This window comes from Streptomyces sp. NPDC056628 (assembly GCF_042792555.1).
In the GTDB taxonomy this organism is placed as follows: domain Bacteria; phylum Actinomycetota; class Actinomycetes; order Streptomycetales; family Streptomycetaceae; genus Streptomyces.
The window spans coordinates 1-57,671 of the sequence record NZ_JBHTWG010000018.1 but is presented as its reverse complement, the minus strand read 5'-3'; the positions used below and the strand labels follow the sequence as shown (position 1 = coordinate 57,671).

The following is a 57,671-nucleotide window of genomic DNA, read 5'->3' as shown; positions in this document are numbered from 1 at the left end:
AGCACCTGGGCCAGCCACAGACCGCCCACGAGCACGACGTCGAAGGGCGTGGGACGGGCCAGTCCGAGCACCGCCGGCTGCGACTCCGCATCGGTGCCGATGAGCACACCGTCGTCACCGATCGGCATGCTGATCGCCGCGAGCTCGTCGACGGTCACCACATGACGGTTGCGGCGCGGGCCGCGCAGCCCGAACCCCGGGCTGAAGATGCGCCGTTGACGCTGGGGCGCCTCCGGCTGCCGGATGATCGGGATCATGCCGGTGTCGGTGGGGGAGGCAACATGGGCCGGGGTGCCGGGGGTGCGGCCCTGCTGTCCCGGGGGCATGGTCGGAGCGGGCTGGGACATCAGTAGGTACCTCCGAGCGGCAGAGTGGCGAGGGCTCCGGGGACCTGCTCCCGGTCGAGGCGGACCAGACCGACCTTCGCGGCGCTCGCGGCCCGCTCCAACTCCCTGCCCACCTCGCCCAGTTCGTCGTCGCCGCGCGCGGTGACACGGATGTGCCCGGTGAGGGCGACACCCCGGTTGCCGGCCTTGCTCAGGGTCATGCTGAACGTCGTGGCCAGCACCGGCAGCGAGGTGAACCGCGTCACCAGCTCCGGCAGCGCCACCCCGCCGGGGCCCAACTGCGGCCAGCGGGACACCCAGTACGTCGTGTGCCACCGGTCGTCGACCCGCCAGGTGCGCACCGCCTCGACCGTACGGCGCTGGGTGCGCCCGTCCTGGCCGTGCTGCTGGTTGGAGCGCGGGTTCAGGCAACTGGAGGTCGCGAGCGCCTGCACCAGTTCGGTCTCGTCGAGGATCGTCGCCTTGAAGCCGGCGCCGGCCAGCCGGCTCGCCAGCTGGTCCGCCACCCGCAGCAGGGCGCGCTGCGCGCCCGGGACCCCGTCCCCGCGCGCCTTCACCGCCTCCGGGCACAGCTCCGGGTCCAGTTTGAGGGCAACCCAGGTCAGCCGCAGCGCGGGCGAACCGGACTGCGCCTGGAGCGGGCCGTAGGAGCGCGCGGCGAGCGACTGCGGCGGCAGGTGCGGCGCGGGCGCCGGCTGGGTGTGCTGCACGACCTGCGCGGAGGCCAGCCGGATCCCGTCGACCTCCAGGGCGTCCTGGATCAGCTTGAGCGGCAGCTGCCGTTCGCCCGCTCCGGGGCGCAGCGGCTGGTCGCCGGGCTGCACGAAGAGCACGGCCGTCAGGAACGTGCCGTCGCCGATCATTCCGATCGAGCGGTCGTCACGGGACACGAAGGAGTACGTCCGCAGGGCCGGGTCGCACTCGACGACGGGCACCAGCATGGCGTCCGTCCCCGGCGGCACGGGCAGTTTGGCGTCCCGCCGGCGCCGGCTCAGGGCGCGCGTCGTCTCGTACCACTCCGGCAGGGGGCGGCGGCCGCGGCGCAGCACCGCGAGGAGCAGCAGCAGCGCGGCCACGGCACCGGCCGGGGCCAGCAGCCAGGACGTTCCGGCGGCCCAGGCGGCCACCATGACGGCCGCGGCCAGCTCGACCAGGATCAGCTGCTGCAGACGTACCGGACCGAGCCCGCCCGGGCGGGGCAGCGTGCGCGGCGAGGCGGCGGAGGGAGCGGCAGGCGCGGCAGGCGTACGTCTGCCGTCCGGGCCTCCCGGTTGCTGCGGTGCGCGGCGTCCGCGCCGAGTGCTCGTAGCGCTGCTCATCCCCCGGGACATCCCTTTCGCGAAGTAGTGGCCGTCGGGCGGGCGGGAACCGCTGTCCCGGATCCCGGCGCCGGGCCAGAGGCTTCATCGGCCCACACCATCCATGCGGGTGGCTCACGGTACCCGCTGCGGCACGCCGGGCGACACATGGGGACACCCGAACCAACGGACAACACTCCAGCCCCAAATGGCCAGCCTCCCACGGGCCGCGCCCGCGTGGTGGAGAGCCGTGGAGAAGCTCTGTGAAGATGCGAGGGCCGGTTCCCACCTGAGGGATCGTCGGCACACGGCGCAGGGCATAGTAGGTCCCTGCACGGCCGTTGCGGCCTTTTCGAGCGCGATCGAAGCATCACCAAACGGGAGATACGGGGACCATGGCAAAGCGTCGGGACGAGCTCGCCGCCTACACGTTCGCTCGCAAGCGCACCGTCGCGGCCTTCCTGGCGCCGTCGCCGGGCGGCTCGGAGGAAGGCGCCCCGCGCCCCGTGCGCACGGTGATGCCGAGCCTCGCCGTCGGAGTGGTCCTGGTCATCGGCTTCATCGCGTGGGGCGTGATCAAGCCCACCGCCCCCAAGGGCTGGGACACCCCCGGCGAGCACATCATCGTCGACAGCGACTCCACCACGCGGTACGTGGTCCTCGACCCGAACCCCAAGGACAGCAAGGTGGAGAAGGTCCTCCACCCGGTCCTCAACTACGCCTCCGCGAAGCTGCTGCTCGACAAGGGCAAGGGCAGCGTGCTCGAGGTCCCCGGCAAGGAGATCGACAAGAGCGGCATCCGGCACGGTGCGACCATCGGCATCCCCTACGCGCCCGACCGGCTCCCTTCCAAGGAGGACGCCGAGAAGACCAAGACCTGGGCGGTGTGCGAGCGTCCGGCGCCGGGCTCCAAGGCGGCCATCGACCGCGCGGTCTTCGTCTTCGACGACAGCGACGCCAAGTCCCTGGAGAACGCGGGGAAGGTCGACCCCCGCGAGGCCCTGTACGTCACCGACACCAGGACCAGGACCGAGTACCTGGTCGACAGCAAGGGGAACCGCTTCCTGCTCGGCGGGAAGGCCGGACTCGACGAGACCTCCATGGAGCAGCTGCGGTCCGCCGTCATCGGCAGCAGCGCCACCACCGACCCGCAGCCGGTGAGCCAGGAATGGCTCAACACCCTCAACGACGGCGGGGACATCACCTTCCCCGTCGTGCCCGGCGCCGGCGGCCGGACCGCCGTGCAAGGGCTCCCCGCGGAGGCGGGCACCATCGGCCAGGTGCTGCGGGCCCGTGACGCCCAGGGCGAGCAGTTCTACATCGTCCTGAAGGACAAGGTCGCGGCCGTCTCGCCGTTCGTCGCCGCCCTGCTCGTGGCCCGCGACGACAACGGAGCCCTGAAGGTCGACACCCGCGCCGTCATCGAGGCCAACGGCGGTCGTGCCGACCGTTTTTACGCCGACAAGGGCTGGCCCGAGATCGTCCCCCGGCAGGCCAACAGCGCCAACACGGCGACCGGCGCGACGATCAGGACCTCCTGCAGCGTCTACAAGGGCACCTTCGGGGCGGACCGCAAGCCGAGCCTGGCGGCCTGGGCCGGGGCCGACTACCCCAAGAAGGTCATCACCGACTCGCTGAGCGCCTACGTCTCCTCGGGCTCCGGGCTGCTGTTCCAGGAGGTCGCCGGTACGGCCGCGGGCGGCGGCGCCACGTACCTGCTGACGGACACGGGCCTGCGGTACTCCCTGCTCAAGGGCAACGACAGCGAGGCGCGGAACCCGGCCGCGTCGGTCGGCGGCTCGTCCCAGGGCGAGGCGAGCGAGACGGACAAGGCCCGTACCCGGCTGGGCTACGAGGACCTCAACCAGCCGGCGATCGTGCCGCAGACATGGGCGACGTTCATCCCGAAGGGGCCGACGCTCGACACGGCGAGCGCGGCGCAGCCGCAGAGCCAGTGACACGGGTACGGACACGGGGGCCGGGCCGCCGGCCCCAACAACGCCTCGCGGCAACCCATTTGAGGTAGGACGGCGCACGGGTCACGGCTTCGTCGCTCGTGTGTGTGAGGCGTGTAACTGATTGGCCGAGCCTGTGGATGAGTGACAGGCTGGCGATAGAGTGTTTGCAGCGCTCAAGCGTGCGAAGCAGCTCCGGGCAACGGCATCAGGTTTCCCGGACCAACGACGACATGGGGGAAGGTTCACATGGCCGGCCAGTTCCGGGTAACAGAGGACGAACTCACCAAGCTCTCCAGCGACATCAGCACGGCCAACGGTCAGCTGCAGGGCGAGATCCGCCGCCTCAACGGAGTGATCGACCAGATCGCGGGCGGCTGGAAGGGCCAGGCTGCCCAGTCCTACCGCCAGCTGCAGGAGCGCTGGAACGCGGACGCGAAGAAGATGAGCGACATCCTCAACGACATCAAGGAAGCCGTGGACTCCACGCGGAGCAACTACTCCGCGTCCGAGGAGCAGCAGAACTCCGAGATCAGCAAGATCATGTCGGACTTCGGCTGATCGAGCCGTACCGGTTCGCGCGTCGTGCCGTCCACCGGCAGGACGCGTCCGCTCCTCCCTCTTTCCAGCGACTTTCCTCCGCATCTTCCTGAAAGGGAATGACGATGTCGATCCTCGTCAATTACGCCACCATCACCAACGCGTCCACCGACGTGAAGTCGACGGCCGGCCGCATCAAGCAGCAGCTGGACGACCTCGAGGCCGCCGTCAAGCGCGTCGCCAACACCTGGGAAGGTGAGGCGCAGGAGGGGTACCAGCGCAAGCAGCGCGAGTGGGACCAGACCGCCGCCGACCTGCACTCCACCCTGCTGAAGATCTCCACCGCCCTGCAGAGCGCCGCCGAGAACTACCAGGCCACGGAGAAGAGCAACGCCTCCACCTGGGGCTGAGCCGGCCGGCGAACCGGGGGACATCGGATGAAGAGATTCGGCCCAGCCGACGCCATGGCGTCCGCTGGGCCGACCTCTGCTTCGGGGGCGTTCACACCATCTTCCGGACTGCACACGGTAAATCCGCCGAATCTTCACATCGGCCGACGGCGCGGGACACGCGCCGTCGGCCGGGACACCGTCGACAAGGAAGCCCTGGGGACCTGGACATGAGGGGCCTGAACGTGGAGGGCCACAAGGCCCGTTCGCGTAGCCGCACGAGTGGGACCCGCGCACTGAAGCGGGTCCTCGGCGTGCTCGCGGTGACGGGTATCTGCGTCACCGCGACGCCGTTCGCCCCCACGGCGGCGGCCGACGGCGGCCCGGACTTCGGTCTGTCGGCCAGCACCGAGTGCGTGTTCGGCGGCGACGTCATCAAGTCCACGCCCTGGTCGCTCCAGCGGATCCTCCTGGACCAGCTGTGGGAGCACTCCACGGGCAAGGGCGTCAAGGTCGCGGTGATCGACACGGGCGTGGACAAGCGGAACCAGCAGCTGACGGCCGCGGTGGCCGGCGGCAAGAGCTACGTCGACGGCTCCGCCACCCGGGACATCGAGGGTCACGGGACACGCGTGGCGGGCATCATCGCCGCCCGCCCGCTGAAGGGCACCGGCTTCGTGGGCCTCGCCCCCGACGCCGACATCCTGTCCTACCGCTACACGGGCGGCGAGGAGAAGCAGGGCAACTCCCGCACGATGTCCCAGGCCATCGGTGCCGCGGTCGCCGCCGGGGCCGACGTCATCAACATCTCCTCGGACACCGCGAACAAGGAGGACGACGGGGAACTGCGCGCCGCCGTCGCCTCCGCCGTGCAGAAGGGCGCACTGATCGTCGCGGCGGCCGGCAACGACGGGGCGGACGGCAAGTTCGCCGACACCTACCCGGCCGCGTACGACGGCGTCCTGGCGGTCGGCGCCTCCGACCGCAACGACGAGCGGGCCTTCTTCTCGCAGTCCGGCGACTTCGTGGACGTGGCGGCACCCGGCGTCGGCATGGTCTCCACCGTCCCGGGCGGCGGCCAGTGCACCGCTGACGGCACGAGCTTCGCGGCGCCGTACGTGGCGGGCGTGGCGGCCCTGCTGAAGGAGAAGCACCCGGAGTGGAAGGCGGCCCAGATCGCCACCCGCATCGAGGAGACCGCCCAGCGCCCGGGCCGCGGCCCCAACGGCTTCATCGGCTGGGGCGTCGTCGACCCTGTGGCGGCCCTCTCGGACGACTCCACCCCGGGCACGACCCCGGAACCGGACCCGCCGGTGAAGGCCGGGTCTGGCGGTGTCGTCCCGATGGCTGTGACGATGGGCGAGACCGAGGCGGAACGTGAACGCCGCACGGCCATCTACGTATTGGGCACAGGGGTGGCCCTGGCCCTGGTGATCGCGGGCAGCGGCGTAGCCGTACGGGACTGGCGCACCCGACGGACCGGGCGATGAGCAGGCATCCGGGGATGCCGAGGACTTGGACAACAGGGGAGAGGACAACGGGGTATGAGTAACGGGATGCGGGTTGACCTGAGCGCGCTGGACGAGGTCATCCGAAAGCTGTGGACGCTGCTGGACGACATGGACAAGGCGGGGCAGACGTCGCGGTACAACACGGAGATCCCGATGGATGCGTTCGGGAACTCTTGCCTCTTTATGGAGGCGGGCGATCTGCATGCGGCTCACAAGACCATGAAGACTGATCTTGAGAAAGTCATTGAGGGCTTGCACGGCCTGATCGAAAAGTTCGGTACGAGCACCTCCAAGGTCAAGGACAAGTACACCGAGCAGGAGTACGCGAACAAGCACCAAATGGGTGGTGACACGGGGGGCTCGAGCGGCTCGTACGCAAAGTAGAGCGGTCGAGAATCACCTATTATAGGGAGGAGTTCAGAGTGGCTGGCGACAAAGATCTGCCCAAGCCTGAGATCGTGAACGACACATGCGTTGCGGATCCTGGACGTCCGCAAACCAGGACGCAGTTCATCGAGCACTCACTGAAAGAACTCAAGCAAATGCTTGAGGGCACAAACCCGGGAGCGATCGAAGAGGTCGGCCGCCACTGGGGCAAAGTGAATGAAATCCTCTCCGGCGGGGAAGGCGGCGGTATCGCTGGTCTTCTGGACAAGGCGGTCGACAACGTCTTGGAACACTGGGAAGGCGACGCAGCTCGGAGTTTCGAAAAGAAGGCGCGTGAAATTTCGCAGAGCCTCAGAAACGCCGCCTGGCATGCCGACCTCAACAGTGGCCAAATGTCCGACGCGGGTTTTCAGCTGCGGAGGTACAAGGCGCAACTGGACGAGATTGAGGAGCCTAGCGGCTGGGCCAAGCTAGGCGACGCCCTGAGTGACTGGCAGTGGGACAACGGTGAAGCCGTTGCCAGTGACCTCAAGGACCGAAAGCTGACTGCCAAAGAGGTGGCAGAAATCAATGAGGGCAAGATCGGTGCGAGTCGAGAGGCCCAGCTCAATGGCGTCGCGGTAATGGAAAACTTGGGCGCTCAATACATGCGCATCACAGGTAACCTTCAGAGGAACCGGGTCGTTCAGAACCCTGACGGCACCGTCAAGGAGCCGAACCGTGATATCGAGTACCCGCCGCCGGTGACACCTCCTGGTACGGGGGGTGCGTCGCGGCCCGGAACGGTAGGAGCGCCGCCCAAGCCGTGGAACGCTGGTCCGACTAACAGCGTCAAGCCTGCCCCTAATGTGCCCCGCGACCAAGGCATCACGGGGGGCACGCAGCTACCGCCGACGACGAAGACAAAGGTGGATAGCATCACTCCTGGTCTGACTGGTCCGGGCCCGACGTCAGGGCCCGGAGCGGGAAATGGTGCCGGCGGCCTTGGTGCTGGTGGCGCTCAGGGGCCTGGTGTTGTGCCGTCCGGCACCGGTGCCGGGTTCGGCCGTGGTGCCACCACTGGCCGGGGTGGCCTCGGCATGACCGGTGGTCGCGGCGGCATGAACGGTGGCGGCGCGGCGACTGGGCGCGGCACAGGTGGCCGGGCTGGCATCGGCGGCATGGGTGGCGCAGGGACCGGTGGAGCTGGTCGTGGTGCTGGCGCTGGCAGCGGTCGTGGCGCTCTTGCAAAGGCTCGAGGCGGTGTAGTTGGCGCGGCTAAGGGCATTGCCGGGAAGGGCGCCGGCGGTGGCGCTGGCCTGCACGGTAGCCGTGGCGGAACTGGGCGCGGCGGCATGGCCGGTGGTATGGCTGGTGGTATGGGTGGCCGCAAGGGTCGGCGACCTGAGGATGACAACAGCCAGGGAGACCGTCCCGACTACTTGGTCGAGGACGAAGAGACCTGGATCTCGGAGGAAGACCGGAAGCGGAACGTACCGCGAACCATCGAGTAGCCACCTGAGCGAGCCGCACGACGTACGTGCGGCTCGCTCGTACGAGGGCTGGCGTAGCCAGGCGGAGTTGAGTGAGGAGCCATGAAGTGAGTCTTAAACGAGTCTGGTCCACGGCGGGAGTCGTGAGTCTGACGGGGGCCTTGCTCTTCGCTGCAGCGCCAGCCGCTTTCGCTGATTATGTCCGGGATCAACAGTGGGCGTTGAATGCTTTCGCCGCAGAGGATGTCTGGGCCGAGTCCGAAGGTGCCGGTGTCACGGTTGCCGTCGTTGATTCCGGCGTCGACGGCAGTCACCCTGATCTGACGGGTCAGGTACTTGAAGGCAAAGACTTCACTGGCGATGGAAACGCCCAGGATGATGTCCTCGGCCATGGTACTAAGATGGCCAGTCTCATCGCTGGCCACGGGCATGGTGCGGGGAACTCTTCGGGTGTGATCGGTCTAGCACCCAAAGCTAAAATTATGCCCCTGCGTACACTGCGGAAGGATTCTGATAGGAATCTCGACGAGACCTGGGGTGCGGCAGTTAAATATGCGGTAGATCACGGTGCGAAGGTGATCAATCTTTCCATCGCTAACGATGGCGGAAAGACGTTGAGCGCCGGTCGAGAAGCTATCGCATATGCCCAACAACACGACGTGGTTGTTGTGGCCGGGTCGGGAAACGATGGGTACTCTGCTGTAAGTGAGCCGGCGGCCCTGCCTGGTGTTATTTCAGTGGGTGCCGTAGATGAGAAGGCGAATCTCTGGGCCGACTCAAACACCGGAAAAGGATTGACGCTCACTGCCCCAGGCGCCAAGATTGTTGGCGCAAACCCCACGATGTCTAACGGGTACGGAGTGGGAAGCGGCACTTCAGACGCCACGGCTTACGTGTCTGCCGCCGCCGCCCTAGTTCGGTCCAAGTACCCCGATCTCAGCGCAGGCCAGGTGATCAACCGTCTGATCAAGACGGCTACGTTCGCCCACCACGAAGGCTTGAAGGCGCCTGACGAGAAGTACGGCTACGGCATCGTTCGACCGTACTCTGCGCTCACAATGGACGTCCCGGCCGGGTCGAAGAAGAACCCTCTGGGGCAGCTCGATGCAGCTTCTGTCTCTAACCAGTCGTCCCCGGGCAAGGACTCTGCGACTCAAGCCGAGAAAAAGCCCTCGTCCAGCAACCTCGTGCTCGTCGGCGGCATCGCCGCAGTAGTGGTCATCGGCGTTATCGCCTTCGTAGTAATCCGCAGTCGCCGCAACGGCGGCAACAATGGCGGCCCTGGCGCCGGTGCGCCCTCTCCGGCGCCGGGTTACCGGCCGTATCCCGATGCTGCCGCGGGCCAGGGCTACTCATCGCACCCCGGTCAGGGCCCGCAGAACCCGAACCCGTACTCCTGACAGGAACGCCCACCTCGCGCCCCGGGCAGCGACACGCCCGGGGTGCGGCAGCGTGCTGAATCCGTCGGTGTGATAGGCGGCGATGCGGCTGGTCACGGTGCCTGTGGGCGCCACAGGAGCAGGCCCAGTAGGCCAGGCGGAGTCGAAGCCGACGGGCCTAGGTTCTTGGTGAGTTGCGCGGCAGTGTGATTGTCGCGACCGAGGGTGCACGGGCGAAGCGCAGGTCCGCTGGCAGCCACGGCGGCCCCAGCGCGGCGCTAGAGCTAGCCGCAACCGGCAATCCGAGGACGAGAACAGCTGCGTGGCCGCCGCGACTACCACCTGGTCGTGGACGAAGAGACCCGAGCCGTTGAATGCATCGAGAGTGAAATGAACGGCATGCCGTCATCCGCCGATCCAGGCTCGTGTAGCCAAAGCTGAGTGAGGAGTAAGGGAATGGGTGTCAAGCGAGTCCGGTCCACCACTGGAGTCGTTGCGTTGACGGGCATCTTGCTCCTCACCTCGGCGCCGATGGCATCAGCTGATCAGGTGCGAGACGCTCAATGGCCTCTGACTGTTTATGACGCTGAGAAGGTGTGGAAGACGTCTCAGGGAGAAGGCGTCACGGTCGCGGTTATTGACTCGGGGGTTGACGCTAGTCACCCCGATCTCACGGGTCAGGTCCTGCCCGGAAAGGACTTCACCAACGCCGGCGATCCACACAAGGACGATGATGGGCATGGAACCGGTATGGCCAGCCTTATCGCCGGACACGGTCACGGAGTGAATGGCGCATCGGGAGTCATGGGTCTTGCGCCGAAGGCAAAAATTTTGCCGATTCGTACTGGTGGGAAGGGCGACAAGCTCACCACGTCAGAATGGGCCGATGGCGTTCGCTACGCGGTGGATCATGGCGCTACCGTGATCAATTTGTCGCTGGTTGACTCTTCCGCGTATCCCGGGTCCAAGGCCGCTAAGGCGATTGAGTACGCGCAAGATCATGACGCAGTGGTAGTGGCTGGTGCGGGAAATGATGCTGGCACCGTCAACTATCCTGCTGCTCTCCCGGGTGTGGTCGCCGTATCCGCTGTGGATCAGGGTCTCAACTTCTGGTCGAAATCAAACACTGGCAACGTAACGGTTGCAGCGCCTGGTGTTGAAACCCCTCAGGCTGACCCCACCAGTTCTAGTGGCTACGTAGTGGCTGACGGTACTTCGGGCTCAACCGCCTACGTATCAGCCATCGTCGCCCTCCTCCGCTCCAAGTACCCCGACCTGACCGCAGGGCAAATCATCAATCGCCTGGTCAAGTCCGCGTCGTTCCTTCAGCATGAAGGTAAGAAGGCCCCGGACCGCGAACTCGGCTACGGCATCGCCCGTCCCGGCACCGCCCTCACCATGGATATCCCCAAGGGGCCCAAGCAGGGCCCCCTCCTCAAGGGATCGTCGACCTCGGCGAATTCCGCGGCCGGGTCGGACCACAGCGACAGCACCACCACCCACGCCAAGAAAAAGAAGAAGAAGTCGTCCTCCGGCACGATTCTCCTCTTCGGCGGCATCGCCGCAGTTGTGGTCATCGGCGGCATCCTCCTCGCCGTCCTCCGCAGTCGCCGCAACGGTGGCAACAACGGCGGCCCCGGCTCCGGCGGCGGCACTCCAGCCCAGGGGCCGGGCTACCAGCCGTACCCCAATGCAGGAGCCCACGGTCAGGGCTACCCGCCGCACCCTGGTCAGGGCCCGCAGAACCCGAACCCGTACTCCTGACAGGAACGCCCCTCCCCGCGCCCCGGGTAGCGACACGCCCGGGGCGCCGGTGTGTGCGAAACCGGTGCCGTCACCGCTCGTTGAGATCAGTACGAGCGTGAGCGTGCACAGGGGAAGCAGGGGGCGCCATGGCTGACAATTCGGCGTACTACGAAGACGGCGTGGGTCGGAATCTCGCCAAGAAATTCGAGTTACAGGCGTACGACCTGCGCGCCTATCTCAAGAAATTCCGGGACGAGACCGGAGAAGAGGCGATCTCCGACGGCTTCGGCTTTCTGACGGAGTCGGACGAAGTCCGGAACGCCTATATCGAGTACTCGACCACCGCAGCCGCCGCCATGGCAGCGGTTCACGAGCACCTGGACACGCTCGCCGAGGCGTTGCGACAGGTCAACAAGAACACAGAAGTCACCGACGGCGATGTCGCTGTGCTCTTCGGTAAAAGCACCGGAGCACACGAGTGAGCGGCAACGAGACCGGTACGGAAGAGCTCATCGAACTCGGCCTCGAGCTCATCAACCCCGGTGGCCGACCGGCCGAACTCCGACAGGCCGCCAAGGCTTGGCGACAGCTCAAGTCGGATGTCGCAGGCCCGGACGGTCTCCTCAAAGCTCTCGACCGAAACGTAGAGGACACCGTCGGCCACACCTGGCGAGGGCCGGCGGCAGAAGCCTTCAAGAACCACTGGTGTGAGTTCAAGGCGGCCGTCCAGGACGCGGTCGAGGAGTACGACGACATCGCCGCACAACTCGACGCCGTCGCCGACGAGATCGAGGCCGTCAACGAAGAGATCCACGCCATCTACGCCGAGATCGGCGTATCCATCGGCGTCGGTGTCGCCCTGTCGTTCGTCAGCTTCGGCGTAGCAGGCGGTGCCGCCGCCGCGAACGTCACCCGCCTCGCCGCCCAGGCCGTCCGCATCTCCGCCCGCCTGGGCGCGCTGCTGCGCCGGATCGCCCTGGCCATCCGTGCTTACCAGCAGGCCGGGACGATGAGCCGATTGACGGCCGGGTTCTTCGTGAACTGGGTCGGCAACACCGGCGGATCCCTACTCGGCGCGGGCCTCTCCGGCGAGAACGTCGACGCGGCCAAGGTGTGGGAATCGACGTGGCAGGGAGGTCTCGCCGCCGCCGTCGGCACCCCCGTCGCTGGGCCGGCAAGTGCCCTCACGCGCCGTGTGTTCCCGAGACTCGGCGACGCGGCGGGGGCGCTCGTCGAGAACGCCGCGGGCGGCGCCGTGGGCAATATGGCCGGAGGCCTCGCCACGGACGCGCACACCGCCCTCACCACGACCGAAGACCCCGCGTGGCTGAAGAACCTTGGGGTCAACGCGGCAGGCGGAGCGGTCGGCGGGGCGACCGTCGGCGCCGCCGGGCGGTACAGGGACGCCATCCCCACGGCCAGGGACTGGGACGCCTCACGCTACGGACGGCGCGGCGAGAATCCCGACTTCGCCGTCGAGGGCCCCGCCGGAGGCGTCACCGCCGGACTGGCGGGCGCCGGCGGAGAACTCGCCAATCGCCCCGAATCCCCGGAAGACCCCGAGCGCCGTCGGGAGAAGAAGGAAGCCACAGGGCCGCACACGGCGTTCGGGCGCGAGCAGCGCAGTCTCGAAGAAGAGTTCGGATGACGGTGGGCTCCAGCGCCCTGGTCCGCTGCCTGACCCTGCTGGGCCTCTCCCTCGCCGCCACAGTGTCCATCGCCCTCCTTCATCCCTCCCTCCGCCCGCCCCGATGGGATCTCTTCGCGTGCCTGATGGTGGGCGCCGTGGCTGCGGGCGCGAGCATCTTCCTCGTCCGGCGCCCCGTCTCGGGCCGTGGTGACGGCGCCGGCAGGCGATGGTGGGCCGACCAACGCAACGCGTGGGTCAACTTCGCGACGATGTGCTGGCCGGCGGTCGCCTTTCTCGTCGCCCACGCTGTGCTGTCGCCCTCTCCCGCCGCCTGGACGATCTTCGATGCCGGGCACGCGATCCGCTCCACCAAGATCGAGAAAGTCCTGTCGACGGAACGCATCGGGACGGGGCGCAATCGGCAGTACGACTCCACCGTGCGGGTGTCCGTGCCGTACGAGACAGGTACGGAGACCTACGAGACGGGACTGATCTCGAGGAGGGAGCCGTTGCGGGGAGAGGAGACCTGGGTTCTCTTCGCGCCCTCCTCCCCGGAGAGCGGCTACCTCATCGGCGACAGGCAATGGCTCGAGGAGCAGATCGGCGGACGCGCAGACGCGGGGACGATTCTGGTGACGTCGATGTACCTCACGGCCTGCTGGTTGTTGGCCCTGGTCGGCAGATGGCGCTCAGATCCCGTGGGGCACCTTCCTCGCGGTGTCGAGAAGAAGCGGCTGCGCGTTCTGCCGGTCCGTGTCACCGGGGTGGGAGTGGCCATCGACGAGCGCCCGCCAACCAGCCGGGTGACCACACACCTCAAACCGCGTGTCCACATGGCGAGTACGGACGGCGACGACCTGCTTCTGCACTTCTATCTGGATGACATCGTCAACCACGTGCCCCTGGCCAAGGACCTCAAGGGCGCGCGGGGAACGGCCTACTGGTACCGCGATGGCCGTGACGTCGCGTACGCGAAGTCGGTGGGAGTCGGCGTACTGGTCCTGGACGACGGCCGTTTCGTCGCCGGTTGGCTCGTGACCGCCGATCCCTCGGCGGAACTACCGGACGCGGTACCCGGTGTTGATCACGATCTTCCCGACCCGGAATGCGTGAGGGCGATCCACCCCGCCTCTCCGGTCGAGGCACACGCCAACTACATTTTCCTACGCTCACTCCTGGCCGCCATCCCGATCCTCGGCGTGACCACCTTCGGGGTAGGGGACGCCGGGACGGTCGTTCTCGCCATCACCTCCGTTGTCGTGGTGCTGCGCGGGCGGAGGCGTGCAAGGCGTCGCGTGCAGCAGTACCTGAAGATCGGGGCGTCGCTGCAGGACGTCCGCACAGGAACTGTCCGTACCTCGTGAACGGCGACTGTCACGTGCGTCACGGCTGATTCCGGGCCGCCCGCCATGTGCCGTGTTGCGTCCTGCGGCAGGCTTGGGCACTGAGGGGCGGCCACCCACCGTTCCCCCCACCTATCGAGAAAGGACACCTTCCATGGGCGCAATCGTCCTGATGGTCGGCCTCGTTGTGCTGATCGGCCTTGGAATCGTCTTCGCCGTAGTGCGCGGCCGCCGGTCCTCCGGACCTGGTCAGGCCGGCTCCGGCCACCACGGCCATCCCCAGATGGGCTATCCGCCCCAGCAGCCGGCGTACCCGCCCCCGGGGCAGCAGCCGTACCCGCAGAACGCGCATCAGCCGAACGCGCACCCGCCGAACCCGTACCAGCAGAACGCCGCCCCCGGCTATCCGCCCCCGCCCGGACAGGCCCCCCAGCCCCAGCAGCAGAATCCCTACGGCCAGCAGCCGCCGTACGGGGGCCAGTGAGGTTCTCCCCGCCCAGGCGGAGTGCTGCTCCGCTTACGCGAAGAACATCACCAGCAGGCTGATCCCGACGCCGATCACACCCACCGCGATCAGTGTGTAGGCCGTGCTGAGCAGACCCTGTCCCGCCGCCTGCTTGGCACGGTTGAAGTCGGAGGCGCCGCCGAAGGCGAAGCCCGTGGTGGTGCACAGAAGTCCGAGGGCGAGAGGGATCAGGGCGCCGAACCACCACGCGCAGCCGACCGCGATCGAACCCACCCAGCCGTGGTCCTGCTGGTAGGACGTGTCACCGGTCTTCAGGGCATCGATCACCTCGCCCCGCTGGTGCAGGGAGTCGCTGCGCAACTCGGCGTTGAGGTCCTTGACGGAGCCGTCGGTGGCGGTGAACGTGCCGTAGCACCACCTGGTCTTGGTCCGCTTGCGCGAGGTGCTGGACGAACCGCTGCGGTGCTTGTAGTCGACCGTGCAGGTCTCGACCGTGAGCTTGCCCGGGGTGGACGTGGAGTACGTGTACGGCCCGAGGTAGGCGCCCAGGGCCAGGAGGATCACGCTCACCAGGATCAGGCCGACGCCGATCAGCCGGCCGAGGCCGCCCGCGCTCGATCCCGACGAGGTGGAGCTCGCTTGTACTTGTGCCATGGGGGTGTTCCTCACGGTGCGGTTACGGGGGTGGTCACGGGCGAGAGCGCGTGTTCGGGGCGGGCGGTCCCGGATTCGGGCTTCACAGGACGAGCGCGCAGATCAACGCCGCCAGGAGACCCAGGGCGAAGAGGCCGCCCAGCAGGGGGCCGGTGACGGTGGCGGCCGGCAGGCGTCGCCAGGACGCGGCGAAGCCGATGCCGTTGCGAGCACCGAAGCCGGTCAGCAGGCAGTAGGCGCCCGCGGCCAGCAGGGAGAGACAGAGCGCGACGACGGCCGCGTCGTCCCCGGCATCGCGGTCCTGGGGAAGCTCGAACGTGTCGTCGACCTGTATCACGGGAATCTTCGAACCTGTCTCGAAACGCGAAGAAGTGTCCACTTCCACGTCCTCGTACGAAGTGTCACCGTGCCGCGCGGTCCAGGTCCCGGCGCAGTTGAACCGGAGTTCGGTGGAACGTCGGTGCGTACCGTAACGAGTCTTCGTGTGTGCCTCGCATGAAGAAACCGTGAGGGTTCCCTCGGTTCCCTCTCCCGCGAGTTCACCGCGCAGTTCCGGAATCGCCACCGCGGCGATGACGACAGCCGCGAGGAGTGCTCCGAGCCCTATGAGCCGTCCCGTCCAGAGGCTGGCTGAGCTGGGGTGATGCGGCGGTGACGTCACCACTTGGGGGTCCTTTGGTCAACTTGGCGATCTCTTGACCCATCGACTTTCCGGGTCGTGCGCGAGGAGTCTAAGCTACCGGCCTGTCGTGCAATATGACGTGTTGCACCGGGAGTTCGGGGGAGATGCGATGACGTTCGGCGGATTCGACGTGGATACGGCTGTGCTGCGACGGCAGGGCCAGAATTTCACTGACCTCGGAGCCGATTTCGCCAAGGCGTCCAAAAAACTGGAGAGTTCTCTGGAAGGTCTGGGAGAGCCTTGGTCGGACGCCGATTTCGGAGATGTCTTCGGCGAGGTCTACACGCCGATCCGGGACGGAATCCTCGCCTCGATGGACAGTCTCGCCGCACGGCTCCAGCAGATCGGGCGCACACTTCAGGACAACGCCCGCACGTACGACGCCTCCGACACCTCGAACAGCGGCCTGCTGAGTGGCATCGCCGGTCAACTCTGAGCGGACCAGGGGGATTCCACATGTCGCTCACTCTGCCCGGCGAGCTCGTCTGGGTGCTGGACCTGCTGGGCTACAACTGGCCCGAGGCCGACGAGGAGGCGCTCCACCAGGTCGCCGAGACCTGGCGCGGCTTCGGTGCGGAACTCGAGAAGTTCCAGGCGCAGGGCGAAGGCTTCGCCCGTACCGTCGTCGCCGGCAATGTCGGCTCGGCCATCGAGGGCTTCAGCAAGGACTGGGGCGCCTACACCGGCGCGAACGGCGAGGACAGATACCTGCCCGACGCGAGCATCGCGTGCGAGGTGATCGCCCTCGCCTTCGACGCGGCCGCGATCGCGGTCCTCACCGCGAAGCTCTCCGTCATCGCCCAGCTCATCGCCCTGGCCATCGAGATCATCGCGGCGCAGGCGGCGGCGCCCTTCACCTTCGGGCTGTCCGAGCTCGGGGCGATGGGCGCGACCCAGGCCGCCCGTGTGATCGTCCGCGAGCTGCTCGACCGCCTCAAGAAGGAGGTCATGGAGGCCGTCACGAAGGCCATGGAGCACGCCACCGTGGACGCCCTGAAGAAAGTCGCCAAGCGGGTCGTCAAGGAGCAGGTCAAGCAGATCGTCCAGGAGAAGGTCGTCGACGCGGCCAAGGAGAAGGCCCGCGAGGCCGCCGTCGGCATGGCCCAGAACGTCGGCCAGCAGGGCATCGAGGCCTACTTCGACGCTCGTTCCGGCATCGATCTCGGGGAGACGGCCGACGTCGCCAAGAAGGCGGGCGGCGAGTACCTGGACAGCCTGAAGACCGAGGTCACGGGAGGAGAGGGCTCGTCGCTCGCCGGTTACCTCGATCCGAATACGTACATCGACCGTGGCACGGAGGCGGTCACAGGCGCGGCCGGTGACCGCGTGCAGCGGGGAGTCGACGCGCTGAGCGGGCATGGCGGGACCGGCGGGCATGGCGGGACGGGCGGGCATGGCGGGACGGCTGGGGAGCAGGCATCCGGCGACCCGACTCCGGCCGCCGCATCACCCGCCGACCCGCCCGCCGTGCCCGCGGCGGCTGCCCACACCGCAGCTCCCCGTGCGTCCCGTCCCTCCAGTCCTCCGGCCGCTTCGGGGGTCGGGGAGGACTGGGCGCGGAGCGAGTTCGGGTGATGGTGTGTCCCCAAGAGTCCACGTGCTGAGTTCGGTGGCCGACTCTCCACGGGGCCATTCCACCTCTCTGCCGAGGCTATGTCCGTTTTTCGTCAGCCGAGTTGAGGCGAAGCAGGCGAGTAGGCGCCCGCGGTGTGTTGAAGGGTTCGCAGGCGCATTGGTAAATTCACGCCGGTCGAGACCCGCCGACCTCCGATGAGGTGTTCCCTTGGACAGCGCCCATGACGACTCCGAGAAACGCGTAGACGAGTCCGAGTTCCTGGAGATGACGCAGCAGGACCCTGCTCAGGCGAAGATCCTGCGGCAGTCACTTGAGCATCTGGCCTCAGGTCTGGGTGGTCCGGCACTCAAGGAAATGGCACAGGAAGTTCTCTCCGGGCGGATGGGGCTGCGTGAAGCAGCCAATGTCTCGGTGTATGCGGAGGAGGCCGTCCAGCAGTCGACGCCACTGGCTGAGAAGTGGGCCGCCATGTCCGACAGTGAGCGTGAGGAGCTCGCCGCAGAGGGAGAGCACCAGCTCCAGGAGCGGCGGAAGGATGAAGAGGGGCGTGCCGCGTCCGAGAACCGGTCGGACGCGAAGTCACGTCACGACGGACGTGGCTGGTCCTTGTACTGAGTGTCCGGGAGGCCGTGTGGCTTTGGGCCGGCTCCCCGAGACAGGACGACCGACGTGCCCGCTGAGGCGGTGATGGGGGAACTGTGGACTTCAATGTGGATCCCGACGCGATCGACGGCTTTTCGAAGCTGATCGGGCGAGCCGCCGAGGGGGGTGAGAAGGCCGTGGCCTACGTGCGGACCCATACCCAGATCGAGAAGGGCGGAGGGGACCTCTATGATCTTGTCTCCGGAGATCACGACCGGTACGTGAGCGAGGCCGAGAAGGCGTTGGCCAAAGTTCGTGGCGTGCTGGACTCCTCCATGAAGGAACTGGCGAAGTCGGCCACCTACTATCGGGCCACGGACCGGGATGAGGCCGCCAAGCTCGATGCCACTTATCCGGGTTCCAAGGTGTCGGCCGGCACATCCGGCGGAAGCCCGCACGACTTTTCGGACGCCAGTGACGCAGCGGGCATGCTGAAGCCGCCGGACGGGGACAGCAACAACCCGCTCGTCAAATACTTGTCGGGCCATGCGGACGAATACCAGATGAGTCCCGTTCAGAAGACGCTTGGTAGCGCACTCGACCTGGGCAGTCCGTCGGCCATGGCGGTCGAGGCGTCCAAACTGCTCTTCGACTTCGATCCCTTCGCCGTGTGCACGAACTGGGTGTTCGGGGACTGGAACAAGTACAACGATTGCGCTGATGTATGGAACAACCTCGCTTCTTTCTGCGATGCGGTTGCTGCGAACGTGCGCAAGGGCACCCAGAACGTCGGGCTCAGCTGGGACGGCAATGCGGCGGACGCCGCCACGGTCTACTTCGATGAATTCAGCAAGAAGCTGGATCAGATCAAGGAGACCTTCGAATCCCTGCGGACCTGCTACGCGCAGGCCGCACAACTGGCCTTCCAGCTCGCTGAAGCCCTCAAAGCGATCCTCGTCACGCTCTGTGACATGCTCGTCGTGTGGATGGTCAACCTAGCCGCAGCGTGGGCGGTGAACGCGATTCCGGTCGGGGGGCAGGTCGCCTCTGCGGGCATGTTTGCGTTGGCTGCCGCCCAGGCTGTGCGCATCATGGAGATGTGGGCAGAGGCCGCCAAGACGTTCGACAGGTTCGCGATGGCGCTGAGCGCGATCGCCCTGGCCGCCTCGGCAGCCGTCAACGGCTTCTCAGCGGCGGACGGATTTCCTGAAGTGAACACGAGCAGTTACGACCACCAGGCCGTCTAGCAGACGACGAGGACAGATTCGATGAGTTTCTTCGGCGGGGTGGACGACTTGGAGCGTTTCCTAACCCGATCGTGCTATATGAGTGTCGTGTCCGTCCCGGCCTGCTGGGGGCTCATGGTCTTCCTTGCCAACGATGTGGGCTGGCGATTCAGCTACTTGCTGACGGGCGTAATCCCCCTGGTCGCAGCGTATTTGGGCGTCCGAGGCAAGCGGGAGATTCGTACGGGGATGGCGCTCGGGGCGCTCGGGCTCGCCCTCGTTTCGACGCCGTTGATGCTCTACCTGGCGCACATCGAGGGCTGAAGCCGAGGCAGCGCGGTCGGTTCGGCGACGCTGCGTTTTCGGCGCGGAATGTGCTGAATCCCACGCGTCGAAGTTCGTGGCACCATCAATCGCGCGGCTCAGACCGACTCCAGTCCGTAGGAGGCCAGGTCCCATGTGCTGTCCTCGGAAATTGGTCCTCGCGGTGGCCACCTTGCCGTTGGCGTTCGGGCTGGCGTTTCTCGAAGGGGCGTGAGGCGGGACCCGTTCCATACGGTGTCTCAGCCTCACGCCTCACGTCTCGCGGCAGGGTCCTCGACGCGGCTTCCGGTGTGGAGGCGGCTGGTGTGTCAGTCGTTGTAGAGGGCGTAGGTCCAGATCTGGGCTTGGGAGCCGGCGTTGTCGATGATCCAGACGGCGTCTTCGATGTGCTGGCGGAAGAGGTGTTCTTCGTCGCGGTTCTCGATGGTGTTGAGGATGCGGTGGCCGGTGATCCACCAGGTGACCATGGCGAGGAAGCGGTCGAGGTCGGTGGCGACGAGGTAGCCGTCGAGTCCGCTTTCGTCGGTGCTGCGGGGCATGCGCAGGATGTGGCCGGTGGGGCCGTCGATGACGAGTTCGGCGCCTGACCAGAGGCCGATCTGGAAGAACGGGCCCGTTTCCGCTGGGGGTTGCAGGCCCTCGGTCCAGGACAGTTCGAACAGGAACTTGTCGTAGTCGGGTTCCAGCCGGATGCCTTTTTCCTGCATGACGGGGAGCCCGATGTCGGTGAGGACGCGGCGGGCGGTGTTGTCGGTAAGTCCTGGTGGCAGGGACTCGGGTGGGGTGCGCAGGACGCGGGCGCTGGAGAAGAGTTGCGGCAGGTCGGCTGCCGTGGTGGTGGAGGCGTCGGTGAGGCGGGCAGGCCCGGCTGCGGTCTTGGTGCCCAGGAGCGTGGTCCGGGCAGGGGTGCGGGGCTCGTGCCTTCCACGGCGAAGAGTCCGTCCGGGCCGGCGAGTACGGTCAGCCTGCCCACGCGTAGGAGGGCGGGGAGGAACTCGTCGTCGGGGCCTTCCTCGGTGGCGGCGAGTGCACGGAGTTCCTTGCGGTTGGTGGGAGGGGCCTGGCCTGGTGCTGTGGGCCAGGTGAGTGCGGAGGTGGCTTCGTCGGGGAGGCTGTCGCCGTACCAGGGCCCGGCCAGGAGGTCGCCGGTTTCGGCGTCCCAGACATGGATGCCATTGGCGTAGGCGCTGGAGAGGATGGCGGGGCGTTCGTGCCAGCGCACGTCGAACAGCGACGATGCGGGGCCGGGCTTGAGGTAGCTGGGGTCGTATCCGCCTGGTGGGCGCCAGTGGGTCCAGCGCACCTTCCAGGGAAGCCGTACTCCGGATTGCTCGATGGAGGTGGCCAGGTCGGTGTCGTTGCGGGCCGTCGCCATCAAGTGCAGCCAGGACGCCCACTCACCCTGCGCGGCAGGCGTCACCCCGTACATGTGCAGGTAGACGGCGTCTGCGGCGGCGTTCGTGTCGGGGACGGAGCCGTCGTGGGCACAGTGTGCCGCGTCTATGAGGGCGGACTGCGGGAGGTTGGCCATGACCTCGCCGTCACGCAGGAGTGTGTCGAACTCGCCGGCCTGTACGGCGTGCATGGCCAGACCGTGCGCGGTGTATCGGCCGAGGGGGCCGGAGGCGGCCCAGCCGTCCGGGTGGCGCAGCCGCGGCGCCAGCCCACGCAGCCAGCCGACCATGTGGCTGTTGACTTGCTGACTCAACTCCGCCGACGTGTCACGGCGCAGGGCTTCAGCGACCGCCTCGTCGATGAAGGAGACCTCTTCACCGGTCACGGTGAGCACATCGGGGAATCGGTCGGCCAGCGCGCGCAGTTCCGTCCCGTCGGCCTCCTCCGCACCCGCCGCCCGGGCCAGTTCGCTCCACACCTCCCAGGGCACCTGCCGCGGCTCCGACAAAGCCAGCGCACGGATCTCCAGGGACTGGGAGACCGCTGCAACAGCGCCCGATGAGTTGTCATCCAGCCAGAGTGACAACCTGTTGTGCGGCGACGCCTCAAGAACTGACGGCCGCGTGTCGAGCACCACGCTCGGCCCTTCGAGGGTGAGAGTTGACGCGGCGTGGTCACGGATCAGCAGTGGCTGCGCGGACGTGCGCGTCAGCCCCGCCCGCCCGGCATGGGCGATCAGAACCAGCTTGCCGGCGCCGTGGCGGCGCGCGGCCCTCTCCCAGGCGTAGGGCCGCGCCTCGTCCTCAGGAACCCCGACGACCCTGAGAGCACTTCGGAGCACGCTCTCCGCATCAGCCCCCGTGGCATCGACCAGCACACTCCCAGGGATCTGCCGGCGCACTCCGTCCAGGACTGCCGCCCCACCGGTGAGGCTGACGACGTCCAACTGCGTGTTCGCCGACGACTCGTCACCCCACCAGTCCAGAATCTGGGCGATCAGCTGGTCCCGGGCGAGACGTTAGGGGTGTGGAGAGAACACGGACCTTGGCTCCCTGCTTCGGCGGATCGACAAGCGTCACGCAAGCACATGTGAGTGTCTCTGGCGACCACGGGTCGCTTTCCTGGGCTTCGGTTCCGTGCGGCGGGGCGCGGCACCACAGCTGAGACGGCAGGAATACCCATGGCTCATCCGCCTCGCGTTCAATGACGAACCGGATCGGGGGTCGTGCGGAACGGCGGAGGCGGCCGATCATGTCCCGCGTGAACCGACTTGGCTCGTAGGAGGTCACGAAACCGTCGGCCCAGTACGCGTTCGCCAGCGGGGCAACCTCGGCCTGGGTGATCGCCCGCGCGGCGGCAGGCAAGGATCGCCCCCCTGTGTGCGACACCCCGTTCTGGTGGAGGCGCCGGGCGATGTCAATTGCATCCAGGCCCTGACAGCCCAGGAAGACGGCGTTCGGCAACCGCTCAGCGAGCTCCCGCAGCAAGTCGGTCCTGCCGGCACCGTCCAGACCGCGAATCGCGGGCGTCGGGTGCAGCCGATGAGGTGTCGTGAGCCAGTTCTCCGCCTGCTGCAGGGCCCTGTGAGGGGTCAACTTCCCCCCGCTCCACGCCTCGCCGTACTTCGCGCTACACACCAGGCCACGATCATGTGGCGCTTGTGAGGTGCCGTCAGCAGTGACCCCCAGGTTTCCTCGAGCGTCTCCCCGGTCGTCGTTCGTGCTTCAGTACAGGTAGTCGAACTCTTCGGTCTCTGTGACGTGTCCCCAGTTGCGGGTGGCTGCTGCTGCGGGGTCGATGCCGGCGAGCCAGGTTTTGAGTTCTTCGATGAGGTCGTCTCCGTCGAGGCCGCCGCTCGTGTGGTAGGCCAGCATGTACTTCCACTGGAGGCACACCATGGCGGTGAACTGGGCCAGGGATGTGCCGGCGAGGGGGTCGCCGAGCCGGTCGCCGTCGACCGCGTTTTTGCGTGATTGTCGCAGTACGCGGCCGGTGGGGCCGTCGAGGAGGAGGATGCCGCCGATCCAGGTGCCGAGTTCGTACGAACGCCGGCTGAGGCCGTACACCTCACTGTCGATTTCGACGATGAACTTGATGCCAGTGTCTCCGGACTTGAGGCCGAACGCGTTGACGATGCCACTGATGGCCACTTCTTCGGGTGCATCTGTGTGCCGCGTTGTCCCGGCCCACTGGGTGTTCGTCAAGATCACGACGTGACTGAGGTCCTGGTCTTCTGCTCGTAGGTACAGAGCGAAGAGGGATCGGTTGTCCTCGTAAGGGACACCGATGGCGCGCATTACGCGATCTGCTATCTGCTCAGCGGTACAGCCTGCGGCGTCGATGAGCACGGCACCGGGCGTCGCGTCGGCGAACTCCCGGAGCAGTCGGCTCTTTCCAGCGCCAGAAGGGCCATCCAGATACAGGAAGCCCTTCGTGGGAGGGAGGCGGTTCAGTCGTGCGCGGAGCTGATCGACGGCTTCCTTTGGGCCGAGTGGAGCATGCAAGGCGACGTCGTCCTTCTTCTTGGTAGAGCTGCCCGGGTCGCGTCTCTGCGGGCGCTTGCGCCTGCACTGCGCGCTTCCGAATCACCGCCGCTGTCGCCGTCGGACGGGTCCGTCGGGGTTCTTGAACTGCGGCTCAGACCCATTCCAGTCCGTAGGAGGCCAGGTCCCATGTGCTGTCCTCGAAGTCGTAGCCCTCGAGGATGAGCGTCCAGGTCTCGGCTTGGGAGGCGGGGCGGTCGATCTGCTCGCACCACCTGGCGAGGTTGTCCTGTGCGTCTTTGTGGTCGGTGACGTAGGGGAAGTGGGTTCTTCGGAACTCGTCGTACAGCCGGACCATGGCGAAGAATTGGGTGAGGCTGCTGCCGGCGATCGGGTCGGTGGAGCCGCCCGTGCCGTCCCGGTAGAGCCGGCCGGTGCTGCCGTCGAGCAGGAGTCTGGAGTACATCCACATGCCGAGCTCGTAGAACGGGCCGCTGCTGGGTGCTTCGCTCTTGGCGCGGCGTTGCCGGGGCAGGTGTCGGTCCTGGCCGGGCCAGGCCACTTCGACCAGGGGGCTGTTCCCGCGCGGAGTGATGTCCAGGTGCAGGAAGTCCCTGATCTCCGGCAGACCCGTCCGGGCGAGGAAGTCCCGTGCGGCGGGATCCGTGAGGCCGTGCGGGAGCTGTCCATCCGCGAGCTGGTGACAGGTCCCTGCGCCGAAAGTCTCCTCGAGCCAGTCCCGCAAACCTTCACCGCGTAGGGCGGCGGCCGCGGACGGGGCAGCGGCCAGGGAGCGGAACGGGTGTGTGCGGCGATCAAGGGCCGCTTGGGGTAGGTGTCCTGGGCGGTGCTTGCCGTGGTTTCGACGGATACGGCGAAGAGGCCCGCGGTGCCGGCGAGCACCCAGTGCCCGTCACGTAGAGGCCCTTGGTCACGGCCTGGGGGCAGGAGGGCGGCTCAGGTACGGCGTGCGTCTCCCGCTTCCAGCCGTTGTCCGTGTGCTCGGCGAAAATGACGTCCGGTGCCTCGTGACCTCCGGAGCGTCGCGGGCTGCTCCAGGGGAGAGGGGCGTCGGACAGAGAGGCGTGCACCTCGACCGGAGCCGCGACAGGGTCCCCGGTCGTCGGGCTCCATTCCTGGCGAAGGACCGGTATTTCGGGTAAGCGATCTTGCCGGTGGTCGCGTCTCGTGCTGTGACGATGTTCAGGCCCGACTCCGCGACTACGACGCCGAGTCCATCGACGCGCCCGACGTCGCCCTGGATGCGGCCGAAAATACCGGCGGGGCGCCAGTGGGTCCACGTGGTCTGCCACGGCAACGGAACGCCCGCGGCCAGTAGTCCGTCGGCCAGCTCGGTGCGGCCCGAGCTGAGCGCGGCGTGGTGGAGCCAGGCCACCCACTCACCCTGTGACGAGGGGGAGACGCCTTGGACCTCCAGATAGTGCAGCATCGCGGCCACACTTCCGTACGGCACACCGTCGGGGTGGGCGACGGCGAGGGCCGCACGCAGTGCGGTGACCGAGAACTGGGCCAACAGCCGTCCGTCGTTCAGGAGTTGGGGCAGAACACCGGCCAGGGCTGCATGCAGGGGAAGAGCCTGAGCGGCGTACCGCCTCACAGGGCCCTGCTCCGACCAGAGCCCCGGTCCGTCGCCGTCCGTCGTCGAGGACATGAAGGCGTCGACGGCGCGGGATTGGATCTCGGAATCCCAAGGTTGCTTGCGTCGCCATGCATGGCGAAACGCTTCGGACCGGAACGCGACCGATGACCGGTCTTCGTCCACGGCCAGGACGTCCGGGCGCTTCTCGGCGAAGGAGAGGAGCGTGCGCGCCTCCGCGGTCACCCCGCGCGCGGAGCACAGCAACTGCCAGACCGGCACCGGCACCTGACGAAGCTCGGCATCGGCCAGTGCGCCCAGCCACCCGGCCGCGGTCGGCTCCTCCCCGGCGGTCTCCGCGGCCGAGGCAGGTGTCGGCAAGGTGACTTCGTACTCGGCGATACGGCGAAATCTCACGAGATCAGGGTCGTACTCCGCCATGACCCAGACCTCACGACCTTGGAACCGTCGGAACCCCGGAGCCAGAACCTCCGCTACACGGGCCGGTTCGGTCGACGTCACCGTCTCACCCGCGTACTGCACATTGGCGAGGAGGAGGACACAGGGGCGCCCGACGGGAGCGGCACGGCACTCCTCGCGCATGCGGGTGGCCACCGCGTCGGCGCTCATACCCCTGCAGTCGATGAGTGTGGCGCTGGGCCAGCGGTCCCGCACAGCACCCAGATACGCGGTCTTGCCACTGAGCGCCGGGCCGAGTACGGAGAACACTCGCCGCTGGCCCGCGGGCAACTCCCGTCAGGCTTCGATACGAGCCCAGTGCTCAGCGCTGATCTCGGGCACTCGTGTTTCCCCCTCCATGAGTGGTGACGCGGTCCATGACGTTACCGACACGGCTTGCTGTCGCGGCACCTGAGGGGGATGCCGTCATCGCGAGCGAGGCCCGAACTCGCCGCGTGCGACCGACCCCCGATCCGCCCGTCAGACTCGGTCTTCGAAGTTGTAGTCCTCGAAGACTCTCTGCCACCCCTGAGTCCGGTACGCGTCGGGGTCGATGAGATCGAGCCAATGGCGTACGTCCGACTCCGTGTCCTCGATCGACCAGTCGGAGGCGAACCACCAGTAGTAGAGGCGGACCATGGCGACGAACTGGCTGAGACTGCTACCGGCCAGCGCGTCCTCGATCCCGGATGAACCGTCTTGCAGCACCCTCCCGTCGTGACCGTCGAGGAGCAGACGCGCGCCTTGCCACCAGCCGAGCGAGTAGTAGGCGGGTTCCTGCTCGGTCGGCTCGGCGACGGGGCGAAGGCCCGTGTCCGCGAGGCCGGTGGTGTCCAGTTCAAGGAAGCCCGTGACGCAGGGGAAGCCGACCGAGGAGAGGAACTGGCGCGCGCCGGCGTCCGAGAGGGCGGACGGCAGAGTCTCCTGCGGGAAGCGCTTGACCGCCGTAACGTCCCAGAGGTCCGTCAGCCAATCGGTCGTGGGGGCCAGGGCCGTGGCCGGCAGATCCGCCGGAGCGAGAGTCGTTCCCGTGCTCACCAGCCGCTTGAGGAGACCGGAGGAGGCCTCCCGCCCTGCGCCCTGATTGATCTCGACCACGAACACTCCGTCCGTGGAGGCCAGAGCAAGGTGATCTCCCAGGCGTACGCCCCGACGAACGTACTCGGGCATGCGGGGGAGATCCACTGCGCCGTCCGCGGCTCCGGCAGGCCGCCATCCTTGGGGCCCTTGATCCGCTGACGTCGTACCCGGCGTGCTCGTGGCCTCGCCGGGCTCGGGGCGTGGTGCGCCCGTGGCCAGGCCCCAGGTGCCGATGTGGTCGCGGCGGGTGCGGGCTGTGACCACGTTACCGGATGGGGTGTGCGCGATCCGGAGAGTTCGGACGATCGGCCGCTTGACCAGGGCGTCCGTACGGAACGCGTCGGCACCGACACCTTGGGCCCAGAGCGTCCGCCAAGGCAGGGCCACGGGTCCGGCCGCCGCCAGGAGCCGATCCGCGGCCGCTCTCTCCGTCGATCCGGCCTGCATCAAGGTCAGATGCAACAGGGCCAGCCACTCACCCTGGGACGAAGGCTGCCCACCACGGCGTGCCAGGTAGTGGAGACGGGCCGCCGCAGTGCCCTGCGTGATGGGCTGCCCGTGGAAGGCGGCCTCGAACGCCTCGAAGAGCGTCGCGAATCCGACCCTGGCGACTGCCTCGGTGTCCTCGAGGAATGCCTCGAACCGGTCGGCTGCGGCGGCGTGACCGGCCAGGGCGCGCTCGGCGTACCAGCGCGTGGCGTCGGAAGCGTCTGCGGCCGACAGGGTGGTGACGATGCGCGCGTGGCTGGACTTGGCCTCGTCGGCGGGCATCTGCGCACGCAAGTGCCGGGCGGCTGCTTCCTGCTTGAGGGAGACCAGCGGAGTGCCGGTCCCGTCGTCGGTCCGGTGGATCCACTCCGCGGCCGCCGCATCGCCGAGCAGGGAGTCGAGCTCGGCCTCGGGGGCATGTCCCGGCCCAGGGCCGAACAGAGACCGGACCATACGGTGAGGGGAACGAATCGGTGCTCGGCCAAGGCCAGCGCGCGAAGGGCGGACGACAGAGGCGCCTCGTCGTCCTGTTGCAGAAGGGCGGGCCCGGGATTGAAGCCGCCCTCCAGCGTCAGTTGGCGTCCCCGCCACTCGGCGACCCTGCCTGGACCGTCATCGACCTCGACCAGCAAGCGCATCCGCAGGCCGCGCCGATGGTGCTCGATCAGCGCGCGTGCCACGTGACCGAGCACACGTTCCGGTTCACGCGAGGTATGCAGCCGCCCGGCCCACTGCGTGTTGGCGAGGATGACCACGGGGTCGTTGGTGATCTGACCGGCGACGGTGGCGAAGTTGCCCTTGAACGAGTCCGTGGCGGGGACGCCAAGGGCCGCCGCCACGCCCCGGGCCACCTCCTCCGCGGACCTGTCGGCGCAGTCGACGTACACCGCGGCAGGGTGGCGGGCGACGACTTCGCGCAGCAGCGCCGTTCTGCCGCTGCCCGCCCGCCCGCCGATCCACATCCAGGCGCTGGTGTCGCGAGGTCGATCGATCCACCGCAGCGCACGGTTCAGTGCGAGTTCGACTGGGACGGCGTCCTGGTACGGGGTGGTACTCATGAGTACAGGGTCGGGTCTCTCAGTTGTGACCAGGAAGCAGTATGGCGAGCGGTGACAAACCGAGCGCCCCGCCATGCCTCTTGGCTGCCTACAAGTAGATGAATTCGTCTGTCTCTGTGACGTGTCCCCAGTTGCGGGTGGCTGCCGCTGCGGGGTCGATGCCGGCGAGCCAGGTTTTCAGTTCTTCGATGAGGTCGTCTCCGTCGAGGCCGCCGTCCGTCACGTACGCCATCATGTACTTCCACTGGAGGCACACCATGGCGGTGAACTGGGCCAGGGATGTGCCGGCGAGGGGGTCGCCGGGCCGGTCGCCGTCGACCGCGTTTTTGCGTGATTGTCGCAGTACGCGGCCGGTGGGGCCGTCGAGGAGGAGGATGCCGCCGATCCAGGTGCCGAGTTCGTAGAAGGGGCCTTCTCCGATGGGTGTTTCGAAGTCTTTGGTGCCTTCCCAGGTGTGCTGGGTGAAGCCGGTGCCGGCGAGGTTGTGGGTGTTGAGGGTGAGGAAGTTGCTGACGGCGGGGAAGCCGGTTTCGGTGAGGAAGAGGCGGGTGGCCTCGTGGGTGAGGCCGGCGGGCAGCTTGTCTTCGGTCAGGAGTGGGGCGATGTCCGCGTCGAACACGTCGAGTACCAGCTCGCGGGTGGGGCGGCAGGCGGCCTCGTCGTACGGGCGTGGGGTTACCTCCGTGTACCAGGTGACGGCAGGGAGTGCTGGCAGTGGGCTGTCTTCGACGTAGTCAGGGTTGAGCTCGATCGCATAGAGCCCTCGGTTACCGCCGAGCACGATCAGATCCCCGGCACAGGCGACTTCGTCAGCCTTGGGTGCTTGGATCACACGGGGAGTGGACGGGTTGCCTACAGCTGTCGCCCGAACCAGGTTCCACGATGTCTCGGCTTCCCAAGGAGTGGGCGTTGGCGAGGTGGGTGTGGCTTCCTCGACGACTGATCCCTCGGCTCCCGTCAACTCTCCCGTACGTGACAGGAGTCGGCCGGTGGCCGCGTCCCAGGTTTGTTCGTGGCCGTCCCTGGTGGAGCTGGTCACGGTGCTGCCATCCGGGGCGGCTCGTAGCGCGGTGACGCCGTCGATCTGGGGAGGACAGGGGCGGACGCGGCCGGGAGCTCGCCAGTGGGTCCATACGGTGCGCCACGGCAGGGGACCGGCAGCTTCGGCCAAGGCGTCGGCGCGTTCCGTGTCTCCCTGGCTGAGTGCCACGAGATGCAGCAAAGACACCCACTCCGCCTGCGAGGACGGCGCCAGACCGAGATTGCGGAGGTAATACAAGTCGGCGGCTGTGCTGCCCGCGGGGATGCGGTGGGGGAACGCCAACCGCAGTGCGTCGAGCAGCGTGGGGTGGGTGCACTTGGCCAGAAGCCGGGGATCTGCCAGCAACTCGTCGAAGCGGTTGGCGGCTGCGGCATGGGCAGGAAGGGAATGGGCGAGATAGGAGATGAGCGGGTCGTCGTCCGTGCAGGCGAAGAGGCGCCCTGTGATGGCGTGTTGGAAGGCCCGGTACGCCTCTGCGGGAACCTCGCTGCGCAGTGCCCGAGCGTCGCGTTCGTGAGCGAAGCCGACGGGCTGTGCCGAGGGGGCGACCGTGACGAGAGACGACTCCGCGGCGATGGTCCGCAGTTCCACCTCTTCGAAGTCGGTGCCGAACACGGAGCAGAGGGCCTCCCACTCGTCGAAGCGCACGTGATGCCGTTCCGACAGGGCCAGAGCGGTCAGGGCGGCGCGCACGCGTGGTGGGAGCGAGTCGGGGGACCACCTGGTGGTGTCGGGCCCCGGCGCGAGGACGATGCGGTCCGAACGTCGGCTGAGGTCGTACACCTCACTGTCGATTTCGACGATGAACTTGATGCCGGTGTCTCCGGACTTGAGGCCGAACGCGTTGACGATACCGCTGATGGCCACTTCTTCGGGCTCATCTGTGTGCCGCGTTGTCCCGGCCCACTGGGTGTTCGTCAAGATCACAACGTGACTGAGGTCCTGGTCTTCTGCCTGTAGGTACAGAGCGAAGAGGGATCGGTTGTCCTCGTAAGGGACACCGAGGGCGCGCATTACGCGATCTGCTATCTGCTCAGCGGTACAGCCCGCGGCATCGATGAGCACGGCACCGGGCGTCGCATCGGCGAACTCCCGGAGCAGTCGGCTCTTTCCAGCGCCAGAAGGGCCATCCAGGTACAGGAAGCCCTTCGTGGGAGGGAGGCGGTTCAGTCGTGCGCGGAGCTGATCGACCGCTTCCTTTGGGCCTAGTGGAGCATGCATGTTGGCGTAATCCTCTACATCTCGGTGCAACTAAGTGGTGGGGCTCTTCTGCAACTCCCCAGTCTCCATGGCTCTAATCCAAACCTTGCCAAGCTTGTTGAGATTCTTGATTAGGTCGGCTTCAAACTGTCGCTTATAGGTCGTCCCCTTAGGGAGTGCATTCGGGTCCACGATGTCTGCCTCCTTTCGGTATCCCGTGCCATAGAAAACGTCGACCCCTGGCATGGTTTGCGAAAGCAGTCGGGCGCAATTTGCGTAGCCTGAACCATGGCCACATGGTTCACGGTCGGTGTACATACTGAGTGGCTCATAGCGGAAATTTTCGTCGCGCTGCTGGTTGAGTGTATCAAGGTAATCTAGAATATTTTTTTCGGAGTGCTTGTTGTCGCTTCCCGGGTAAGAGCTGTCAACAACATAGCTAATTTGCTTGCTGACTGGATCATAGACCTCGACGGCTGCGTAGTTGCGCCCCGTGAAGTCTGGGCGATGTACTCCTGAAGCCTCGAGGCTCGCAGCGATTCCGCCCAGCTGCTCTTTGAGAGCTTTCGTGGTTTCTTCGTCCCGCCGCGCCGGTACCCAGTTAGCTTTAGCGTGCTTCTCGGGGCCTCGACTCGGATAATCGGCCTGTGGCTCAGGGCTGGCACCCGCTGCATGCGACTCGTGAAAATTCAAGCTGAGGCGGGCCAGCGATGCGACTACTGCTCCGCGTTCCCCCGGGTGCATGTCTGCGAAACCCGGGAGAATCCTCGCCAGATCATCGTGCCGCAGAATACTTGGTTTGTGGTTTGGGTCGTCGGGGCGGGGTGGACTGCAAGAATTGAGTGCTTCGACGAGTGGAATCCGTGTGCCGTTGCCGTTCTCGTTCGGGATTGGATCGAGCCAACGGTTCAGGTGCTGGTGCACCGGATCCAGGTTGAGCTGGCGAACGTCGTTCGTCTGTCGCAGGTTCTGCTGATCCGGCATAGGGGCCATGCCGTAGTGCGTTGAGTCGACAGTCTCCGGCTCGGTTAGCCGATCATGTTCCCTGCGCTGCGGATCGTCCCTCGGATGATCTTTGTTTTCGGCGTTGCCGGAATTCGATTCGTCTGGAGCCCCCGCCGGTTCCGCGGCTGGTCGACGGTCAGGATGATCGGCTGTTTCGGGAGTCCGACGGTCGGAGTCCGGCGCGGACTGATCGGCGTCGACGGTTCCTTTGGGCGTGACCGGCTGGCGGTTCGAGTCCAGGGGGATGGCGAAGACGCCGTGGTCGCCGCTGTGGAGCGGGTTTCGGCTCTGCTGGCCCGTCTGGGCGTCGATGTAGGTGATCTTGCCGTTGTGGTTGACGGCGTTCCACGCGTGGGCGCGGCCGTTGGCGTCCTGCGTGATGATGACGGCCTGGGAGCCGTGGCCGCTGTCGCGGAGGGTGTTCTCCAGGCGATTGAAGGCGTCGTGGCCGTTGCCCATGTCGCTGAAGCGGGCACCGAGCGTGTTCTCGATGCGGTCGCGGCCACCCCTCTCACCGCGGTCCGAAGGGTTGCCGTCCGCGTCCAGGTCGGGGGTACGGGCGCCGGCAGCCGTGGGGTTGCCCGCGTAGGTGTCGACCGTGGACAGGGCCGTGTCGACGCAGTTGTTGCTCCGGCCCGGCGCGTCCGGACCCTCGCCGTTGATGCGCTGCACCCAGGGGCCGTCGGCCGGGTCCGGCGGACGGGTCGGGTCGCCGTTCTCGTCCCGGGGGACCGAGTTCTCCAGGGCGTCCTGTTCGGCCCGGGTGGGATCGGTCACGCCACCTGGGGGGTTCGTGTTGCGCGTCTCCGAGGCCGGGGTCGAGACGTCCCTCGGCTTCGGAGTGTCGGGGGTGCTCTGCCGGTCGGGCGTGGTCGGGCCCGAATCCGGGTTGTTGTGGGGCGCGGAGGGAGTGGGCTGTCCGCTCGGCGTGGTGGTCACGTGGTGGATCGGGACCGGCGTGACCTGCGGCTGCTGCTGGTGGTGGTTCGGGGTGCTCGCCGGGGGCTGCTGGGTGTGTGACGGCGTCTGGGTGCCGGGCTGGTTCGGCGTGCTGCCCGCGGGCTGCTGGGGCGGGCGGGACGGGGTGCCGGTGCCTGGCTGGTTCGCCGTACCGGGCGTTCCCTGAGACGTCGGGTTGTGCGTGGTGGCCCCCGGTGACGTCGACGGGGAGTGGGGGGTGCTGCCGCCTGGTGTCGGCGTGGACGGCGACGTGGTGGGCCTACTTGAGGCGGGCGGCGTCGACTGGGCGGCGTTCTGGCCCGGTGTGGGGGTACGGCTGCTGCCGGGCTGGTCCGGGGTGCTGCGCGGAGGGGTGCTGTCGCCCCGGGGGGTCGTGCTCGGGTTGCCGGGGGTGGTGGTGCGGGGTGCCGTACGGTCGCTGCGGTCGTTCGGCGTCGTACCGGGGTTGTTGCGGGAGGTCGAGTTGTCGCCCGGTGTCGTGCTGGGGTTGTTGCGGGGCGTTGAGTTGTCGTTCGGCCTCGCACCGGGGGTGTTCCGGGGCGTCGAGTTGTCGTTCGGCGTCGTACTCGGGTTGGTGCGGGACGGCGTGCCGTCGTTCGGTGTCGGCGTGGTCGAGCGGGGCCGGGGCGTGTTGCCGTCCCCGGGGGTGGTGGGGTTGCCGCGTGGCGCGGGGCGGTCGCCGGGTGGCGTGCCCGGGGTGTTTCGTGGTGTGGTGCCGGCGTCTCCCGTGGGGGTGCCTCCGGGGCGCTGCGCCGGTATTCGGTTGTCGGGCGTGCCCGGCGTACGGCTGTCCCCGGTTCCGGGGACGCGGCCGTCCGCAGCGGGTGTGCTTCGAGGCACCGTGGGTCCGGTGGTGCGGGGGGTGGAGGCCGGTCCCGTCCCGGCGGTGGGCGCCGTGCCGGGCGTGCTGGCGGAAGGATTCCTCGCCGGACCCGAGTTGGCGTGCGGGCTCGTGGGAGACGTACCGCCGCCCGATGGCCCGCCCGAACTGTGGCTCGCGGCAGGAGCCGTGCCGGCCGGGGCGGCTGCCGTGGGAGACGTCGGGATGCCCGAGCCACCGTCCGGACGGCCTCCGGAGCCGGTCGGGGAGGCGTCGCCGGCCGTCGGTGTCGGCGCGGCGTTGGACTGCGTGGGTGTGGTGGCCGCAAGGCTGTCGATCTGAGTGCCGATCGAGCCGCCCGTCGGCGAGGAGGACGGACTGCTGGACGACGCGTGCGTGGGCGCGGACTGCGGCGACGGGGAAGACAGCCCGGATACGGGGGAGCCACCGCCGGTGTGGGACGGGCCCGACGTGCTCGGCGTGCCGGAGGAGCCGGTGGGGCTGTCGGAGCCGATGGGCGAGCGGCTGCCCGGCGAGGGGTCGTCGAAGTCGGACAGGGACGAGTCCGACGGCGCCTGTGTCGGCCGCGAGAACGGGGTGTCCGACGTGGACGGACCGCTGGAGTCCGAACCCGGCCCGGAACCGGAGTCGGGGCCCAAGCCCACATCGGGTCCGCCGATGTTGTTGCCGCCGGTGTCGGCGGATATGCCGTTGCCTATGTTCGTGCCGGGCAGGTTGGTGCCGTTGCCCGAACGCGTGGTCGTCGAGGAGTCCGACCCGTTCGCATCCGAGTTGGAACTACCGGAGTTGCTGTCCGAGTTGGACGACGAGGAGTTGGGGGACGGGGAGTCGGAGGACGAGGACGACCTGGAGTTGCTGTCCGAACCGGGGTCGCTGCCGACGTCGCCGTCGGGCAGCCCCGACGTTCCGTCGTAGCCGTCGATGCGGCTGTCGATCGCATGGCGGGCCCGGCTGCCGGCCTTCTGGCCCAGGCTGTCGCGGACGCCCTCGGCGAACGTCTGCGGGCTCTGCTTGAGCGCGTCCAGTCCCGCCGTACCACCGGCCTTGAGGGTGGCACCGACGTCGTAGCCCTCCTGAGCGCCGAAGCCGACGTTCACCGTCTGGCGGACGAGGTCGGTGATGATCGCCTCGATCGCCGAGATGGCGGGTTCCTTCATCGTCTCCACGATCGCCTCGAGCAGCGCTTGCTTCAGCTCGTCGAGGAGGCGGCGGACGATGAGACGGGTCACCTGGGTGGCGCCGAGGCCGGCGACCTCGGACAGGCCGAAGGTGAAGGGAGCGGCGGCGTGCGCGGCGATGATCTCGATGACCAGGGCGATCAGCTGGGCGATGACCGCCCATTTGGCGAACTCGACGAGGTAGGCGCACGCCTCCAGCACGTTTGCGATGAGAAATGCGGCCTCGGCGGCGTTGCGGAGGTAACCGTCCCCGCCGCCGCCACCGCCGTCGAACTTCTCGTACGTCTTGACGAACTTGTCGATCGACTCACCGGCGTTGTGTGCGGTGACCTGACGGGCGGCGCCGTTCGCCGTGCCGTGCAGCTCGTTGACCTTCTCGCCGAACTGCCGCCACACCTCGGCACAGTCTCTGAGCTTGTCCTCGTCCGCTGTGGGCCATCGGTAGCCCAGCATCTCGAGCACCCACTCGAGTTCGTCCGGCAGCATCATCGACACAGCAGAAAGCACCCCCGTCAGACCGAACGGCCGTACAACTCCCTCACCCGTCCAGGGAAATCACACAGGAGTACAGCCGTCCGCAAAGTTTACGGAATCACCGGCGAACCGACTCAGGGTGGTGCTGTCACAAGTCCGTTTCAGGACGGAGCTGTTGACGGGACCACTCGGCCGGAGTCGCCGCGATTCCGTGCCGAACGCTTCACACCCTTCCTCGAGGTGCCCCTGCTCTTGGGGCGATCGGCGGTCCACCGCCCCCCGCACCCCCCTCAGCAAGATCGCGCCTGAACAGCCAGGCTGACGCCTGCCGTTGAGCGACAGTCGATGGCCGTCTGCGCTCCCACCCACGGGACTCGCCCGCCGTTCGCGCACGGCCCTGCGGGCGCTACGCTGCCTGCACATGACGACGCGTGATGGGGAACAAATGCTGGCGGAACGCGGCGCGGACAGTCTGGTGCGGGACGACGTGGAGGAACCGCGGGCGCGTCCTCAGAGGCCATCGGAGCCGAGCACGCCGAGCGAGCGCTCGCAGCAGGCGCGGAGCGCTCGGGGCGGCCTCATGGCCATAGGAGCGCTGGTCGCGGTGGCATGCCTCTTCGCGATCGTGGGGCGGCTGAACGGCGGTACGGAGGCCGGAGCCTGGACCGTGGCCTACGCGATAGGCCTCGCCTCGGCCACCCCCGGTGTGGAACTGGCCCGGCGCGGACGCACCCGCTGGGCGCTCATGACGACCATCGTGGGCGCGGTCGGCGCGACGCTGGGCAACGCGCTGCCCTGATCGCATCGCCGAGCGGCCCGTCGTCCTGGGCGGGTCGGGTGGGTACCGCTGTTCGGCGCCGTGGGACAGCTGTGTCCGCATGTGAGGCTGTTGTGGAGGGCCGTACGGCTGCTTGTGGCGGTGGCCGTACGGTTGGGGTGGCCACCGCGGCAGCCATGCGGTCCCCCGGAACATCCCGCACGAGATCACGAGATACTGCGGGGGCCGACGAGCGGACCGGAACAGCGAGGAGATGCGACATGGCACGGCAGCCCGACAACTCATCGAACCCGCAGGGCGCGTCGCCCGAGCGCGGTGTGCTCGACGAGGCACTCGAACCCGAGCAGATCAAGTCCCTGAACTCCGCGCTGCGCAAGCTGTCGCAGACCGACAACGTGAGCAAGGACCTACAGGAGGCCGCCAAGCGGATGCTGTCCGGCCGGCTGGCCCTGCGCGACGCCCTGGACGACCCTGCGTTCGCCCGGGCCTTCGGCAGCGGGGGGCTGGCGTCGCTGCGCGGCCAGTGGGAGTCATTGCCCGAGGAGGAGCGCGACCGTCTCCGGCACGGCGAGCCATTGCAGGGTGGCACTGACGCCGGTCAGAAGGACACCCAGGGCAGGCCCGCGGAACCGGGCGGCCAGAAGCCGGGCGGGGGCCGGCACAGTGGGGGCTTCTCGCTGTACTGACGGTTTCGTGCGGCCGTTCCCACCCGTCGCCGCCGCGCACCGAACAACCAAGGTCATGGCCCGGCCGGCATGGACATCAGTCAGTCGGTCGATCGCAGTGCACTCATCCAGACGGCGGTGCCCACGGAGTCGGCGTCGGCCAGCGTGGACTCCAGGTCGTCTCTGATCGCAGTGCGCTCGATACGGCTCCCCGCCGAGGCCAGCATGCAGCGTGTAGTTCTGCAGCAGAGCCCGGAGCCGAGTCGGACATGCCCCCAAGTCCACCGCCGATCCGCCGACCGTCAGAACAACCCGTGCCACATCTGCTCGACCACCAGCGACCACCACGCGTCCGGATCCGTGAGTGCCGACGCGTCCACCGCCACCAACTGCTCCTGCAGTGAGGCCACTTCGGCGCCCGCCTCGACGGCGTCCAGGCCGCGCATCCGCTGCCGTGCCGTAGCGAGAAGGGCCAGGGATCGGGCGAACGCGGCGGTCGAGACGTTGACGTAGCGGGCCGTCGCGGTGACCGGGTCCACCGCCCAGAGCGCGCCCAGGCCGTCCGGCTGGCCGCTGCCGGGCAGGCACTGCACCGCGATGACCGCGACCCCGTCGAAGCCGACGCGGACCAGGTAGGACAGGGCGGCGATCTTCTCCTCGCCGGCCGGGCTGCGCCGCTCGCGCAGATTGGTCGAGACGTCCGTGAACAGGCCGCCGGCCGGGGGCGCTTCGGGCCGGTCGGCCGTGAAGAAGAGCGGCAGGTCGTCGGGCAGCCCGGCCGAGGTCAGCGTCGACACGGCGGTCTCCGGGAGGGCGCTGCCCTCGACGTCCTCGGCGGCGTAGCGGCGTACGCCCTCCCCGCCGAACACCTCGACGAGATGGCGGCCGAGCTCCTCGTCGGACATCGGCGCGGCGGGCGTCACCTGCGTCGGCACCGGCACGCGGTGCGGGCGGGGCGGCGGCTGCTGGCCGGCGATCCGGTGCGTCGTCTCGACCTGCTCGACCAGCGCCGCGATGCCCTCGGCCCGCGTCTCGGCACGGGCACCGTATGTCTGGGAGCAGGACAGCTGGGCGTTGCGGAAGGTGTTGAGGAGCTCGGCGGTGTAGCCGCCGGGCAGCAGGCTGGGGCGCAGGTCCGTGTGGACGGCGACCACGTTCTCGACGGGCACCTGCATGCGCCGCAGCTCGGACCACGCCTGGTACTCGGCGGGGGGCTGCCCCGGGGCGGAGGTGCGGAAGAGGGTGGTCTCCTCACCGTTCGCGGGGTCGACGTACGTGAAGACGGCCGTGTTCCCGGGACCGGTCACCGGACGCTCGCCACCACGGGAGGCACCGGCAGCGCCCGCGCCCCCGTGCTTCTCCCGGTACATCCGCACGACCTCCTCGACCGGCACCGACGGCCAGACCGTCAGTTCGCCGGTGCGGCGGTCCACGACCCCGCACGAGGCACCGATCTCGGAGGGCGGCCGCCGCTCCCCGGTCTCCGGGTCCCGCTCGGGCGCCGCGGGTGCCGCCCACACGACCCAGCCCAGGTCGAACTCCTGCATCCGGACCTCGCGGCGCGGCTCCGTCGACCCTTCCGGGTTGAGCCAACGGTCGGCGACGGCGAGCGCCTGCTCCTGGCTGGTCACGGGGAGGCTCCTTCGATCGGTCTGTTCGGTGCTTTGGGAGAGGAAGGACGGGCTGGGCCGCGCTCGTCGGTCGTACGTCGTGCCTACGAGGCTATCTCCGCGCCTGCCGCCCGGATCCTGAGGGCCTTCGCCCCCCGCTCCGTTGCCACGAGCAGGACGCCGTCGGGGGACAGGTCGGCGGCCGTGAAGGGCGTGTCCGAGATCAGCGCGGCCACCACCTCCTGGTCCGCCCGGTTCCAGACCCGCAGGTAGTCCCCGCCACGGCTCAGGCCGAGCGGCGCGGCGGCCCGTTCCTCCTCGGACGGGCGAACGATCCGGTCGAGGTCGAGGTCGACGTCGTCCAGGAGACCGGGCTGTACCAGGCCGTGGACGAGTACGGAGGCCCCCGGCTCCCCGCCATCCGTGCCGGCGCCGACGGGCCGCGCCCCCGGTGTGCCCGGCGGCACGACCAGGACGGCGACCGGCGTGGCGGCAGCCCCCTCCGTGCCCGGCAGACTGCCCACCGTCACCGCGCTCACTCCGGCCACCGGCAGGCTCCACAGCGTCTGCCAGGGCAGGTCCAGGCCGAGCCGTCCGTGGATGGCCTCGGCGTACTCGGGCAGGCCGTCCTCGACGAACGCGGTCTCCAGGAGGGCCGCCCGCAGCAGGGCGGGCGCCTGGGTGCGGGTCAGCAGGGGAGCCGTCCGCAGATACGTCCGCGCCGGCGCGCCCAACTGCTCCAGCGGTACGGCCTCGACGGCGGCCCGCAGCGGCACCGGATCGGCGTGCACGAAGAGCCCCGGGTCCGTGAGGAGTTGGGGCAGCAGCCCGGCCTCCAGCGTGTGGCTCGCGATGTGGTCGCGGACGTACGGGTCGGCCTTGCCCCAGTCCTGGTCCGGCACCGCCTCCAGCAGGGCCATGGCGATCTGCGTCTGGGCGGCCACGATGTTCGGCAGACCGGCGCGGATCTCCTCGGCGAGCGCCGGATGCATCAGCCGCAGCAGCGTGCGCCCCCCGTCCGCTCCGTCGCTCTCCGCACCCTCCTCCTCCGATGCGGCCGGCACCTCCTCCGGCTGCACGAACGGCCCCGCCAGCAGCATGCCGCCCGCGATGGCCGGGCTCATGTCGTGCCCGGCGACGGCGCTCGCCAGCCGTGACCAGAGCTGGACGGGTACCCCGTCCGCCTCGGCCAGCGCGAGCGGCGCCAGTAGCAGCCGCAGCGTCTGCGAATCGGTGCCGAGTCGCCTGGCGTGCAGGTCGAGGGCCGCGCCGACCGATGTCGGCAGGAACCGTTCGTCGGCCGGGTCGAAGCCCTCCGGCGCCATGAGGACGCAGTTGACGGTGAGTTGGACGACCAGGGGACTGCCGGCCCGCCGCCCGATCGCCGCCCCCAGCGCGAGACGGGTGGCCGGGTCCACGGTGAACGGCAGCTCCGGTGCGCCGAACTCCGGGTTCAGCGCGGCCTGTGCGTACCGCACCAGGAGGTCCGGGTCGGCCCACTCGGGTGCGTCGAGGTCGATGATCTGCGCGGTGCCCGGCGGCAGCCCGTCGACCAGCGCGGCGGCCAGCGGACGCGGCACCTCGGCCATCAGCCGTACGGTCTCGGTGGCGGCCAGCGGGGCCAGCACCTCCCGGACGAGCCGGGCCGGTTCGTCGGCGGTCCGCACCGGACCCGCCCGGTCCACGTCCGGGACGACGACGGTCACCGGCTCCGCCAGCGCGGCCAGTTCGGCGTACACGCCCTCGACGCCGGTGGCGCTCAGCTCGAAGTGGTCGGCGATCAGCCACAGGACCTGGGCCGCGGTCAGCCCCTCGGCGCTCGGCACCGCGGGCGCGGGAAGCTCCGGCGGCACCGTCGACGGGTCCATCGCGTCCAGCGGCAGCCCCTTGCGGTACTCCGGCTCGCACAGCATGAGGAACCCGGTGAGCAGTCGCGAACGCCCGCTGCCCGCGTCCCCGGTGAGCACGACCACGCGCGGGGCGCCGGGCGCCGCCGCCCGCCACGCGGCGAGCGCGCGCAACACCGCCGTACGGCCGCCTATGTGCGGGTGCGGTGCGTAGTCCTCGGTCGAGCCGGTCATGGGTCCCCGTCCTCCGCCGTCGCGGCCGCAATCGATACGGCCCCGATCTTAGGGTGCCTGGCCGGCGCCGAACACGACGGTGGGCGATGCGAACGGCACGACCGCGACCCGGGGGGCACCCCCACCCCCGTAGCCGAGCCAGCCCACTACGCGCCCGCTCCGCCGCACCCCGGGGACACGGACACCCCCGCCCCCGTAGCCGAGCCAGCCCGCTACGCCCCCGCTCCGCCGCATCCCCGGGACACGGGCATCCCCGCCCCCGCCCCCGTAGCCGAACCGCGCCGCTACGCGCCCGCCTCGCCGCCCCTCGGCGCCGGCTCCAGGTCGAACTCGCCGTCGCGCGCGCCCAGGACGAACGCCTCCCACTCCGCCTCGGTGTAGCGCAGCACGGTGCCGGGGTCCAGCGAGGACCGCATGGCGACCGCGCCGTTCGGCAGGTGCGCGATCTCCACGCGCTCCTCGTCCTGCTCGGTGCCGGGCGCGCAGTGCCACTCGACGCCGGAGATGTCGAGGGCGTACAACTCGTCCCGCTCCCGCTCCTTGCGCGCCTTGGTGTCCTCGGCCGCGGTCCCGGCCTCGTTGGTGCGTGCCTCGGTCATGCCGCTGGGCCTCTTCCTGACGTGCGAACGACGTACGGCTCTCACCCTACTGACGCCGGGGGTCCCCCACATGGCGGTCGCGTACTCGTCCCCCGGGCGGGTGGTCCGCCGCGAACGGCGGGGGCAGTGCTCAGTTCGACGGCCGCGTGTGCAGCTGTCCCTGCGCCACCCCCGACGGCACCTTCACCTGGCCGTCGTAGTCCGCCATCGTGTCGCGCCAGATGGCGTCCTGCTCGGCCTCGTTCTTCTCGTGGGCCAGGCCCATCTTGGTGAAGGCGACGCCCATCCCGGCGACGCGTTCCGCGAGGCTGCCCATCGACTCGTACATGCCGTCGCGCAGGCCCTCGTAGACGACGCCGAACTTCTCGCCGATGTCGTCGTCGCCCCAGGGCGGGGTGTCGCCCTTCTCCAGCGCGGTCAGCCCCGTCTGGAGCTCCTTCACGGCCTTCGCGAAGTCCACGCCGACGCTGAACATCGTGTAGCCCTCGCTCTTGAGGACCGCGGGATCGGAGTCCATGTAGTCCGATGACACAACTGCCCCCCGTGGCTCGGCATTTCTGTCCCACCGCCACCATAACCGGGGCACCGGCCACAGACCCAGCCCCCGCAACGGCGGAGGGGCGGCACCCTGCTCGGGTACCGCCCCACCGAAAAAGCCGACAGCCCCCGCTCAGAACCGGTTCGGCAGCCACCCCGTCTGGATCAGCTGCCCACCACGCCGGCGGGTGTGGAAGTAGCCACGTCCCGGCGGCAGCTGGGTCGCCGTGATGTTGCCGAGGAGCGCGCCCTCGGACCGGTCGCCGGAGAGCACGACGCCCTGGGCGCCGAGCTCCCGCATCCGCTGCATCACCGGCTCGTACAGCGATCGGCTGGCACCGCCCGACGCCCGCGCGATGATCACGCGCAGACCGATGTCGCGGGCGAACGGCAGGTACTCCAGCAGCGGTGCCAGCGGGTTCACGCCGGTCGCCACCAGGTCGTAGTCGTCGACGATGACGAACGCGTCCGGGCTGCTGTACCAGCTGCGGTTGCGCAGCTGCTCGGGCGTGACGTCCGGGCCGGGCATCCGGCGGTGCATCGAACCGGCCAGACCCTCCAGCGTCTCCGTCAGGGCCGGCGCCGCCGCGCAGTAGCGCGACAGGTGCGACTCGGGCACGCCCTCCAGGTGGGCGCGCCGGTAGTCACCCACGACGATCTTCGCCTGCTCCGGCGTGTACCGCTCGGTGATCTGCTTGATGAGCAGCCGCAGCATCGCGGACTTACCGGACTCGCTCTCACCGAACACGATGAACAGCGGGTCGGTCTCGAAGTCGACGAAGACCGGCGACAGCGACGACTCGTCGATGCCGATGGCCACACCGCGGTCCGGGTGCTCGAAGCCCTTGGGCAGCCGGTCCGCCGGCATCATCGTGGGCAGCAGGCGCACCGCCGGGGCTTGGCTGCCCTGCCAGTTGTCGTTGATGCCCCGGATCAGGATGGACGTGGCCTCGGACAGGTCCTCCGTCTCCGAGGAGCCGTCGACGCGCGGCAGACCCGCCATGAAGTGCAGCTTGTCCTGGGTCAGACCGCGGCCCGGCACGGTCGCCGGGACGTTCTGCGCGACCTTGCGGTCGATCTCGGACTCGGTCGGGTCACCGAGCCGCAGCTCGATGCGGTTCTGGAGCATGTCCTTGAGGGCGGGCCGGACCTCGGTGTATCGGCTCGCGGTGAGGACGACGTGCACGCCGAAGCCGAGGCCGCGCGTCGCGATCTCGGTGACGGTCGACTCCAGCTGCTCGTAGTCCGTCTTGAACGTGGCCCAGCCGTCGATGACCAGGAACACGTCGCCCCAGGGCTGGTCGGGCAGCTGACCCGAGGCCCGGCGCTGACGGAACGTGGCGATCGAGTCGACGTTGTGGGCGCGGAAGTACTCCTCGCGGGCGTTGAGGATGCCCTCGACCTCGCTGACCGTACGGCGCACCTTCTCGGCGTCCAGACGGTTGGCGACGCCGCCGACGTGCGCCAGCCCGTCCATGGAGATCAGGCCGCCACCGCCGAAGTCCAGGCAGTAGAACTGCACTTCGGACGGCGTGTGGGTGAGCGCGAAGGACGAGATCAGCGTGCGCAGCAGGGTCGACTTGCCGGACTGCGGGCCACCCACGAACAGGCCGTGACCGGCACCGCCGGAGAAGTCCCGGTACAGCACGTCACGCCGCTGCTCGAACGGCTTGTCGACCAGGCCGACCGGCACGTTCAGCCGGCCCAGGGCCGTGTAGTCGGGTGCGGTCAGACCGCGTTCCTGAGTGACGGCGAGCTGCGGGAGCAACTGCTCCAGCGACGGCGCCTCCTCCAGCGGGGGCAGCCACACCTGGTGGGCGGGCGGACCCTGGTTGACCATGCGGCTGACCAGGACGTCGAGGACGGTGTCGGCCAGCGCGTCGTCCACGCGGCTCTCGGGCTCCGGCTCCTCCACGACCGGCTGCGGGGGCAGCGCCACCTGCTCCGCCGTGAACAGGGCGGGCCGCAGCTGCGTCGAACGGCTCACCCGCGACGGGCCCTCGCCGTGGTACGGCCCGGACACGTACGCGGCCTTGAAGCGGACCATCGTGTCGGTGTCGTAGCGCAGGTAGCCGGAGCCGGGGATCGACGGCAGGTGGTAGGCGTCCGGCACACCGATCGCCGTACGGGACTCGGCGGCGGAGAACGTCCGCAGACCGATCCGGTACGACAGATAGGTGTCCAGACCGCGGAGCTTGCCCTCCTCCAGGCGCTGCGACGCCAGCAGCAGGTGGATGCCCAGCGACCGGCCGATCCGGCCGATCTGGATGAACATGTCGATGAAGTCGGGCTTGGCGGTGAGGAGTTCGGAGAACTCGTCGAGCACGATCACCAGCGAGGCCAGCGGCTCCAGGGCGGCACCCGCGGCCCGAGCCTTCTCGTAGTCGTGCAGGTTGGCGTAGTTGCCCGCCGAGCGCAGCAGCTCCTGGCGGCGCTGCGTCTCACCCATGATCGAGTCGCGCATGCGGTCGACCAGGGTGAGGTCGTCGGCCAGGTTGGTGATGACGGCCGCGGTGTGCGGCATGTCCGCCATCCCGGCGAAGGTCGCGCCGCCCTTGAAGTCCGCGAGGATGAAGTTCAGGGTCTCCGAGGAGTGCGTGACCGCGAGACCGAGCACGAGCGTGCGCAGCACCTCGGACTTGCCGGAACCGGTGGCGCCGACACACAGGCCGTGCGGGCCCATGCCCTCCTGGGAGGCCTCCTTGAGGTCGAGCATGACCGGCTCGCCGTTCTCCCCGACGCCGATCGGCACCCGCAGCCGCTCGTGCAGGGTGCGCGGCCGCCAGGTGCGCGAGACGTCGACCGTACCGGCGTCGCCGATGCCCATCAGGTCGGTGAAGTCCAGGTTGGACAGCAGCGGCTCGCCCTCCTCCGCCGAGCCCACCCGGAACGGGGCGAGCTGGCGGGCCAGGGACTCGGCCTGCGCCACGTTGAGGATGTCCGGCCTGCCGCTGTACGCGGACTCGTGGCCGACGAACAGCTGCATCCGCTTCGGCTTCACGTACGCCGTGAGGCCGGCCCGCAGCTCCTCCTCCAGCTCGCCGGGGGCGATCTCCAGGAAGGTGACGCCCTGCAGGCCCTCGCTGCTGGCCAGCTCGGAGTCCGGGGGCACGGTGCCGCCGTCGAGGATGACGATCAGGTGCGGCTGGTCGTAGACGGGGTTCGCCTCGCGGTTCCAGCGCGGCCGGTCGCCCAGTTGGTCCGCCAGCGACTCCTCCAGCTCACCGAGGTCGTCGAAGAGGAGCCGGGTCGAACCGGCGCCGTCCTTGGCCTTCGGGTGCTGGCTGTGCGGCAGCCACTTGATCCAGTCCCACTCCTCCACGGAGGACGGATGCGCCACGACGGCGATCATCATGTCCTCGGGGGAGTGCAGAGTCGCCAACTGGGCCAGGGTCGCGCGGGCGTTGCCGTAGACCGTCTCGGTCTCGCCGCAGATCGTCACGTGGTAGAAGGCGCGCAGCGAGATCGCGACGGGCAGGTCGGACAGGCTGCCGTGCGCGTCCAGGAACGCCTTCATGGCCGCCGCCGTCAGCGGCTCCAGCTCCTCCTTCGGCGCCGTCTCGGGCGCCACCAGCGGGGTGTTGAGCTGCTGGACACCGCGGCCGACGCGCACGGAGGCGAAGTCGCCGTCGGTCGGGCGCCGTTCCCACAGCCGCCTGCTGTCGGCCGCCACCGCCCACAGCTGTTCCGGGTCCGGATGCTGGAACAGCTGGCTCTGCCGCTGGAGTTCGGCGGTCTTGTGCACGTCCTTGCGGACCTGCTCCAGGTAGCGGAAGTAGTCACGCCGGTCCTGCGCCATGCCCGCGCCGCCGCCCTGCCGCGACTTGGCGAACTGGGCTATGGCCATGGCCACCGTCGAGGCCAGCATCAGACCACCGACCACCCTCATGTACGAGGGCAGGTTGGGCATGAAGAAGAAGCCGACCGAACCCAGCATGCCCATCATGGGCAGCAGGTTCATCAGCATGCTCTCGTCGCCCTCGCGCGGAATCTCGGGCGGCGTCTCGAGTTTGACCTCGCCGTCCGGGACGGCCGGGGGCACTGTCCGCGGTGGTCGCTTGATGATGACGACGCTCACCGATGCACTCATCCTTCGCGATTGATACGTCCTGGCATTGACGCCCCCGTGTACCGCGACGTTCTTTTCGCGTAGGCGTCGTTCGCGTAGGCGTCGATCCTACTGATGCGGGCAGGGGGCCAGGGAGCCAGGAGGATGGAGATGCGGCGCAAATCCTGGGAGGAATGCGGGAGGTAGCTCCTGAGGCAGGTGCCCCAACGGATAGGGTGGCCAACCGCGTCGTACGAGCGACGCGAGGAAGCCTTGTCTAGCAGGGGGAACACCAGGTGAGCACGGGGACTTCGACAGGTTTCTGCCGAATCACCATCGCGGCACCGGACAGCCGTGTCGACGTCGCGCTGCCCGAGGACCTGCCGATCCAGGATCTCTTTCCCGAGATCGTGAGGCTCTCGGGCCTGGTCCAGTCGGACACCAGCCCCTCGGGTTACCACCTCGTCACCCGCGAGGGACAGGTGCTCGACGCCAGCCGTTCGTTGCTGGAGCACCGGGTCAGGGACGGCGAGGTGCTGCTGCTGCGCACCTTCGCGGACTCGCTGCCGCCGGCCGTGCACGACGACGTGGTCGACGCCATCGCCGCCGCCGTCAAGCAGGACCTGCGCAGCTGGAACGACAACCTGATGCGGCTCGCCGGTCTCGTCGCCGGGTCCCTGCTGCTGGTCATGCTCGGCTTCGTGTTCTGGTTCGCCGACCCGGTCCGGCACGACATGCACGGACTGCAGGGCATCCTCGCCGGAGTCACCGCGCTCGCCCTGACCGCCCTCGCCGGCGTCCGGGCCCGCGTCTACGACGACCGCGGCTCCGCCGTCGCCCTCGGCATCTCGGCGCTGCCGCACGCGCTGATCGCCGGCTCCGGCGCCATCCCGCAGGACGCGGGAGACGGCCCCGGACGCGTCCAGTTCCTGGTCGGCTGCGTCGCCGTACTCCTGTTCTCCGTCGTCCTGATCATGCTGCTGCCGCAGGGCGACGCCCCGTTCGTGGCCGCCGCGCTCGCCTCCGCGATCGGCACCCTCGCCGTGTTCTGCGGTGTGCTCACCGAGGCCGAGCCCCGCGAGATCGCCGCCGGCACCGCCGTCGTCGCCCTCGCCGTCGTCGGCTTCCTGCCCGGCTGGTCGGCCCGCTTCGCCAAGCTCCCCATCGGCTTCCGCAACCCCGAGGACCTGGCCCGCGCCCGCCGCGAGGGCCGCGACGGCGACCTGGAGGCCGTCGACGTCCAGCGCATCGTGACCCAGACCAGCCGCGGCCACGAGCTCCTGCTCGGCCTGGTCGGCGGCTGCGCCGCGGTCATCGTCGGCTCGGCCGGCGCGGTGCTCGGCTTCAGCGACAGCGGCTGGGCCCAGCTGCTCGCCCTGTGCACCGGCCTCGCGGCGATGCTGCGCGCCCGGCTCTTCCGCTACACCGCACAGGTGACCTGCCTGTTCGTGGCCGGTATCGTCACCCTGGCCCTGCTGGTCCTCGGTCTCGCGATCTCCCCGCCGGCCGACATCATCATGGACCTGCTCCAGGGCAACTCCGGACCGGTCGACGTGCGCACCCTGTGGCTCGGCGCCTCCGTCGGCGCGGGCGTGCTGCTGCTCATCGCGATCGCCCTGATCGTCCCGCAGAAGGGTCTGTCCCCCTTCTGGGGCCGCATGCTGGACCTCGCCGACTCGATGGTGCTGCTGTCCCTGGTGCCGATCTGCCTGGCCGTCCTCGACGTGTACGCCGAGGTCCGCGGCGGATTCTGACGCCGTTCCCACCGGGGCGGCCTCCGTCCGGGGGTGTGCCCCGGTGCTGGTACGCTGTGTGACGGCCGTTTGTGTACGCGCCCCCGGTCCACCTGGGGGCAGCGCCCAGCGGATCCCCGCCTCCCGAGTCACGGAAGCTCCCCTGAGATGCAGACCAGGGGCACTCGGTGGCAACAGAAGACACCCAAGGAGTACGCGTGCCGCTCGACGCCGCTACGAAGAAGCAGATCATCAGCGAGTTCGGCCAGAAGGAGGGCGACACCGGCTCCCCCGAGGTCCAGGTCGCCATGCTCTCCCGTCGGATCTCCGACCTGACCGAGCACCTCAAGACCCACAAGCACGACCACCACTCCCGTCGTGGTCTGCTGATCCTGGTCGGTCAGCGTCGCCGCCTTCTGCAGTACCTGGCCAAGAAGGACATCCAGCGCTTCCGTACGCTGGTCGACCGCCTCGGCATCCGCCGCGGTGCGGCGGGCGCCAAGTAGGACGCCATGAGGGGAGCGGTTCCCGTGAATCGGGGGCCGCTCCCTTTGCCGTACATGCGGGAAACCGCCCGCACGTGCGGAAACATGCGGACTGTCACTCACGCTTTGTAGTGTGGTAGCACAACGCATGACGTGGAACACGGAAACCAAGTGGTCCACCGACACGAGGAGAAGCGCGCCTAGCCGCCGCCGGTCCTCGGTAGTGGCCCCCGGGGGAAGCGATCCCCGGGTGCTTCGATCGAAGACCGGCCCGCACCGCACGGAGCGCTTCTCCGCCACCGTCCCCCTGCCACACGGGCAGTCGGCGGACGAAAGACGACAAGTAACGGAGAAAACGCTAGTGGAGAACGAGACCCACTACGCCGAGGCCGTCATCGACAACGGCTCCTTCGGCACCCGCACCATTCGCTTCGAGACGGGCCGCCTGGCCAAGCAGGCCGCCGGTTCCGCCGTGGCGTACCTGGACGACGACACCATGGTGCTGTCGGCCACCACCGCCTCCAAGAACCCCAAGGACCAGCTCGACTTCTTCCCCCTCACGGTGGACGTCGAGGAGCGGATGTACGCGGCCGGCAAGATCCCCGGCAGCTTCTTCCGCCGTGAGGGCCGTCCCTCCGAGGACGCCATCCTCACCTGCCGCCTGATCGACCGCCCGCTGCGCCCCTCCTTCAAGAAGGGCCTGCGCAACGAGATCCAGGTCGTCGCCACGATCCTGGCGCTCAACCCCGACCACCTGTACGACGTCGTGGCGATCAACGCCGCGTCCGCGTCGACGCAGCTGGCCGGCCTGCCCTTCTCCGGCCCGATCGGCGGCGTCCGCGTCGCGCTGATCAACGGCCAGTGGGTCGCCTTCCCCACGCACACCGAGCTCGAGGACGCCGTCTTCGACATGGTCGTCGCGGGCCGCACCCTGGAGGACGGCGACGTCGCGATCATGATGGTCGAGGCCGAGGCCACCGAGAAGACCATCCAGCTGGTCAAGGGCGGCGCCGAGGCGCCGACCGAGGAGGTCGTCGCCGCCGGTCTCGAGGCCGCGAAGCCCTTCATCAAGGTCCTGTGCAAGGCCCAGGCCGACCTCGCCGCGAAGGCCGCCAAGCCGACCGCCGAGTTCCCGATCTTCCTGGACTACCAGGACGACGTCCTCGAGGCCCTCGCCGCCGCCGTGAAGCCGGAGCTCGCCGCCGCGCTGACCATCCCCGGCAAGCAGGAGCGCGAGGCCGAGCTGGACCGCGTCAAGGCGCTCGCCGCCGAGAAGCTCCTCCCGGAGTTCGAGGGCCGCGAGAAGGAGATCTCCGCCGCGTACCGCGCCCTGACCAAGCAGCTCGTCCGCGAGCGCGTGATCAAGGAGAAGAAGCGTATCGACGGCCGTGGCCTCACGGACATCCGTACGCTCGCCGCCGAGGTCGAGGCCATCCCGCGCGTGCACGGCTCCGCGGTGTTCGAGCGTGGCGAGACCCAGATCCTGGGCGTCACCACCCTCAACATGCTCCGCATGGAGCAGCAGCTGGACACCCTCTCCCCGGTGACCCGCAAGCGCTACATGCACAACTACAACTTCCCGCCCTACTCCACCGGTGAGACCGGCCGGGTCGGCTCCCCGAAGCGCCGCGAGATCGGCCACGGCGCCCTCGCCGAGCGCGCCGTCGTGCCGGTCCTGCCGACCCGCGAGGAGTTCCCCTACGCGATCCGCCAGGTCTCCGAGGCGCTGAGCTCCAACGGCTCGACGTCCATGGGCTCGGTCTGCGCCTCCACCATGTCGCTGCTGAACGCCGGTGTGCCGCTGAAGGCCCCCGTCGCCGGTATCGCCATGGGCCTGATCTCCCAGGAGATCGAGGGCGAGACGCACTACGTCACCCTCACCGACATCCTCGGTGCGGAGGACGCCTTCGGCGACATGGACTTCAAGGTCGCCGGCACCAAGGAGTTCGTGACCGCCCTCCAGCTCGACACCAAGCTGGACGGCATCCCGGCCTCCGTCCTGGCCGCCGCCCTGAAGCAGGCCCGTGACGCCCGCCTCCACATCCTCGACGTGATGATGGAAGCGATCGACACGCCGGACGAGATGTCCCCGAACGCGCCGCGGATCATCACCGTGAAGATCCCGGTCGACAAGATCGGCGAGGTCATCGGCCCCAAGGGCAAGATGATCAACCAGATCCAGGAGGACACCGGCGCCGAGATCACGATCGAGGACGACGGCACCATCTACATCGGTGCCGCCGACGGCCCGGCCGCCGAGGCCGCCCGCGCCACGATCAACAGCATCGCCAACCCGACCATGCCGGAGGTCGGCGAGCGCTACCTGGGCACCGTCGTGAAGACGACGACCTTCGGCGCGTTCGTCTCGCTGCTGCCCGGCAAGGACGGTCTGCTGCACATCTCGCAGATCCGCAAGCTCGCCGGCGGCAAGCGCGTGGAGAACGTCGAGGACGTCCTCGGCGTGGGCCAGAAGGTCCAGGTCGAGATCGCCGAGATCGACTCCCGCGGCAAGCTCTCCCTCGTCCCCGTGGTTGAGGGCGAAGAGGACTCCGCCGACCAGAAGGACGACGCCGACAAGTGACGTCGATCAGCTCCACGGCGACGGCCCGCACCTCCTCGGAGGCGCGGGCCGTCGCCCGTACCCAAACCCTGATCAAGGGCCGGAACGGCATCGGCACGGTCCGCAAGACCACCCTCCCCGGTGGTCTGCGCATCGTCACCGAGACCCTGCCCTCGGTCCGCTCGGCGACCTTCGGCATCTGGGCCCACGTGGGCTCCCGGGACGAGACGCCCGCGCTGAACGGCGCCACGCACTACCTGGAACACCTGCTGTTCAAGGGCACGGCCCGCAGGTCCGCCCTGGACATCTCCGCCGCGGTCGACGCGGTGGGCGGCGAGATGAACGCCTTCACGGCGAAGGAGTACACGTGCTATTACGCGCGCGTGCTCGACACCGACCTGCCGCTCGCCATCGACGTCGTCTGCGACATGCTGACCGGCTCGCTGATCCGCGAGGAGGACGTCGACGTCGAGCGCGGCGCGATCCTCGAGGAGATCGCCATGACCGAGGACGACCCGGGCGACTGTGTGCACGACCTGTTCGCGCACACCATGTTCGGCGACAACCCCCTCGGCCGTCCCGTCCTCGGCACCGTGGACACCGTCAACGCGCTCACCGCGGACCGTGTCCGCCGCTTCTACAAGAAGCACTACGACCCGACGCACCTGGTCGTGGCCGCAGCGGGCAACGTCGACCACCAGAAGGTCGTCCGGCAGGTCCGTGCCGCGTTCGAGAAGGCGGGCGCCTTCAAGGACCCGGCGGCGGTCCCCGTCGCCCCGCGCGACGGACGGCGCACCATCCGGGCGGCCGGCCGCGTCGATCTGATCGGCCGCAAGACCGAGCAGGCGCACGTCGTCCTCGGCATGCCCGGCCTGGCCCGCACCGACGAGCGCCGCTGGGCGCTCGGCGTCCTCAACACCGCCCTGGGCGGCGGCATGTCATCCCGTCTCTTCCAGGAGGTCCGCGAGAAGCGCGGCCTGGCCTACAGCGTGTACTCGTACACCTCCGGCTTCGCCGACTGCGGTCTGTTCGGGGTGTACGCGGGCTGCCGTCCCTCGCAGGTCCACGACGTGCTGAAGATCTGCCGGGACGAGCTCGACCAGGTCGCCGAGCACGGCCTGTCCGACGACGAGATCGACCGCGCCATCGGCCAGCTCCGCGGCTCCACGGTCCTCGGCCTGGAGGACACCGGCGCGCTGATGAACCGTATCGGCAAGAGCGAGCTGTGCTGGGGCGAGCAGATGTCCGTCGACGACATGCTGTCCCACATCGCGGCCGTGACCCCCGACGACGTGCGCGCGGTCGCCCGCGACATCCTGGGCGCACGGCCCTCGCTGTCGGTCATCGGCCCGCTCAAGGACAAGCAGGCGTCCCGGCTGCACGACGCCGTCGCCTGACCATCCCCGGTTGAAGGAAGCACAAGAGATGAGCAAGCTGCGCGTGGCGGTCCTCGGCGCCAAGGGCCGGATCGGCTCCGAGGCGGTACGGGCGGTCGAGGCCGCCGAGGACATGGAGCTGGTCGCCGCCCTGAGCCGGGGCGACAAGCTGGAGACCCTGGCGGAGACGGGCGCCCAGGTGGCCGTCGAACTGACCACGCCGGACTCGGTGATGGCCAACCTGGAGTACTGCGTCGGCCATGGCATCCACGCTGTCGTCGGGACGACCGGCTGGACCGACGACCGTCTCGCGCAGCTCCGCGGCTGGCTCGACGCCTCCCCGAAGACGGGTGTGCTCATCGCGCCGAACTTCTCCATCGGCGCCGTCCTGACGATGAAGTTCGCGCAGATCGCAGCGCCCTACTTCGAGTCCGTCGAGGTCGTCGAACTGCACCACCCGAAGAAGGTCGACGCCCCCTCCGGCACCGCCACCCGCACCGCTCAGCTCATCGCCGAGGCACGCCGGGCGGCGGGCACGGCACCGGCGCCGGACGCCACGGAGACCGCCCTGGAGGGCGCCCGCGGCGCCAGCGTCGACGGGGTGCCGGTCCACGCGGTCCGGCTGCGCGGCCTGCTCGCCCACCAGGAGGTCCTCCTCGGCGGCGAGGGCGAGACCCTCACCGTCCGCCACGACTCCCTGCACCACAGCAGCTTCATGCCGGGCATCCTGCTCGGCGCGCGGCGGGTGGTGACCACTCCGGGCCTGACCTTCGGCCTGGAGCACTTCCTGGACCTGAGCTGACACGAGACCCCACTGATGCGCGCGAAGATCTCCTACGCCGTGACGGCCGCCGTTCTGGTCGTCTACTTCGTCCTGGTCGGCAGCCGGGGCGTCATGCTCATCCAGTCCGGCACCGTCCTCACGGTCACCTTCGGTGTGGCCGTGCTGATCCTGCCGGTCATCGGCGTGTGGTTCCTGTGGAAGAACACCCAGTTCGTCCGCCGGGCCAACGCGCTGGCCGCCCAGCTCGACGCCGAGGGCGGCCTGCCCCGCGACGAGCTGCGGCGCACGCCCAGCGGCCGTATCGACCGCGACTCCGCCGACGAGGTCTTCGCCCGGCGCAAGGCCGAGACCGAGGCCGCGCCCGACGACTGGCGCAACTGGTTCCGCCTGGCCGTCGCCTACCACGACGCCCGTGACACCCCGCGGGCCCGCAAGGCCATGCAGCGCGCCATCGCCCTGCACGACGGCCGGACCGCCGACGTCTGACCCGTATGCGTGAGGGGCCGGCCCACCACCGTGGACCGGCCCCTCACGCGTACTCCGGCTCAGCCGCGCGCGTTCTCCGCGGCCCACGCCTCGACGGCGTCGGTGGCCCGGTCGAACGCGGCGAGACGGGCGAGGAAGTCCGCGCTGTGCGTGGTCATCAGCACGGGCATGTCATCCGCTCCACGGCCCTGGCGTACGAGCAGCAGCGCCTGCCCCTGCACGGTCCGGGGCAGCCCCAGCCAGCGCACCGGCTGCTGCACCGTCCGCACGGCGGCGACCTGCTGCCAGGGCACCGTACGGGTGGTGAGGAACCGGACGTGACGCAGTCCCTGGGAGCTCACCCACACGCCGATGCGCAGCATGCGCAGCGCCCCGGCGATGACGACCAGCGCGACGCCGAACACGGAGGCGGCCGCGGCCAGGGTGCCGGTCAGCGCGATGATGACCGCGGCGAACAGCACGTAGGAGGCGAGCAGCAGCCACAGCGCGGCCGCGCCCACCCGCCACGGCCCGGGACGGTAGGGCCGCCGCCAGCGCTCGTGGTCGTCGAAGGGCAGCGCGACGTCGTCGGCTGCCTCGAACGCGCGGTCGGCCGTCAGGAAGGGCAGGGGCACGGCTGGTCCTCACTCAATCCATGCATGGGCTGTGCCCGGTGAGGCTACCGAGCCGGCTGACCACTCACCACCCTTGGGGGCCCGAAGGGGTCAGCGCCCGTCGGACGCCAGCGACTGCTGGGTGCCGTCGCCGGTGTCGGTCGACAGGGCCGGCGTACCGATCACCAGCGAGCCGACGAGACCGGCGACGAGGGTGAGACCGAGCAGCGCGCGCCCAGCCAGCTGCCCGAGCGAGGCCCGCTCACGGGGCGGGGGAGTGACATTGCTGCGGAACCGGTCGGCCTCGGCGACGAAGGCGAAGGGAACGGGCTCGCGCCGGCGGAGCATCGGGAGGTCGTCTCCTCTCGGGGGGCGAAGGGGGTGAACGTCATGAGGGCAGACGGACGAACGCTCCAATTGGTGCCCGGTTTCACCGAATTCACAGAAATTCGCCGACGTATGTCGTGACCCGGCACCGATCGCCCCGTTGTCGGAGCCGGGCCGTAGAGTGGGCGCCGCCCGAAGACGTGATGGAAGGACCTCCCCAGCCGTGACCGACACCCCCGCCGCCGACCTCAAACCCAGCTTCCGCAGCGATGTCACCGTGGAACTGGTCAAGCACAGCGCGGCCGACTCCGACGTGCTGTGGGCCGCCCGTGTCTCCACCGCCGGAGAGCAGTCCCTGGACGAGCTGAAGAAGGACCCGGAGCGCTCCAGGGGCCTGATCAACTACCTGATGCGGGACCGGCACGGCAGCCCCTTCGAGCACAACTCGATGACCTTCTTCATCAGCGCCCCGATCTTCGTCTTCCGCGAGTTCATGCGGCACCGCGTGGGCTGGTCGTACAACGAGGAGAGTGGCCGCTACCGGGAGCTCCAGCCCGTCTTCTACGTCCCGGACGAGTCCCGCAAGCTCGTGCAGGAGGGCCGCCCCGGCAAGTACGTCTTCGTGGAGGGCACCCAGGCCCAGCAGGAGCTCGTCGGCCGCGTCATGGAGGACTCCTACCGGCAGGCGTACGAGGCGTACCAGGAGATGCTCGCCGCCGGGGTGGCCCGCGAGGTGGCCCGCTCGGTCCTCCCGGTCGGCCTGTTCTCCTCGATGTACGCCACGTGCAACGCCCGCTCGCTGATGCACTTCCTCGGCCTGCGCACCCAGCACGAGCTGGCCAAGGTCCCGTCCTTCCCGCAGCGCGAGATCGAGATGGTGGGCGAGCGCATGGAGGCGGAGTGGGCCAGGCTCATGCCCCTCACGTACGCCGCCTTCAACGCGAACGGCCGGGTGGCACCGTGACCCGACCGCCCCGGAGCGGTCGGTGCGGCAGCGCGGCGTCAGCCTCGCGAGGTGTCCGTATTGCGGCATTTAGAGAAGTTCATCTAGCCTGATCAAACGGACCCGGCACTGCTTGAACCCCCGAGCAGGCAGTGCCGGGCTCCTTATTTGTCCTGACTTTGCCGCACCCCCCGAGGGAAGACCCGGCCGTGCACAACGAGTAGCGTGTATCCCATGGCTCCGACCTCGACTCCGCAGACCCCCTTCGGGCGGGTCCTCACCGCCATGATCACGCCCTTCACGGCGGACGGCGTACTCGATCTCGACGGCGCGCAGCGGCTCGCCACGCACCTGGTGGACGCAGGCAATGACGGCCTGATCGTCAACGGCACCACCGGCGAGTCCCCCACCACCAGCAACGCGGAGAAGAAGGACCTCGTACGCGCCGTGCTGGAGGCCGTCGGCGACCGGGCGCACGTGGTGGCCGGGGTCGGCACCAACGACACCCGGCACAGCCTGGAGCTCGCCGACGACGCGGAGCAGGTGGGCGCACACGGCCTGCTGGTCGTCACGCCGTACTACAACAAGCCCCCGCAGGAGGGCCTGTACCGGCACTTCAAGGCCATCGCCGACAGCGCCGGCCTGCCCGTCATGCTCTACGACATCCCCGGCCGCAGCGGCGTCCCGATCAGCACCGAGACGATCGTCCGGCTCGCGGAGCACCCGCGCATCGTGGCCAACAAGGACGCCAAGGGCGACCTCGGCCGTGCCAGCTGGACCATCGCCCGCTCCGGGCTCGCCTGGTACTCCGGCGACGACATGCTGAACCTGCCTCTGCTCTCCGTGGGTGCGGTCGGCTTCGTCTCGGTCGTCGGCCATGTCGTCACCCCGGACCTGCGCGCGCTCATCGAGGCGTACACCTCCGGTGACGTCCAGAAGGCCACCGAGATCCACCAGAAGCTGCTCCCGGTCTACACCGGCATGTTCCGCACCCAGGGCGTCATGACGACCAAGGCGGCGCTCGCCCTCCAGGGGCTGCCCGCGGGACCGCTGCGCGCCCCCATGGTGGAGTGCTCTCCCGAGGAGATCGAGCAGCTCAAGATCGATCTTGCTGCCGGCGGGGTACAGCTCTAAACACAGACTTCGCGCGCTCGCCGCGCACCTGACTTCACAACTGAATAAGCAGGCCACCGGCGCCTGCACCCCACAACGACAACTGCTTCTGCACGAACGTCATGCGCGCCACGTGCCCAACCGGTACGTGGCGTGTGTGGTGAGGAGAGTCTTTTGAGTCATCCGCATCCTGAACTGGCCCCGCCCCCGCCGCTCCCCGACGGCGGACTACGGATCACCCCGCTCGGCGGCCTCGGCGAGATCGGCCGGAACATGACCGTCTTCGAGTACGGCGGCCGCCTGCTGATCGTCGACTGCGGAGTGCTCTTCCCCGAGGAGGAGCAGCCCGGAATCGACCTGATCCTGCCGGACTTCTCGTCCATCAGGGACCGCCTCGACGACATCGAGGGCATCGTCCTCACCCACGGTCACGAGGACCACATCGGCGGTGTCCCCTTCCTGCTGCGCGAGAAGGCGGACATCCCGCTGATCGGCTCCAAGCTGACCCTGGCCCTCATCGAGGCCAAGCTCCAGGAGCACCGCATCCGCCCGTACACCCTCGAGGTGTCCGAGGGGAACCGCGAGCGCATCGGCCCCTTCGACTGCGAGTTCGTCGCGGTCAACCACTCCATCCCGGACGCCCTCGCCGTGGCCATCCGCACCCCCGCGGGCATGGTTGTCCACACGGGCGACTTCAAGATGGACCAGCTCCCGCTGGACAACCGCCTGACCGACCTGCACGCCTTCGCACGTCTGAGCGAAGAAGGCATCGACCTTCTCCTCTCCGACTCCACGAACGCGGAAGTGCCGGGCTTCACCCCGCACGAGCGGGACATCTCCAACGTCCTGCGCCAGGTCTTCGCCGGCGCCCGCAAGCGCGTGATCGTGGCCAGCTTCGCCAGCCACGTCCACCGCATCCAGCAGGTCCTGGACGCGGCCCACGAGTACGGCCGCCGGGTCGCCTTCGTCGGCCGCTCGATGGTCCGCAACATGGGCATCGCACGCGACCTCGGCTACCTCAAGGTCCCGCCGGGCCTGGTCGTGGACGTCAAGACGCTCGACGACCTGCCGGACAGCGAAGTGGTCCTGGTCTGTACGGGCTCCCAGGGCGAGCCGATGGCCGCCCTGTCCCGGATGGCCAACCGCGACCACCAGATCCGCATCGTCCAGGGCGACACCGTGATCCTGGCGTCGTCGCTCATCCCCGGCAACGAGAACGCGGTCTACCGCGTGATCAACGGCCTGACCCGCTGGGGCGCCAACGTCGTCCACAAGGGCAACGCCAAGGTCCACGTCTCGGGCCACGCCTCGGCCGGCGAGCTGCTGTACTTCTACAACATCTGCCGCCCGAAGAACCTCATGCCGGTCCATGGCGAATGGCGCCACCTGCGCGCCAACGCCGAGCTGGGCGCCCTGACGGGCGTCCCGCACGACCGCATCGTCATCGCCGAGGACGGCGTCGTCGTCGACCTCGTCGCGGGCAAGGCCAAGATCGCGGGCAAGGTCCAGGCCGGATACGTCTACGTCGACGGCCTGTCGGTCGGCGACGTGGGCGAGCCGGCTCTGAAGGACCGCAAGATCCTCGGCGACGAGGGCATCATCTCGGTCTTCGTGGTGGTGGACTCCTCCACCGGCAAGATCACGGGAGGCCCGCACATCCAGGCCCGCGGCTCCGGCATCGAGGACTCCGCCTTCGCGGACGTCATCCCGAAGATCACCGAGACGCTGGAGCGCTCGGCCCAGGACGGCGTGGTCGAACCGCACCAGCTTCAGCAACTGGTGCGCCGGACCCTCGGCAAGTGGGTCTCGGACCACTACCGGCGCCGGCCGATGATCCTGCCGGTGGTCGTGGAGGTCTGACGACCCGTCGGCCCACGGCAGCCTGACTCAGGAGCGGGGCGCCTCGATTTGCATCGGGGCGCCCCGCTCCAGTACGTTTACGGCTCCGCCCGAGGGGAACCCGGTCACTTCATGTGCCCGGACCTGCCCCGCAGGGGGCGGGAAATCCGACTCAGAACTTCTGATAAAGTCGGATCCGCCGGAAAGGGAAACGCGGAAGCGGGAACCTGGAAAGCACCGAGGAAATCGGATCGGAAAGATCTGATAGAGTCGGAAACGCAAGACCGAAGGGAAGCGCCCGGAGGAAAGCCCGAGAGGGTGAGTACAAAGGAAGCGTCCGTTCCTT

The 57,671-nt window shown here is 68.8% G+C and carries 45 protein-coding genes and 2 pseudogenes (1 of these 47 running past the window's edge); 28 read left to right on the top strand and 19 right to left on the bottom strand.

Annotated features, from left to right (window positions below; genetic code table 11):
* Both ACFRAC_RS21965 and eccE read right to left on the bottom strand, forming a co-directional pair.
* On the bottom strand, nt 1-347 hold the 5' end (the start) of the coding sequence (locus tag ACFRAC_RS21965; RefSeq protein ID WP_361347136.1) for a hypothetical protein. Its footprint begins 493 nt before the window's first position; 347 of the gene's 840 nt are visible here — the first part of the coding sequence; its start codon is at nt 345-347; the stop codon falls past the left edge of the window.
* Nucleotides 347-1,666, bottom strand: coding sequence for a type VII secretion protein EccE (gene eccE / locus ACFRAC_RS21960; protein WP_382926111.1), 1,320 nt, complete (start codon nt 1,664-1,666; stop codon nt 347-349). Before eccE ends, ACFRAC_RS21965 begins: the two co-directional genes overlap by 1 nt.
* 374 nt (nt 1,667-2,040) lie before the next feature.
* Here eccE and eccB point away from each other — a divergent pair, with 374 nt between their 5' ends.
* From eccB to ACFRAC_RS21900, 12 genes are all read left to right on the top strand, one after another.
* A complete protein-coding gene (eccB, locus tag ACFRAC_RS21955; protein WP_382926107.1) occupies nt 2,041-3,603 on the top strand; it encodes a type VII secretion protein EccB in 1,563 nt (520 codons plus the stop codon).
* A gap of 246 nt (nt 3,604-3,849) precedes the next feature.
* A complete protein-coding gene (locus ACFRAC_RS21950; RefSeq protein ID WP_055623214.1) occupies nt 3,850-4,161 on the top strand; it encodes a WXG100 family type VII secretion target in 312 nt (103 codons plus the stop codon).
* Between the two features lie 98 nt (nt 4,162-4,259).
* Nucleotides 4,260-4,550: a WXG100 family type VII secretion target gene (locus ACFRAC_RS21945; protein ID WP_055623213.1), complete on the top strand. Its 291-nt coding sequence runs from the start codon at nt 4,260-4,262 to the stop codon at nt 4,548-4,550.
* Between the two features lie 209 nt (nt 4,551-4,759).
* Complete coding sequence (gene mycP, locus ACFRAC_RS21940; protein WP_382926104.1) at nt 4,760-6,019, top strand: type VII secretion-associated serine protease mycosin; 1,260 nt, start codon at nt 4,760-4,762, stop codon at nt 6,017-6,019.
* Nucleotides 6,020-6,073: 54 nt separating this feature from the next.
* On the top strand, nt 6,074-6,424 hold the full coding sequence (locus ACFRAC_RS21935) for a hypothetical protein (RefSeq protein ID WP_382926102.1): 351 nt from the start codon (nt 6,074-6,076) through the stop codon (nt 6,422-6,424).
* Between the two features lie 38 nt (nt 6,425-6,462).
* Nucleotides 6,463-7,920, top strand: coding sequence for a hypothetical protein (locus ACFRAC_RS21930; RefSeq protein ID WP_382926099.1), 1,458 nt, complete (start codon nt 6,463-6,465; stop codon nt 7,918-7,920).
* Nucleotides 7,921-8,042: 122 nt separating this feature from the next.
* On the top strand, nt 8,043-9,299 hold the full coding sequence (gene mycP, locus ACFRAC_RS21925; protein WP_382926097.1) for a type VII secretion-associated serine protease mycosin: 1,257 nt from the start codon (nt 8,043-8,045) through the stop codon (nt 9,297-9,299).
* A 477-nt stretch (nt 9,300-9,776) separates the two neighbouring features.
* Complete coding sequence (locus ACFRAC_RS21920) at nt 9,777-11,042, top strand: S8 family serine peptidase (protein ID WP_382926094.1); 1,266 nt, start codon at nt 9,777-9,779, stop codon at nt 11,040-11,042.
* 128 nt (nt 11,043-11,170) lie between these two features.
* Nucleotides 11,171-11,506 carry a hypothetical protein gene (locus ACFRAC_RS21915; RefSeq protein ID WP_382926092.1) on the top strand — a complete coding sequence of 112 codons (336 nt, stop codon included), beginning with the start codon at nt 11,171-11,173 and terminating at the stop codon, nt 11,504-11,506.
* A complete protein-coding gene (locus ACFRAC_RS21910; protein WP_382926089.1) occupies nt 11,503-12,672 on the top strand; it encodes a WXG100 family type VII secretion target in 1,170 nt (389 codons plus the stop codon). Before ACFRAC_RS21915 ends, ACFRAC_RS21910 begins: the two co-directional genes overlap by 4 nt.
* Nucleotides 12,669-14,018, top strand: a complete 1,350-nt coding sequence (locus ACFRAC_RS21905) for a hypothetical protein (RefSeq protein ID WP_382926086.1) — start codon at nt 12,669-12,671, stop codon at nt 14,016-14,018. The genes ACFRAC_RS21910 and ACFRAC_RS21905 overlap by 4 nt, the downstream gene beginning before the upstream one ends.
* A gap of 133 nt (nt 14,019-14,151) precedes the next feature.
* Nucleotides 14,152-14,481, top strand: a complete 330-nt coding sequence (locus ACFRAC_RS21900) for a hypothetical protein (RefSeq protein ID WP_382926083.1) — start codon at nt 14,152-14,154, stop codon at nt 14,479-14,481.
* Nucleotides 14,482-14,514: 33 nt separating this feature from the next.
* Here ACFRAC_RS21900 and ACFRAC_RS21895 read toward each other — a convergent pair whose 3' ends face one another.
* Together ACFRAC_RS21895 and ACFRAC_RS21890 are read right to left on the bottom strand one after the other, a co-directional pair.
* Nucleotides 14,515-15,117, bottom strand: a complete 603-nt coding sequence (locus ACFRAC_RS21895; RefSeq protein WP_382926080.1) for a hypothetical protein — start codon at nt 15,115-15,117, stop codon at nt 14,515-14,517.
* A gap of 82 nt (nt 15,118-15,199) precedes the next feature.
* Nucleotides 15,200-15,454, bottom strand: a complete 255-nt coding sequence (locus tag ACFRAC_RS21890; RefSeq protein ID WP_382926077.1) for a hypothetical protein — start codon at nt 15,452-15,454, stop codon at nt 15,200-15,202.
* 412 nt (nt 15,455-15,866) lie between these two features.
* Between ACFRAC_RS21890 and ACFRAC_RS21885 the strand changes: the two genes are divergently transcribed.
* From ACFRAC_RS21885 to ACFRAC_RS21865, 5 genes are all read left to right on the top strand, one after another.
* Nucleotides 15,867-16,235 carry a WXG100 family type VII secretion target gene (locus ACFRAC_RS21885; protein WP_382926074.1) on the top strand — a complete coding sequence of 123 codons (369 nt, stop codon included), beginning with the start codon at nt 15,867-15,869 and terminating at the stop codon, nt 16,233-16,235.
* Nucleotides 16,236-16,255: 20 nt separating this feature from the next.
* Entirely contained in the window at nt 16,256-17,374 is a 1,119-nt protein-coding gene (locus tag ACFRAC_RS21880; RefSeq protein WP_382926071.1) for a PE-PGRS family protein, read from the top strand.
* A 208-nt stretch (nt 17,375-17,582) separates the two neighbouring features.
* Nucleotides 17,583-17,990: a hypothetical protein gene (locus ACFRAC_RS21875; RefSeq protein ID WP_382926069.1), complete on the top strand. Its 408-nt coding sequence runs from the start codon at nt 17,583-17,585 to the stop codon at nt 17,988-17,990.
* Nucleotides 17,991-18,073: 83 nt separating this feature from the next.
* Nucleotides 18,074-19,204, top strand: a complete 1,131-nt coding sequence (locus ACFRAC_RS21870) for a hypothetical protein (RefSeq protein ID WP_382926066.1) — start codon at nt 18,074-18,076, stop codon at nt 19,202-19,204.
* 21 nt (nt 19,205-19,225) lie between these two features.
* The gene (locus ACFRAC_RS21865; protein ID WP_361347184.1) at nt 19,226-19,507 is read left to right on the top strand and encodes a hypothetical protein; all 282 of its coding nucleotides are present in this window, start codon (nt 19,226-19,228) and stop codon (nt 19,505-19,507) included.
* A gap of 308 nt (nt 19,508-19,815) precedes the next feature.
* Here ACFRAC_RS21865 and ACFRAC_RS21860 read toward each other — a convergent pair whose 3' ends face one another.
* From ACFRAC_RS21860 to ACFRAC_RS21825, 8 genes and pseudogenes are all read right to left on the bottom strand, one after another.
* Entirely contained in the window at nt 19,816-20,904 is a 1,089-nt protein-coding gene (locus ACFRAC_RS21860; RefSeq protein ID WP_382926063.1) for an SUKH-4 family immunity protein, read from the bottom strand.
* 1,722 nt (nt 20,905-22,626) lie between these two features.
* Nucleotides 22,627-23,406 carry an ATP-binding protein gene (locus ACFRAC_RS21855; RefSeq protein ID WP_382926060.1) on the bottom strand — a complete coding sequence of 260 codons (780 nt, stop codon included), beginning with the start codon at nt 23,404-23,406 and terminating at the stop codon, nt 22,627-22,629.
* A gap of 133 nt (nt 23,407-23,539) precedes the next feature.
* On the bottom strand, nt 23,540-24,130 hold the full coding sequence (locus ACFRAC_RS21850; RefSeq protein WP_382926058.1) for an SUKH-4 family immunity protein: 591 nt from the start codon (nt 24,128-24,130) through the stop codon (nt 23,540-23,542).
* Nucleotides 24,131-24,316: 186 nt separating this feature from the next.
* The gene (locus ACFRAC_RS21845; RefSeq protein WP_382926055.1) at nt 24,317-25,612 is read right to left on the bottom strand and encodes a hypothetical protein; all 1,296 of its coding nucleotides are present in this window, start codon (nt 25,610-25,612) and stop codon (nt 24,317-24,319) included.
* Nucleotides 25,613-25,921: 309 nt separating this feature from the next.
* Nucleotides 25,922-27,292: an SUKH-4 family immunity protein gene (locus tag ACFRAC_RS21840; protein WP_382926053.1), complete on the bottom strand. Its 1,371-nt coding sequence runs from the start codon at nt 27,290-27,292 to the stop codon at nt 25,922-25,924.
* Nucleotides 27,293-28,156: 864 nt separating this feature from the next.
* A pseudogene (locus tag ACFRAC_RS21835) lies at nt 28,157-28,690 on the bottom strand (SUKH-4 family immunity protein); the annotation flags it as partial.
* Nucleotides 28,691-30,073: 1,383 nt separating this feature from the next.
* Nucleotides 30,074-30,331: pseudogene (locus tag ACFRAC_RS21830) on the bottom strand (ATP-binding protein); the annotation flags it as partial.
* A gap of 30 nt (nt 30,332-30,361) precedes the next feature.
* The gene (locus ACFRAC_RS21825; protein ID WP_382926050.1) at nt 30,362-34,783 is read right to left on the bottom strand and encodes a toxin glutamine deamidase domain-containing protein; all 4,422 of its coding nucleotides are present in this window, start codon (nt 34,781-34,783) and stop codon (nt 30,362-30,364) included.
* A 406-nt stretch (nt 34,784-35,189) separates the two neighbouring features.
* Here ACFRAC_RS21825 and ACFRAC_RS21820 point away from each other — a divergent pair, with 406 nt between their 5' ends.
* Both ACFRAC_RS21820 and ACFRAC_RS21815 read left to right on the top strand, forming a co-directional pair.
* Nucleotides 35,190-35,567, top strand: coding sequence for a hypothetical protein (locus tag ACFRAC_RS21820; RefSeq protein ID WP_382926047.1), 378 nt, complete (start codon nt 35,190-35,192; stop codon nt 35,565-35,567).
* Nucleotides 35,568-35,806: 239 nt separating this feature from the next.
* Nucleotides 35,807-36,232 (top strand): hypothetical protein, encoded by a 426-nt coding sequence (locus ACFRAC_RS21815; RefSeq protein WP_382926045.1) that lies wholly within the window; start codon nt 35,807-35,809, stop codon nt 36,230-36,232.
* A gap of 281 nt (nt 36,233-36,513) precedes the next feature.
* Here the strand turns inward: ACFRAC_RS21815 and ACFRAC_RS21810 are convergent, their stop codons facing one another.
* From ACFRAC_RS21810 to eccCa, 5 genes are all read right to left on the bottom strand, one after another.
* Nucleotides 36,514-37,842 (bottom strand): SUKH-4 family immunity protein, encoded by a 1,329-nt coding sequence (locus tag ACFRAC_RS21810; protein ID WP_382926042.1) that lies wholly within the window; start codon nt 37,840-37,842, stop codon nt 36,514-36,516.
* A gap of 83 nt (nt 37,843-37,925) precedes the next feature.
* Nucleotides 37,926-39,902, bottom strand: a complete 1,977-nt coding sequence (locus tag ACFRAC_RS21805; protein WP_382926039.1) for an ATP-binding protein — start codon at nt 39,900-39,902, stop codon at nt 37,926-37,928.
* A 284-nt stretch (nt 39,903-40,186) separates the two neighbouring features.
* Nucleotides 40,187-40,501 carry a DUF397 domain-containing protein gene (locus ACFRAC_RS21800; RefSeq protein WP_382926036.1) on the bottom strand — a complete coding sequence of 105 codons (315 nt, stop codon included), beginning with the start codon at nt 40,499-40,501 and terminating at the stop codon, nt 40,187-40,189.
* A 130-nt stretch (nt 40,502-40,631) separates the two neighbouring features.
* Nucleotides 40,632-41,018 carry a hypothetical protein gene (locus ACFRAC_RS21795; protein ID WP_361347218.1) on the bottom strand — a complete coding sequence of 129 codons (387 nt, stop codon included), beginning with the start codon at nt 41,016-41,018 and terminating at the stop codon, nt 40,632-40,634.
* 153 nt (nt 41,019-41,171) lie between these two features.
* On the bottom strand, nt 41,172-45,116 hold the full coding sequence (gene eccCa / locus ACFRAC_RS21790) for a type VII secretion protein EccCa (protein WP_382926032.1): 3,945 nt from the start codon (nt 45,114-45,116) through the stop codon (nt 41,172-41,174).
* Between the two features lie 266 nt (nt 45,117-45,382).
* Between eccCa and eccD the strand changes: the two genes are divergently transcribed.
* The 6 genes from eccD to ACFRAC_RS21760 all read left to right on the top strand — a co-directional run bounded on the left by eccD (nt 45,383) and on the right by ACFRAC_RS21760 (nt 52,510).
* Nucleotides 45,383-46,840, top strand: a complete 1,458-nt coding sequence (gene eccD / locus ACFRAC_RS21785; RefSeq protein WP_382926029.1) for a type VII secretion integral membrane protein EccD — start codon at nt 45,383-45,385, stop codon at nt 46,838-46,840.
* 197 nt (nt 46,841-47,037) lie between these two features.
* Complete coding sequence (gene rpsO, locus ACFRAC_RS21780) at nt 47,038-47,325, top strand: 30S ribosomal protein S15 (protein ID WP_030046008.1); 288 nt, start codon at nt 47,038-47,040, stop codon at nt 47,323-47,325.
* 340 nt (nt 47,326-47,665) lie between these two features.
* The gene (locus ACFRAC_RS21775) at nt 47,666-49,885 is read left to right on the top strand and encodes a polyribonucleotide nucleotidyltransferase (protein ID WP_382926024.1); all 2,220 of its coding nucleotides are present in this window, start codon (nt 47,666-47,668) and stop codon (nt 49,883-49,885) included.
* Nucleotides 49,882-51,261, top strand: coding sequence for a M16 family metallopeptidase (locus ACFRAC_RS21770; RefSeq protein ID WP_382926023.1), 1,380 nt, complete (start codon nt 49,882-49,884; stop codon nt 51,259-51,261). The genes ACFRAC_RS21775 and ACFRAC_RS21770 overlap by 4 nt, the downstream gene beginning before the upstream one ends.
* 28 nt (nt 51,262-51,289) lie before the next feature.
* Nucleotides 51,290-52,042, top strand: a complete 753-nt coding sequence (dapB, locus tag ACFRAC_RS21765; protein WP_382926020.1) for a 4-hydroxy-tetrahydrodipicolinate reductase — start codon at nt 51,290-51,292, stop codon at nt 52,040-52,042.
* A gap of 15 nt (nt 52,043-52,057) precedes the next feature.
* The gene (locus ACFRAC_RS21760; protein WP_382926018.1) at nt 52,058-52,510 is read left to right on the top strand and encodes a hypothetical protein; all 453 of its coding nucleotides are present in this window, start codon (nt 52,058-52,060) and stop codon (nt 52,508-52,510) included.
* A gap of 59 nt (nt 52,511-52,569) precedes the next feature.
* Here the strand turns inward: ACFRAC_RS21760 and ACFRAC_RS21755 are convergent, their stop codons facing one another.
* Complete coding sequence (locus tag ACFRAC_RS21755) at nt 52,570-53,124, bottom strand: hypothetical protein (protein WP_382926015.1); 555 nt, start codon at nt 53,122-53,124, stop codon at nt 52,570-52,572.
* A 90-nt stretch (nt 53,125-53,214) separates the two neighbouring features.
* On the bottom strand, nt 53,215-53,451 hold the full coding sequence (locus tag ACFRAC_RS21750) for a hypothetical protein (RefSeq protein ID WP_382926013.1): 237 nt from the start codon (nt 53,449-53,451) through the stop codon (nt 53,215-53,217).
* Between the two features lie 202 nt (nt 53,452-53,653).
* On the opposite strand from ACFRAC_RS21750, the gene thyX reads away from it, so the two are divergent.
* The 3 genes from thyX to ACFRAC_RS21735 all read left to right on the top strand — a co-directional run bounded on the left by thyX (nt 53,654) and on the right by ACFRAC_RS21735 (nt 57,346).
* Nucleotides 53,654-54,394, top strand: coding sequence for an FAD-dependent thymidylate synthase (gene thyX, locus ACFRAC_RS21745; protein WP_382926010.1), 741 nt, complete (start codon nt 53,654-53,656; stop codon nt 54,392-54,394).
* A 213-nt stretch (nt 54,395-54,607) separates the two neighbouring features.
* Nucleotides 54,608-55,507, top strand: a complete 900-nt coding sequence (dapA, locus tag ACFRAC_RS21740) for a 4-hydroxy-tetrahydrodipicolinate synthase (RefSeq protein ID WP_382926007.1) — start codon at nt 54,608-54,610, stop codon at nt 55,505-55,507.
* A 153-nt stretch (nt 55,508-55,660) separates the two neighbouring features.
* Nucleotides 55,661-57,346 (top strand): ribonuclease J, encoded by a 1,686-nt coding sequence (locus ACFRAC_RS21735; RefSeq protein WP_382926004.1) that lies wholly within the window; start codon nt 55,661-55,663, stop codon nt 57,344-57,346.
* Nucleotides 57,347-57,671: the final 325 nt, after the last annotated feature.

What these genes read in the sequence shown, in the direction of transcription:
- eccE (WP_382926111.1), bottom strand. Translation starts at nt 1,666, where the DNA reads ATGAGCAGCGCTACGAGCACTCGGCGCGGACGCCGCGCACCGCAGCAA.
- eccB (WP_382926107.1), top strand. Translation starts at nt 2,041, where the DNA reads ATGGCAAAGCGTCGGGACGAGCTCGCCGCCTACACGTTCGCTCGCAAG.
- ACFRAC_RS21950 (WP_055623214.1), top strand. Translation starts at nt 3,850, where the DNA reads ATGGCCGGCCAGTTCCGGGTAACAGAGGACGAACTCACCAAGCTCTCC.
- ACFRAC_RS21945 (WP_055623213.1), top strand. Translation starts at nt 4,260, where the DNA reads ATGACGATGTCGATCCTCGTCAATTACGCCACCATCACCAACGCGTCC.
- mycP (WP_382926104.1), top strand. Translation starts at nt 4,760, where the DNA reads ATGAGGGGCCTGAACGTGGAGGGCCACAAGGCCCGTTCGCGTAGCCGC.
- ACFRAC_RS21935 (WP_382926102.1), top strand. Translation starts at nt 6,074, where the DNA reads ATGAGTAACGGGATGCGGGTTGACCTGAGCGCGCTGGACGAGGTCATC.
- ACFRAC_RS21915 (WP_382926092.1), top strand. Translation starts at nt 11,171, where the DNA reads ATGGCTGACAATTCGGCGTACTACGAAGACGGCGTGGGTCGGAATCTC.
- ACFRAC_RS21905 (WP_382926086.1), top strand. Translation starts at nt 12,669, where the DNA reads ATGACGGTGGGCTCCAGCGCCCTGGTCCGCTGCCTGACCCTGCTGGGC.
- ACFRAC_RS21900 (WP_382926083.1), top strand. Translation starts at nt 14,152, where the DNA reads ATGGGCGCAATCGTCCTGATGGTCGGCCTCGTTGTGCTGATCGGCCTT.
- ACFRAC_RS21895 (WP_382926080.1), bottom strand. Translation starts at nt 15,117, where the DNA reads ATGGCACAAGTACAAGCGAGCTCCACCTCGTCGGGATCGAGCGCGGGC.
- ACFRAC_RS21880 (WP_382926071.1), top strand. Translation starts at nt 16,256, where the DNA reads ATGTCGCTCACTCTGCCCGGCGAGCTCGTCTGGGTGCTGGACCTGCTG.
- ACFRAC_RS21865 (WP_361347184.1), top strand. Translation starts at nt 19,226, where the DNA reads ATGAGTTTCTTCGGCGGGGTGGACGACTTGGAGCGTTTCCTAACCCGA.
- ACFRAC_RS21845 (WP_382926055.1), bottom strand. Translation starts at nt 25,612, where the DNA reads ATGAGCGCCGACGCGGTGGCCACCCGCATGCGCGAGGAGTGCCGTGCC.
- ACFRAC_RS21840 (WP_382926053.1), bottom strand. Translation starts at nt 27,292, where the DNA reads ATGCCCGCCGACGAGGCCAAGTCCAGCCACGCGCGCATCGTCACCACC.
- ACFRAC_RS21825 (WP_382926050.1), bottom strand. Translation starts at nt 34,783, where the DNA reads ATGATGCTGCCGGACGAACTCGAGTGGGTGCTCGAGATGCTGGGCTAC.
- ACFRAC_RS21820 (WP_382926047.1), top strand. Translation starts at nt 35,190, where the DNA reads ATGACGACGCGTGATGGGGAACAAATGCTGGCGGAACGCGGCGCGGAC.
- ACFRAC_RS21815 (WP_382926045.1), top strand. Translation starts at nt 35,807, where the DNA reads ATGGCACGGCAGCCCGACAACTCATCGAACCCGCAGGGCGCGTCGCCC.
- ACFRAC_RS21805 (WP_382926039.1), bottom strand. Translation starts at nt 39,902, where the DNA reads ATGACCGGCTCGACCGAGGACTACGCACCGCACCCGCACATAGGCGGC.
- ACFRAC_RS21800 (WP_382926036.1), bottom strand. Translation starts at nt 40,501, where the DNA reads ATGACCGAGGCACGCACCAACGAGGCCGGGACCGCGGCCGAGGACACC.
- ACFRAC_RS21795 (WP_361347218.1), bottom strand. Translation starts at nt 41,018, where the DNA reads ATGGACTCCGATCCCGCGGTCCTCAAGAGCGAGGGCTACACGATGTTC.
- dapB (WP_382926020.1), top strand. Translation starts at nt 51,290, where the DNA reads ATGAGCAAGCTGCGCGTGGCGGTCCTCGGCGCCAAGGGCCGGATCGGC.
- ACFRAC_RS21760 (WP_382926018.1), top strand. Translation starts at nt 52,058, where the DNA reads ATGCGCGCGAAGATCTCCTACGCCGTGACGGCCGCCGTTCTGGTCGTC.
- ACFRAC_RS21750 (WP_382926013.1), bottom strand. Translation starts at nt 53,451, where the DNA reads ATGCTCCGCCGGCGCGAGCCCGTTCCCTTCGCCTTCGTCGCCGAGGCC.
- dapA (WP_382926007.1), top strand. Translation starts at nt 54,608, where the DNA reads ATGGCTCCGACCTCGACTCCGCAGACCCCCTTCGGGCGGGTCCTCACC.